The organism is Paenibacillus sp. FSL M7-0656 (genome assembly GCF_038003225.1).
Taxonomy (GTDB): domain Bacteria; phylum Bacillota; class Bacilli; order Paenibacillales; family Paenibacillaceae; genus Paenibacillus; species Paenibacillus amylolyticus.
Genome location: NZ_JBBOOT010000001.1, coordinates 6,574,534 through 6,631,761 on the forward strand (window position 1 = coordinate 6,574,534; position 57,228 = coordinate 6,631,761).

Below are 57,228 nucleotides of genomic sequence, written 5' to 3' on the forward strand. Positions count from 1 at the left end.
CATAAGAGACGCGATGTCAACAACGCAGAATCAAGATGAAATTGAGATCAGAGTAGAGGATATAGAGCCAGTAGAGTAACAGAGGGAGTTTATGATTTTGCACATTGAGATGAGGAAGGAAGTTTAAATGGATTTTAGGGAGTGCCTTCCCCGCGATAAGTTTGATTATGAAGCGGTGCGTAAGTTAAGTGAGTTCAGTGATGTCGAATTAAAAGTTATCATCCCAGAGCTTATGGAGTGGTTGCAAGACGGGAATTGGCCTATCTCTAAGCCGGTAGAGGATATACTATTGAGACTAGGCGAGGACTTAGTTCCTCATATTAAGGATGTATTGCAAACCCAAGATTCTACTTGGGAATATTTTATTTTGGTTGGATTAATTGATCGATTGCCTGTATCTCATCTAAGTATGTTACGGTCGGATTTGGTAAGAATACTGGAGTCTCCTACACATGATGAGATACTAGAGGAGTTGGATGAGGTTATCTTGGAGCTTTTGGAAAAGATGAAGGTTGGATACATAGAGACTTGGAATTAGCATTCTAAGAAAGACTGAAATATTGAAGATGGAGTGATAAAAATGCTAAAATACCAACTTCTTTTCCCTACCTTTTTGAGTTCGGAAATATATTGTTTGTACATTGTTCAACTATTAATTGAATTATTTGATATTTCAGAGAAGGAAGCTTTTCTCAGGATTAATTCTTTTTGGGAAGGCAATGATTTTTTATCAGAAGAAGACCTGATTTTTCATGAGTCCCCTGAGTTTTGGGCAAAAACAATTTATTATGAGGAATCCAATTGGTGGAATTTCCCTGAGAATGAACTAATCCCTAGAAAAATAGATTGAAGATCCAAAACTATAATTAGGCTACAATCTATATGGTAAACAAGGAAAACGCCATTATGATTCTATAAAAAGGGAAAGGACTCCTCTGCCCATGAAACTATCAAGGTCTCAGCAATTAGCTCAAGAGCATGTAACCAATTATGCAAGAAGCCGCAAAAATGAGGCGGAGCAAACCATTAGAGAAATCCTTCGTATGTCCAACATCGAGCTGAAGACATTTGAAAAAGCTATCAATAAACTAAAATCTCATGCAAGTATTGCGCTACACTTTCACCCAGATCGATTAGATCCGACCATGAAAAGCGTGGCTGAAGCACTACTTGAGCAGGGAGTTTATAAAAGTCAGTTTGAGACTTTCTTATCGAATGGAAGTGTATCCGCATTTTCAGGTGGTGAACGTGACGTTTGGGAAAATAAAATGTTTGGCGGAGCGTACCAAATAAATGGCTCAACCAATAGTGAACGGCCCAAGTATGGGGCACTCAATGTTATGTTACATCCCGATGGACCTGCTCCGCGTTTTGGATCATGTTACTTCCTTTTATCCACTGAGGTCTCTCAACGTTGCACGTATACATATTTGGATTCTCACCAAGACCCCGAGGAAAAGGGAACGTATGAGGAATTTGACCTCATTTTGGCTGCTCTTATGAGGGATGTATTCAATAGTGGTTTTGCCATTGGTGAAAGAAATCTAACGGTTCAAAAGTTAATCGATCATATGCTCGTCAATCTTGAGAAACCATTCCAAAATCCATCTAACCAAGAGCCAAACCGAAATCTGGACCATTATATCGAAGCTCAGGTTCATGGTGATATTTCCCTTGAAAAAGATGTAGAGTTGCTTGTTGCCGACCCATCATTTAAAGGCACACATACAGGAAGAATCTTAGAGCAGATATGTTTAAAGTATTCCATTGATCTCCATTGGCACATGGGCTTTACACTATTGGTTGATGACGTTCCAATGGATTTTCGAGGTACTTCGATGCCTTCACTAGCCAAAAGAATTGCAAAAAGTGATTTGATTGATGCAGATATCATTGGTTCCGCAGCTATGGACTTGAAACGAAACCCAAGCCATTGGAGCGATAGAGGAACCTACAGAGAAGTTCTACAAGAGTTAAAATTACTCTGGCATGTCTTAGTGAGATATGGAAAGCCAATGGAAGAGTGAATAGTACTCTAACGACCTTGGGCGCCTAGCCGTTCAAGGTTGTTTTTTTATCATTCAAACGGATTATAGACTATACATTTATCTATGAATCTGCTGTCACAAAAACGAACGTATGTTTTACAAATACATTGACTTTTTGTCCTGACAATAATATATTGTTGTCAGGACAAAAAAAGAGGTGAAGCAATGTCCGCCAAAAAGATGGGGCGGCCTAAATCTGACAAACCCAAAAGCAGAACGATTGAGATACGTGTTGACGAGGAAATTATGAACAAGCTCGATATTTCGGCTGAGAAGCTGAATACGAATCGATCAGACATCGTTCGCAAAGGGATTGAGAAGATTTACGACGAACTCCAAAAATAAAAAAGGAAGCAGCTTGAGTCCGACGAAGAACACCGCTGCTTCCTATCCCGCAATCACTTAAATGAGCGACTGCATAAATATCCTACCATGTGCAGAACGTTCATTCAAGTGAGGTGCGAATTGATATACAGGAGGATGCACATGAATTCGATATTAGAAGCATTATATAATGGACGACTTCGACCGGATGAGATGATGATGCCGACACATCCTGAATACCAAGCGTTAGGGCGGCAGATTGCAGCTCTGACAGAGCAATGGAAGAATCGTTTGAGTGAGAATGAATTTCTTGAGCTTGAACAGTTATTTGACTTGTGTGGCAGATGTGAGGGCATGCATACGGAAGCAGCGTTTGCACAAGGTTTTCGTCTGGGTGCCAACATGCTAATTGAAGTCATGAGTCAGCGTGAGGAATCGGTGTTGGAGTTTAACTAAGTTTAACGATGTCAGCAGAGATCCGGTTTACTTTTACAGCTAAGTTCTCAGGAAATGACGTGCATACAACATACTTATTTTGCACCATAAAATTGTATCATAAATTTAGTATAACAAAGCCCTCCAATCCTCTCTGCATTAAGCAGCAGGGTTCGAGGGCTTCACTTAAACATAGAGTTAAAAAACCTATATATAGGGAAAGAACCTGTTAAACAAATTGTTCCTTAATCCGCAATATTCCCCGCCATTTTCAGACGACGTGCAATTTCCTTAAAGTCTTCTTGTGAGATGCCCGGTGCGAACTCTTCCTCGACCGCAGGGGCTTCTGGAATCGGGAATCCTTCAGGTATCCCTTGAATGACTTCAAGAGGTTGTCCATCTTCCGGGTGAGTTCCTTTCCAGATCTGGCCGATCGTATTGAAATCTTTATCACTATAGGTATACAGCTTAGTGTGTACCCCTTTTTCTTCATATTTGCGAGCCTCGTTGAAGGCTTTGTTGTTCAGTGAAGGGATAGGAACCAGCTTGGTCACATTTACGCCAGTTGCAATCTCAAGTGCTTTTGCATATGCGACAACATGCACGCCGCCACGTACCAGCAGGAAACCAACCACTTCCCGGGCTGCTGGGTGATCCGTCATCTCATATACTTTCATTTTATGGGTACGAGCGCCACATTCTAGGAAGAAGTTATGCAGCAGATCCTCGACCAGATTGCCACTGTTGAAGACGTTTGCTCCCGTCCATGGATTACCCATAGAGTCAAAAGGCATTGCGCCTTGTGCACCTGCCAGGTAGTGATACGACAGACGAGCATCTTTTACGGAACCTAGCGGTGTATCGTCGGGTTCTTTGTACTCGGTTGAACCTCTGAGGCACTTGTTAATACCATGAGACACGAGCTCAACATGACCCAATTCTTCGGCCGTAATACTCATGACGAGGTCATAGAAGGGCTTCAGCTTTTCTTTGGATCGAAAATTAAACGATTGATAGAGGTAGTTGTTCAACGTTGACATTTCTCCGAATTTGCCGCCGAGTAATTCTTGTATGGCTGCCGCAGCATTCGGATCTGGCTTCTCGACATTGGGAATCTCAATCAGGATTTCATCCAAGCGTTTGAACATTCGGGTGTAACCTCCTCATATTGGTATTGCAGATCGTGTAGGGTTTCAGATCGTGGAGTCACTCTGTCATGGCCTATTACACGTTTATTGGTTTTTTTAAACAAAAAATCAACCAAATGGGACTTAAGCATCGCATAACGCATGCCCCAACTCTTCTCCCATTTGTTATTTCCAATACGGTCAAATTTATGTATAATCAAACATTCAAACGAGTCTTCACGTACAAGAGAAGAGAGTCATGAATCCATAAAGGAGTAAGAGATGAACAAGCGTTGGATACAAATAGTTGGGATTGTGATGTTTCTAATGATTCAGATGTACATAAGCAGCCAGCCTGCCACAGCATATGACGTTACGAACGAGGTTCAGGTGGATGAACAAACGAGGCAGTTACTTGAAAAGAAATACGGGTTGGATCGTCCTGAGGAGCCGAAGACACAACAACACTTTTTCTCGGGTGACTGGGGAATGAGTTTCCGGACGGAGCCTCCTGATTCGTTTGACCGACTTGTTCATGTGGTTCCTTTTTCCCTACGGCCACTGGCCTGGATCTTTCGTTTATTCGTGTAAAATGAAACCCGGACGGGCAATATAACAGAAACATATTGTCTCAAGGAGTGAGTGAAATGAGAATGCTCATCGTTACCGTCATGTCGGTAGTTCTGAGTTTAGCCGGAATTACATCAGGCACAGGTGCCGCCATCCCTGATTATGCGAAGTGGGGAATTATTGCGGTCAAAGAAACACAGACCAAGTATAATGTGGATATTTTGGACTATAAGCATATCGGTCGCACCTCTCTAACAGCAGATCAATCACGGGAACAGTTCAAGCTATGGGTTCGTGCGAAAGACGGCAAACAATTCGCAGTCTATGTAAATGTTGATTTTAATCCATCTACACAGCAATTAAAGAAAGTACAATTTTCCGAATCGGATCGACACTGATCCGCTGGACTTGGTCATTACAAGCCATGTTTTCATATTAGCTATACTATGGGTTGAACCAGACTGCCTTAATCATTAAGGTGAAAGTCTGGTTTTTTTTATTTTACAAAATCCTTTTTTTACTATTGAATAAAGAACTTATGTTCGCATATAATATGAAATACAAACAAACGTTCTTATCGGAGGGATGATTATGCTAGGGAAATATATTGGCCAGATGGTGGAGCTTGTCTACATGGATCGTGCAGGGCAGATTACGCAGCGACAGATTCGAATTAACAGTGTACGTGGCGGGATGATTAGAGCATCAGCGGGAAAAGAAGGCTCGCCCCGAACATTTCTGGAGCAAGGTATTCTGGCATGGCGTCCTGTTACCGATCTGAATGGGGAGGTAAAGTATGCTGAACGACTTTGAACGCAAGATTTTGCGTATTATGGTGAACTATGCAGGACAACGGCGCAGGCTGCCGCGTATGGATGAACTCGAGAACAAGACGGGACGAAGCAGAGCTTACATTCATGAGTCATTGCTGGAGCTTGAACGCACCGGACACATCGCGTGGGAGAACCGGTCTACTCTGGAAGGGATACAGATTTTGCAGGCATGGGAACAGGTACAACAACCGATTCGTAAAAGCCAGCCTTCCGGGGACTCCGCAAAATATTTTACGGACTACTAGGGTGTGTTTTCAAACTTAAGCAAGCTATACGACGATGATGGATGTCAGCATCTAAACAGTCTGGGAGTCCAAGTTGGCTGATCCTGGCGAATGAGTAGATGATTTTCTGAGGAACACAGGACGTCTTATTTGGCCTTCCGCTCCTCTTTTTAGATTGTAAGGAACATCAGACACCTTATTTCCCCGTATCCCCTGACAAAAACGCTATAAAAGGCCAAAAATTCTGATATAACGTGTCTCAGATTCCTTAGATTTCTAAGGAGGGTTCAAATCCTTGAATAAGACGCCTCAGATTCGTTACCGCTCGTGGGCCTGAGTTCGGCTTTCAGTAGGTTTGAAGACACCCTCCAGTGAACATAAGAAAACGCCAACCCGGATATCCGGATCGGCGCTTACTGTGTCACATGTACGACATGTGCATCTATTTTAGAAATGGGGAAGTTGGTCCAGGTTGTTGGTTGGGTCACCGTCGGCATCTCCGCGAATGTACATTTCGCCATCCTTGCCTTTAAATACATTCACACCGGCAATAGCGCCAGCTTTTACTTCTGCAAGTGCCTGCTGATAATCCAGTACACGTCCTGCTGAAGTTTGAAAAGCTGTCAGGTCACCGTCACCATTTTTCTGTACGGCTGTGAAACTCTCGCGTGTCGTTTGATCCATGATGTCACACTCTCCTTATATGACGAGATAGGAATCTGTCTACCTGATTAGCCTATCCGATTTCCTCGGAAGTATGCATCATATGCTGATAAGAGCTGCCAACGTCGAGGTTTTACAAGCTCTTTCTCATACGAACATGCAGAATATCTGCATCATAAAAAGGTTCTTCCGAAATCACTTCATAACCCAGTTTTTCATAGAATTTCTGTGCCTGACACTGCGCATCCAGTACAGAATAGGATAAGCCGAGTTCACGTGCCAGCTCCTCCATCGCGAGCAGAAGCACACGTCCATAACCAAATGAACGATGAGATTCAAGCACTGCGATCCGCTGCATTTTGGCCGTATCCTTGCTGTAATAGATCAGACGTCCTGTGGCTACAGCTTGGCCATCCGTACTTAACAATACATGATGCACATCCGGACTGATGACATCATATTGATCAATCTCAATCTCGGCAGGCACCTGTTGCTCGATAACAAATACGTGATGGCGAATTCCCAGGGCTTGCTCCAGTTGTTCTTCTGTTGATACATAACTAATCTCAGCTGCCAATTCCATTCCTTCTTTCTGCTCTTGCGCGACATATCAGACTGAATTATACAAAAAAATGTTTTTCCTGTATAGTGAAGTCTGGAACATATTGGGAGAGGAGGGGGTAGTGATGGGCATGACAGGCATCATGATAATTACATTGCTAATGTCGGCGGGAATGATTACTCTGTTGTATTATGTTACGAAGAAAGCATACTCACGCAAGTGGGATGAAGATGAGTAATTCACCTGTTAACCTTCACGGCAAGACTTCACTGCTTCCTCGTGGAGAATACACATCTTGAATTACAGATTTGGAGTATACGTCCAGCCAGACCGGCAGAGACTCACCATTTTCATTGGGCTGTTGTAATTGTTGGAATTGTACCGTATGTTCATCCTTCTCCAAGCCGCAACCCGTAACGTTTGTACTGAGAATCACAAGCCCAGCAAAGAGAAAGAAGCATTTGGTAAATGTATATTTATTGGATTTTGACCGTTTTGTTAAGTTTCTCATAGGGAATTCACCTCGTGTTGAAATGGTAATCTTTCCTTTATTGTGCACCATTTCGGGTGAATTATAACCAAATAAATCATTGACAATGAACACGGTTACTTGATATGATACTGTTACTTGATTGGGAAACAATTATATATCATGATCTGTTAGCTCAGCTGGGAGAGCACTATCTTGACAGGGTAGGGGTCAGTGGTTCGAGCCCACTACAGATCATACATGAGAAGCCTTACATTGTAAGGCTTCTTTTCTTTTTTTACATACAGACATGAATGCGATTTGCGATAGTTTCAGTTTCTCTTCCTCTTTTTAAACAAAACTTAAATAAAACATAAATTCAGCGTAAGGTTCGTCTTCTATACTTGGTCATGAGGTCAACATAGAACAGGAGAAGGAGAGAACTTATGAATTATTCAAGTCCATTTACATCAAAGTTAGCCAGAGTAGGGATCGCGGGTACACTGGCTTTAATACTGGCAGCAAGCCCACTTGCCAACATGGGGGTTGTTGCCGCGGAAGCAGGCCCAGCACCTGTATCTATGAAGATATATAACACACAGAAAGACTCTCTAGAGCAGACGCCGATTCAATACCAGATTCAGGCTCGATTAAATGAGAAGGAAATGACGATCCAGGGGAGCGAGGAGGTAACGTATCGCAACACAAGCAAGGATGCACTCCAGCAGCTGGTCCTTCATACATATGCTGACGCAAACCTCTCCAAGTCTACACAGGCGAGCATGTACCAACAGCATAATGAGAAGATTAGTGAAGATCACCCGGAGAAGACAGCGGAGGACTTTCTGGGTGGCATCGATATTCAGGCTGTAACAGCAAATAGCCAATCGCTGGATTTCCATAAGGAAAACCAGGCGTTGACCGTGCAATTGAAGAAGCCCGTTCAACCAGGGGAATCGGTATCATTCCAACTGGAGTTTCAGTTGAATATACCCTATGGCTCACAGCGAGTTTCCTACTACAAGGACATGATCAATGGTGCACACTGGTTCCCGGTGATGTCTGTATACGACGAGGTTGAGCATCAATGGAACAAGGCACCGTATAGTCGAACATTTGAGAGTGATTATTACACCTCATCGGACTTTGAAGTTCAATTCAATGTTCCCGATGAGTATCAGGTAGCTATGCCGGGTACGATCACTACTCAAAACAGTACAGAACATGGTCGTAAAGTTGTTTCTGCTGTGGCCGAGAACACAAGGGAGTTTGTATTCTTTGCTAGCCCAAACCTTCAAGTGGAGAGTGTTACTCGTAACGGTCTGACGGTGGAATACTATTATTACAACGATGATCCATCCAAGAAAAAGATAGTTGACCGCTACATTAATCAGGCATTCAAGGTCATCGATTTCTATAGTGAGAAATATGGCAAGTATCCCTATCCAGAGTTCCGAATTGTCGAGACGTATGTACAAGGCGTTGCCGTGGAGTATGCCAGGCTCATTCAGATGGGACAGATTCAAAATGGTGCGGTTCCAGAAGAAGACACAACATTTGTTCATGAAATAGCGCATCAGTGGTTCCATGCATTGATCGGTAATAACTCGGAGACAGAATCCTTTCTGGATGAAGGCTTTGCTGATTTCTCCATGATGTATTTTGCCGAGAAACAGGGAGACAAGCTAAATGGGTTCAGATCCATACAGTTTGATACTGCGCCCGTAGATATGGCGATTGCGTCAACAAACGATGAAGCTGGGGATTTGGCAAGTTTGGTATATTATCAGAAGGGGCGACAAGCGATCTATCAGCTTTACCGTTCCGTCGGTGAAGAGAAATTTGACGAGTTGATGAGGACATATTTCAAACGCTACGTGTACCAAAATGCAACGGTAGAGGGGCTGCTTCAAACCATTGAAGATGTGCTTGGTAAAGAAATACGTTCAGAAATGCAGATGGCCCTATATCAGCCTGATTTTGTCTTAAAGCCGGAATACCAACTATCACAAGAAGAGACCGCCGCCTATGTGCATGATGTCTTACAAGTGCAATATCAGGCTGTCATGGGTATGGTTCCTAATCTGCCTTATGAAGTGATGAATCGATTGATGTACAAAGCCCTTCAAGGCGAGGAATTAACCATTGTGCTCAGCGATCAGGTGAGTAAGCTTGCAACTAAACAGCAGGAAGATATGGTTAATCAGTTGACCGGATTCCTTGATATGACTGGTATGAAATACGACATTATAAGGGATCGCAAGGAACTGAAGCAAAAGATGAAAAAAGAGATCGGCAACAGCAACCTTATTGTCATTGGCAATGCCAAGTCAAACGGATTGGTGCAGGCTTTAAAATTCAACATTATTGATCGAACGAAACAGACGGGTTTTCCTTGGAAAAATACCATGAATCAACCTCTCGCCGCTGGTGCATATGTTATCAAACATCCCTATAACCAGAATCGATTGATGCTTCATTATTTCTGGAATGAGGATCATCTGAGTGATGTGGCATTTGAAGCTTTTAAGCTGAAAATACAGGAGTCTACCGGATTCACTAACGACTTTTATCAGTACTATGTATTGGATAACCAAGGCAAGGAGCAATCCAATAAAAAAGTTACGAATCCCATATCTTCACTTTTTGCGGAGTAATAAGTAATTGGTTTTGCAGTCTCTTCGTTCAAACAGGTTAGCCAATTTGTATTGGTTAACCTGTTTATGTTTTATATGAAAACCAGTCTTAGAATAATAGGCTGCAAGATGGGCATAATGCTTTAACACAAAGGCAACTTCATGAATATACTTATCGGGAGAAAACAATAGGAGGGATTAATATGAAGGATCAACATTATCCGGGCGTACCAATGAAAGGGACAGTTGCTGATTACAACTGTAAAGGAAATAAAGGAATGAACAAAATGAAAGCGTATTCATATAATGCTAGAATTTGTCCTATCATTTGTATTACTCAGGAGCCGACTGCGAATGAGGGTAATGTTGTTGATTATTCAATCCTATTAAAGGACACTTCGGATATTTTATATTCGCGACCGGTAAATGGTAATACCCTGCTCACGAAGGAGTTGAGTTCCCATGTCTATGACTGAAAATATTGCTCAGACAGCACTCGACGCAGCGATGAAGGCAAACAGGGCCGTTGCGCCTTATGATTATTGTGATGCAGAAACCAGACGGATGTACACGCCTCAATTTGATAAAAAAATGGACAATCCTATGTATACCGCTGCAATGGCGGGTCTTCAATCGATCTATTGGTTTCGGGCGATCAAGGTGAAGGGGCTTATCCCTGATGCAAAAGCAGATTATTATGCTACGTATTCTACCAACCATAATCACATCGGAGGAATTGGACTAGCCTACTCGAACAGCCCGACAGGACCATGGACCAAACACGGACAGGTGTATCTCGATACTGTGGTTGGGAATTCGACGGAAACTCCATTTGTGATCTGGAACGATGAAGAACAATTGTTCTTTATGTATTATCAACAAAACGGACTGGGAATCAATCAATCAACGGCACTTGCGACCTCTGTAGACATGATCAACTGGACAAGAGTGGGTTTGATTTTGGACAAACCTCCCGGGTTCCCAGGTGATGGTCATACCGGATATTTTTCGTGTTTCAGAAATGGTGGCAAATGGATCGGTTTCTCAGTGATGGGCGGTGGGGACTTTGGTCGTAAATGTATCTGGCATTCACATGACGGACGTAGCTGGTTAGCTGATCCAAGACCATTAATGGGTGGGAATGATGCCACTTTAAGTGCAGGAGAGAACATTTCGAGACCCAATGCTGGTGTATTTATGTACAAAGGGAGCATGTGGTGGCTGGGTATGTTATCAGCTTATGCTTCCGGTGGGGTTACGACGGTAGCTCGGCCTGCCATTGCCAAGATCAGCGCAGACTTTCGTCAACTGCTGGACAAACCTACAGATATATATTTTCCGGCATTGACTTGGGAGACGACCAACATGCAGTCCTTGATGGTGTCCGTTATGGACGGTGTAGTGTACGTGTATTACAATACCGATCATAATATCGGTGTAGCCTATTCGGTGGGGGTGTAGAGATGGTTATACGTGATGCAACGGGTCAGATCGTGCCCTTTGGAAAGGTTCACAAACAGCTTGTGGCCGATTTTCTTTACGGAACGTTACCGGATTGGGTGGAGGTGGTGGGCACCCCTACGTTTGAGCCTTTGCCCGACAGAGGGACCATTACCGTTACAACTCCGACAACGGCAGGAGCCACGGCAGAGTTAAAAATGAAACATCTGATTGACAGCTCGAAAGTAACCGCAATTGCAATCACTTTGGAAGCGCTACAATTAAACGGGAACATTGGAATCTCAGTTCAGGTTGGCATTAAATCGAAGGATAGCAAGGCCGGAATCACTTTTTTTCAAAACGTAAATCAGAAATATGGTATGGTCCGTGCCTATAAAGCAGATGGAACGTACACGGATTTTAATCAAAACATGGTGTTCTTCACCACACATGGCGTAGCAGGAGATGAAGCACAGAACCGTAAGAATCTCACTGTGTTGCTCTGTACCGGATTACAGTTCTCAGCTGGGTTCGAGAGACCGTCCGTATGGCTTGGTGCAGATGATCAATATGGCGGTGTTGCTGCTGACCTTAGCGGTGGGTTGTTCCAACATGGAGAACTGCAATGTCTGTTGAAACTGACTACAAGTAAGGCTGAGGCCAAGTATTTCAAATGTGCACAGATGAAAGTGGATATCTGGAGTAATTAATCAAACAGGGAAGACGTATGAAGATGAACAAGGTGCATGATTTGAATTGGAATGAGGACGAGGATAAATAGATTATCTGTATGGATCGGTAAAAAGATATACGTGCAGTAATTTGGTATTTAAACACGGACGCTTTGAAAATGAAGTGCAGTGTTTGGGTACCATTTTTATTTAGAGAATAAAGTCAGGCCAAGTTTGGTGGATACAGCGAACAACTCAGAAAGTGCACTGACTTTAGGTTTGGGCTTGTCCGGGGTTAGAAATGAATTATTCTCCAAACGTGTTTTAAACTATATTTTTTTATAATAACTATTTACATACACAATTTAATTGTGTACAATGTAATTGTCGGTGATACAAATGAGATCAAAATTTAGTCAAAATAAATCTAATCAACTAAAGGAGTTTTCACAAATGAAAACATTATATGAAACAACAGTAATCAATACAGGTGGACGTCAAGGCATCGTACAATCCCCAGATAACGTGTTTATGTTGGATGTTGCTGCACCGCCTGAACTCGGAGGACAAGTGACGACAGCTACCAATCCGGAGCAGTTGTTTGCAGCAGGGTATAGTGCTTGTTTTAACTCCGCACTGGAGTTTCAATTGAAGAAACACAAAGTTGAGATTGAAAGAAGTACGGTAGCTGCAACCGTAATGTTGGTGACGGACTCTGAGGATAACGGCGTGAAGCTTCAAGTAGATTTGGAAGTTAAAATCCTTGGTCTAGATGAAGAAACAGCACAGAAGTTTGTGAAACTTGCCCATGACTACTGCCCATATTCCAAAGGAATCAAAGGGAACGTGAATGTTAACGTGGAACTGGCGTAATCACTGATACTATTTGTTGATAAGAAGCCTCCGAGAAATCGGAGGTTTTTTGGTGTTTTATGCATAAAAATCAATTTCGCACTCAATTGTGGGTTATAATGGTAGTAAGTTTACACAAAACTGCTGAAAGGGGAATGTACTTATGATGGATTTTAGCAAACCACCCCATGGCTCTGAGACCGATACCCACCGTCAGCGTCATCAGGAGAATGAACAGAAATACCTGTCCGGAGGCAAGAGCATTTGGTATGAAATCAGCAACTGGCTCATTCTCGGAGGTATCCTTCTTGTCATATTTTTATTATTTAAATACGTTTTCTAAATAGACACACAACCGGGCGAATCCCCATATGATGCATTACATTAGTAAGCACTTGGGGAAATGGGGAATCCGGGATGGCAAAGGCAAAAGGTAAGAAAGCTCCCGCATTAAAGAGTGATAAAATACGTGTATCCATGAAGTTGGTCACATCGGATGTATGCGAGAGATGTAAGACACCATGTACACGAGGTATGGATTACGCTGCACGTATGAGAATTGAAGGGGCTTTAGGCAAGGGCGTTCCCTGTATATTGACCCGCCATACTTCTTCATAACTCTTCGTATAATCCCGTATATATAACAATTATAGATCAGGGGCATCCTTTAATGAGGATCGCCTCTTTTTGTGCGTTCCAAGGGGTGGAAAAAATTCTGGATAAAAAATGAAAAATGATGAAAAACAGCGCAACTTTGTGGATGAATCTGCAGTATAAATGTACAACAGCTAGCAGCAGGGGAGGGAATATTGACGGGATGAAATGGAAACGAATATTGCTTTGTGTCACGGTATTCTCCTTGCTCGGCGGGTCTCTATTGTTTGCAGATTCGGTGAACGAGAAGATTCGTGTTCTCATTAACGGCAAGGAAGCAGCTGATGGAGGTTATCTCATTGATGGAACGACCTATGTACCTGTCAGGGAAGCCGGAGGCGTCGTCAAATGGGACAGCAGTAACAAGAGAGTAACGGTGATCAAACCGAATGTACATATTTTTCTCTTCAAGGGAGACACTGTATTTGGCAACGTTAACGTAGGTAAGCTGAAATTCAATGTATTTTCACAAGTGGACAGTCTGACAGCAGATGTAGCTGCGGTGAAAGTAACGATTACCAATCCAAGCGGTCAGGTGAAGGATATCCAGTCACAGGAGCTTACGACCCAGAAGGATAACTTCTGGTTCCGCACATATGATTTTACGTATGATTTCAGTCGTGCCGGCAAGTATCAGGTCGGCTTTCATATTAAAGAAAATGCAAATAGCAGCTACGTCCTGGTAGCGGAGAAAATCATTACAGCGCTGAACGATTGAAGCAAAAATAACCCTGTGAGTTAAATTGACCTGTGTCATTGAACATGTTACGATATGCAAGGTTACACAATTTCTATTTATAAAGCGAGGTATTTCAATGAGCGATCACACACATGAACACGGCGATGGCTGCGGATGCGGGCAAGACCACGACCACGACCACGAGCATGAAGAAGTCCTTCTCACATTAACAGACGAGAACGGCCAAGACGTGGAGATGGTTTTGGTGGAGACGTTTGACGTGGAGAAGCATGTTTATGCGCTCCTGCTGGAACGTAACAATCCTGAAGCTGACGGCATCATCCTGCGTATGGAAGAAGAAGACGAGGAAATGGTGCTCTACAATATTGAAGACGAAGAAGAGTGGAACCGCGTTGAAGCGGCTTACAACGAACTCGTTGCATCACAAGAATAGTCATTCTTTTGGAACATAACATGAAGGCTCCTTGATCTCAGGGGGCCTTTTGTTTGTTTTTCAAGAGGTATACGAGCATTTACACCACCGGTTTGAACGACGAAATAGACGGGAAAATGCAAACTCGCTTGTCCCATAAAATAAAAAAGGACCAAGCTAGGGCTTGGTCCTTTAAGTTTATCCCCTGCACAGCGCAAGGAGGTTGTTTTAGAAAATGGCATCGGCTTCCACGATCACTTTAACGTTGGTTACGCTGCGATCTTCGGGTCCTTTGACGGGTAATCCAACTTCGACATGATCGATGATGTAGTCGATATTTTCCTGGGTAATAACCTCACCCGGTAACAGGATCGGGATTCCTGGCGGATAGACATAGATGAATTCCGAGATAATACGTCCTGCGGATTCCTTAAACGGAATCACTTCGGTATCACCGTAGAATGCATCACGTGGAGTCAGCATCAACTGTGGAATATCCGGAACTTTTACGACCAGTTCATGGGCCGGGTTCACTTGATAATAGGTACGGGAGAGATCCTGCAAAGCGTTCAGCAAGATATCCACACTATTATCCGTATCTCCTGGCGTAATGAGACACAGAATATTGTACATATCACTAAGTTCAACCTCAATGTTGTAATGTTCACGTAGCCAGTTCTCTGTCTCATACCCTGTAATACCCAGATGGCGAACATGGATCGTTACTTTGGTTGGATCATAGTTGAAGGTCGCTTCTGTACCCAACAGCTCTCTACCGAAGCAATACAGGCCATCCATATCGTTAATCGAACGTCTGGCAAACTCAGCTAGTTCAATCGCCTTCTGTGCAATCTCACGACCGTGGAGTGCCAGGTTACGTCTTGATGTATCGAGTGAAGCAAGCAAAATGTATGAAGTTGATGTTGAGGTGAGCAGACTCAGGATCGTCTGTACACGCTGTGGATTCACGAACCCATTCTTTGTGTTCAGGTTGAGTACGGAACTCTGTGTCATGGAGCCACCAAGCTTGTGGACACTGGTTGCAGCCATATCGGCACCTGCTGCCATCGCAGACAACGGCAGATCCTCATGGAAATGAATGAGTACGCCATGTGCTTCATCAACAAGTACAGGAACTTGGTAGCTGTGTGCCAGCTCAACAATCTCTTTAAGATCGGTAACCACGCCGTAATAGGTCGGGTTAATTACAAGCAATGCCTTGGCATCTGGATGACGCTCAAGTGCGCGACGGATAGACTGTGTAGTTACTCCATGGTCAATGCCCAGATTGGCATCTTGTGAAGGAGAAACAAATACGGGTTTGGCGCCTGAGAAAATAATCGCGGACAGAACCGATTTATGCACATTACGGGGCACAATAATTTTGTCACCCGGTGAGCATACAGACAGAATCATGGTCATAATGGCACTGCTTGTGCCTTGTACACTAAAATAGGTATAATCGGCTCCGAAGGCATCTGCTGCCAAAATCTGTGCTTCCTGAATGACACCGGTTGGCTGATGCAAGTCATCCAACGGTGCGATGTTAATCAAATCTATGGAGAAGGCATTATCGCCAATAAATTCACGGAATTCGGTATCCGCTCCCAATCCTTTTTTATGGCCCGGAATATGAAACTGTACCGGATTGAGTGCCGCATGATTTTTTAAAGCGGTAAACAGCGGCGTACGGTGGTGATTCATCAGTGCTGTCACAACCCTTCCTAATAAAATTGGTAAACAAAGATGAGTATAGCAAATTAAGAACCGAATGCAACAGTATAATCGACAATTTTTTGAATTGCCGAGATTTGGACACATTCCCCACGGTTACACTAAGGATAGGGAATAGGCAAATGAACGCCGAAAGGGGAAAAAGAATGCAAACCGATACAAAACCAGCCAAAATTTTGCGATCACCATTTTTTATCGCGATGTGGCTGACACTTTTTCTAGTTGAAATTATCAAAGGGGCTCTGTTGGTAGCTGTTTTGCCCGTGTATATGGACAATATTCTGGGTCTGTCCGCAGGCGTTATTGGTGTGGCATTTGCTCTTCAATATTTGGGAGATAATCTGTTCCGGGCGCCTTCCGGCTGGGCAGCAGAACGGATCGGGTTCCGCACAACGATGGTTACAGCATTAATCTGTACCTTAATCGCTGTTATTATGATCCTTTTTCTCAAAAGTGCCGTTGGACTGGCCATGGCCTGTCTGATTCTTGGCATTGGTACGTCACCACTCTGGCCTTGCGCCATGACAGGCGTGACGGCGATGTCAGGCCCACAGAACAAGAATGGTACAGCAATGGGGGCGCTGGAGATGGCTGCTCTCGGCGGAACTGGGCTTGGACCTATAGGCATGAACTGGCTACTGGAGCGCACGCATCATGATTATCGCACCATATTCCTCGTGCTGATGGGTTGTGCCATTCTCGTTATTCTGGTGGCCATGATTCTTCCTGGACGTGTCATTGTTGAAGGAGAGCATGCCGAGCAAGTAGCGAAGAATAGTGATGTGAAATATCCAGCCAAACCAAATCTGCTCACGCCGTTCATCCGGCTGCAAAAGAGTGTGAAGGACACACTGCAACGGGTACGCAGCACACTTAATGTTAATCCACTGGTGTATCCTGCCCTGTTTATGCAGTCGTTTGTCATCGGGCTGCTCAGTCCAGTAATCACGCTATATACACGCACAGATCTGCACATCTCGCCGAACCTTTATAGTTTATTGCTGATTGCGGGTGGTGGAATAACCGTTATTGCCTTACTGCCTGTTGGTAAAATGGTAGACAGGTTTGGCACCAAGCCGTTCCTGAACGTTGGTTTTTTGATGGCGGCGGCAAGTCTGTTTGCATTCTCCTCCATAACATCCATTCCGGTGGTGTTTGGTGTTGTGATGCTGGTGGGCATCAGTTATGCCATGATTTTGCCCGCCTGGAATGCTTTTGTAGCCACGCTGATTCCCAAAGGAGAGCGGGGAGCGATCTGGGGATTCTTCCTTACATTGCAGGGATCAGGCATGGTTGTAGGACCTATTGTTTCTGGACTGCTGTGGGACCACGTGAGCCATCCGGCTCCATTCATCGGCAGTGCCATCGTCATGGCAGGACTTGCCGTTGTGCACTTTGTGTTATCCCGCAATCCGTTTCGCACCGCTCCGGCCAAATAAGCAAAAGAAAAGGGAGTTCCACCAACCGTCTTGGTTGTGGGGCTCCCTTTTTCGCGTCCAATATATCACGATAATCGGGGGCTTGCCCCTGTGCGTCTGCGGAAAGCTGCAATCCGGCGGTCCTTTCGGTGAAAAATAGTCAAATAACCAAGTACCCTTACATAAAATGAAGTATAAAATAGGGTAAGCCGATTGAGTAGAAGCGATTGAAGACGAGGGCCGGAGTTGATCCGGTACAGATGGAGGGAGTGCCGTGAATAAGAGTTATGAAGTTGAATATTGCAATCTGGAGCTGCGGTTCAACCGTCGGCATATCCAAAATTTGATCAGAGACCTTATTCGTGAGGGATATTCACTATATTGGAGCGAGGACGAATCCTTTTTTATCCTGTCAGTCCGGACCGGCCGCAAGCTGGTAAAGCTCCGCTTTCAACAGACACGCACGGGGAACTACAAGATGACTGGAGATTATATCATTAAGGATGCAAAACTTGCAGAGTGGCTGGAGAAGCTGATTGGGGATACACGCGGGCATGCGGTTGTGAAGCGATTTAAGGATCAACAGATGACCGTGGAGAACATTTTATTCGGTGAAGTCATTCGGCTCGTGGAAGTGTCTGGGTTCAAACAGCGTGTCATTTTTCAAAAGGAACCTGCGCCGACGGCGGAAGAGATGGAAGAAATGTTCCTCTCGCGTGAAGGCGAGGAAAGGCTCATGTTGTTGCGCATGGAAGTAGACGATGAACTGGAGCGCCTCTACACGGCCATGCAGATGGATAATATCGAAAAAGCAAATGCTTGCCGTCAAGTCTTAAAACAGTTGTCTGGACATCTGTTAATGTTGGAAGGATGACAAGATAAGGCCGTATTTATGAAAATACGATGAACACCTCAGCAGATTGGGGTGTTTTCTCGTTGCGTAGCTGTGCCACGGGGTTCACTTCTATACATAAAACCGTTAAAATGGGAGTATTGTTGAGAATTTATTTCAATAAAATTAATTGGAGCAAAGGATGGAGGACCAGATGACAAAACAACAAATTGGCGTAATTGGCCTGGCTGTCATGGGCAAAAATTTGGCCCTTAACATTGAAAGCAAAGGTTTCTCAGTATCGGTATTTAACCGTTCCCCGGAGAAAACCAATGATCTTCTGAAAGAAGCTGAAGGTAAAAACCTGACAGGCTCATTCTCCATTGAAGAGTTCGTAGCATCCCTGGAATCCCCGCGCAAAATTTTGATCATGGTACAAGCTGGTAAAGCGACCGACGCTACCATTGAACAACTGCTTCCTCACCTGGATGAGGGCGACATCATCATTGATGGAGGGAACGCATACTTCCCTGACACGCAACGTCGCAGCAAAGAGTTGGAAGACAAAGGCATTCGTTTCATCGGTACAGGTGTATCCGGTGGTGAAGAAGGCGCACTGAAAGGCCCTTCCATCATGCCAGGTGGACAGGAAAGTGCTTATAAACTGGTTGAACCGATCCTGACGGCAATCTCGGCCAAAGTCGGTGACGATCCATGTTGTACATATATTGGACCAGACGGTGCCGGACACTATGTGAAAATGGTGCATAACGGTATCGAGTACGGAGATATGCAGTTGATTGGTGAAGCGTACCATTTGCTCAAATCCGTATTGAACGTTTCCGTTGAAGAGCTGCATGCGATCTTTACGGAATGGAATCAAGGAGAGCTGGATAGCTACCTGATCGAAATCACGGCAGATATCTTCTCTAAATACGATCCGGAAACCGGCAAACCAATGGTTGACGTTATTCTGGACGCGGCTGGACAAAAAGGAACAGGTAAATGGACAAGCCAAAGTGCGCTGGATCTCGGCGTTCCATTGTCCATGATTACAGAATCCGTATTCTCCCGTTTCCTGTCTGCCATGAAGGACGAGCGTGTAGCAGCTAGCAAAATCCTGAATGGACCAGCGACTGAAGCGTTCTCCGGCGACAAAAAAGCGTTCATCGAGAGCGTGCGTAAAGCCCTCTTTGCAAGTAAAATCGTATCCTACGCACAAGGATTTGCACAAATGCGTGCAGCTTCCGATGAGTATGGCTGGGATCTGAAATACGGCAACATTGCCATGATCTTCCGCGGTGGTTGCATCATCCGTTCGCAGTTCCTGCAAAACATCAAAGAAGCTTATGATAAAGACGCAGCACTGAAAAACCTGCTCTTGGATCCTTACTTCCAAAACATCGTTGAGTCTTATCAAGGCGCATGGCGTGATGTTGTAGCGGCTGCTGTAAAACAAGGTGTTCCAGTACCTGGCTTCTCCAGCGCTCTTTCTTACTACGACAGCTACCGTACAGAGCGTCTGCCAGCAAACTTGCTGCAAGCTCAACGTGACTACTTCGGTGCTCACACGTTCAAACGTGTGGACAAAGAAGGCAGCTTCCACCACAACTGGATGGAGTAGTACCACATATACAAGTCTATTAGATTTGGCCAAAGCGCCTTTAATCAGGAGCTATGGCCTGCTAAGGGGCTCAAAAGAGGTTTGGCGTTCCGGTGATTGCCGGTTAACGCTGGACCTCTTTTTTTACTGTAAATAAACTCATTGGAGTTCGTTAGGTTGTTGGATGATTACTGATTGAGACGTTTGGGGCTCAAAACTGCTTGAGGTTGATCTGACGTAGGCTTAGATGCTGGGAGTTACTTAATCTGTCTTGGAAGTACTTGCGGATGGTCGAAAGGAAGTCAGTGAGGAGATGGTCTTTCCCAGTCCGCAGGGCTGTGTTATGATAGGACAAAAGTGCTCACGAATTGCTTTAATTAAAGGAGTGTACACCTTGAGCAAGTCTAACAATATTATTCTCATTGGTATGATGGGAACCGGCAAATCAACCGTCGCTGACATGCTTGCACGCGAGCTTGGTTATCGATTGATTGATGTGGACACCGCGGTGGAAAAAGAGGAAGGCTGTACGATTCCGGAACTGTTCACTGGCAAGGGAGAGACGTATTTCCGTGATGCCGAGAGCCGCATGTTATGCTCGGTGCTGGAGAAAAAGTCACAGGTCATAGCGACCGGAGGTGGCGTGGTGCTGCGTTCGGATAATTGTGACGTAATGTCGAAGAATGGTTGGGTTGTTGCCCTGACTGCTGACCCGGCAGTGATTGTAGAACGTGTTAGCGGCTGTGACAATCGTCCGCTTCTTGCAGGCAATGCAGAGGAACGCATCAAGACGATTATGGAAGAACGGAAAGACGCATATCGGTTCGCACATTATACGGTGGATACAACGGAGTTATCCGCTGCTGAAGTGACTCGTTTAATTTTAGCGCATTACCGCGTCTAAGCTTGTTATCATGGAAGTTTAATAGTTGATAGGTGGTGGCAGATATAACAAAACGGGCCATATTGGCCCGTTTCTAGGAGTGGAACAGAGCAGAAGTCACAAGGTTACAAATGACTTCGCTTCGCTCCGGGTTTCTCTAGTCTTCCTGTTGCCACTGAAGCATACCGCCGACCATGTTTGTACAGCCTTCATATCCCAGTTGCTGCAGATATTCACATGCACGCTCACTGCGGTAACCGCTACGACAGATGATCACGATCTCGCCTGATTTCTCAATCTCAGACAGTCGATCCGGAATCTGCCCAAGCGGAATATGCTTGGCTCCTTCGATCATGCCTTGCGCGACTTCATCGTCCTCGCGGACGTCTATCATCTGCAGCTTCTCTCCAGCCTGTAAACGGCGGCGCAGCTCAGACGTTTCAATTTCAGCTATTTGTGTCATATTCAGGTCCTCTTTTCTGTATGGACTTAACGCTATAATGATACCCAAGCGATGCACGGAATGTCAATTTGGCCACAATATAATCAATGAAGGAGAATTTCATCCATGGACGTTATTGTTAAACCAACCCCCACTCTGAACGGGGAAATCGGGGCTCTGTCCTCCAAAAACTACACGACTCGCTATTTGCTGGCTGCTGCGCTGGCAGAAGGCACAAGTACTATTCATTTCCCGGCACACAGTGAAGACAGTGACGCCATGCGCAGATGTATTCGCTATCTGGGGGCAGTACTTGAAGAAGACGACAGCAAGATTGTGATCCAGGGTTTTGGCAGTCATCCCCGTGATGTGCGTGAATTGAATGTAGGGAATGCGGGTGCTGTACTTCGTTTCCTGATGGGTGTTACAGCGCTCTGCCCTGACGTTACATTTGTGAATACGTACCCGGATTCGCTGGGCAAACGCCCCCATGATGACCTGATCGATGCGCTTGGTCAATTGGGTGTAGATGTACAGCATGAACAAGGACGCCTGCCGATTACAATCAAGGGTGGCAATGCCAAGGGTGGACACATTCGTGTATCCGGCTCCGTCAGCTCCCAATATCTGAGTGCGTTGTTGTTTGTAACTCCGTTGCTTGCAGAAGACAGCACCATTGAAGTACTGAATGACCTGAAGTCCAAGGTCGTTATCGGACAGACCCTGGAAGTGCTGGAGCAGGCAGGTATCGTTATCCATGCAAGTGATGATTATATGTCCTTCCGTGTACCAGGTGGACAGGCTTACCAACCAACGACCTACACAGTTCAAGGGGATTATCCCGGCTCAGCAGCGGTTCTTGCCGCAGCAGCGGTTACACAGTCTGATGTGAAAATTCTGCGCCTGATGGAGCAGAGCAAACAGGGTGAACGTGCCATCGTTGACGTGCTGCGCATGATGGAAGTGCCATTGACACATGAGAACGATGTTGTACATGTTCAAGGTAATGGCAGACTGAAAGCGATCGAATTCGACGGGGATGCCGCGACGGACGCCGTTTTGGCTATGGTAGCCGCAGCTGTGTTTGCGGAAGGCACGTCACGGTTCTATAATGTAGAGAACCTGCGTTACAAGGAATGTGACCGAATCACCGATTATTTGAACGAACTGCGGAAGGCAGGAGCGAACGTTGAAGAGCGTCAAGCTGAGATTATCGTACATGGACGTCCAGAAGGCGTTGAAGGCGGCGTTGAGATTAACGCTCACTACGATCATCGCGTAATTATGGCGCTCACTGTCGTTGGTCTGCGTTCCAAGGAACCGCTTCGTATTCGGGATGCACACCATGTAGCCAAGTCTTATCCGCAATATTTCGATCATTTGCAGGCGCTTGGCGCCTCGGTTCAATGGGTAAAAGAGTAAATAAACGAAAACCTATTTTTTGAACACGCACTTTAATCAGAAAAGGATGGTGCTTGAACATGGAATTTAACAACCCTACTCGTGAAGAAATTGGACAACTTTTGCGCAATGCAGGCAACATCGCAGTCGTCGGCTTATCAGACAAATCAGATCGCACTTCCTATATGGTGGCAGAAGCCATGCAGAGCAGAGGTTATCGCATCATCCCGGTTAATCCACAGGTGCAAGGTGAAATCCTTGGCGAGACGGTCTATGCCACACTCGCGGATATTCCAGAGCCGGTAGACATTGTCAATGTGTTTCGTCGCGAAGAGTTTTGCGCGGATGTCGCTCGTGACGCCGCTGCCATCAAAGCAAATGTGCTGTGGCTGCAGCTTGGCATCCATAGTGATGAAGCGGTCCAGATTGCTGCAGAGAACGGCATGACAGCGGTAACGAATCGTTGTATCAAGGTAGAGGATTCCATCGTTCTGCGCGGCGCTGGACGCGGCTGAGAGGCTCGTTCACCTGTGATCGGATGATCTCCTGATCTGTCCCAATTGAATGATTATAGGATGAATCCCGTTAACTTGAAGTTGACGGGATTTTTTCTGTTCTATTTTTGCCGTATTAATTACCAATTGGTTACTGTTTTGCTTTGACAAAACGTTGCGTAAAGCTTACCATCTAGGATAGAAAGGAGAGGTCGCCATGAATTGGCTCGGATCCTTGCAGCAGCTCGGACGAGCGGTAATGCTGCCTACAATGGTCCTGCCCGCCGCCGCAATTTTGCTCAGTGTTGGCAGTCTGCCTTGGGACGCCTGGGGATTGGATATTGTCGGTGAAGTGTCTACCGTGGCCGGACACGGTATTTTTTATTTCTTACCGTATCTGTTCGCTGTCGGTGTAGCACTGGGACTCTCCAACCAGGCCGGGCAAGCGGGACTTGCTGCTCTGGCTGGTATCGTGATATATGATCAGGTGACTCGGAACTTCGGGGATGGCACCGTTCAGCCCGCTTCCTTAATCGGAATCATACTCGGCGCGCTTGCCGGTGGGATGCATAATCGGTTTAAAAGCATTAAACTGCCTGAAATTTTACAATTTTTTGGAGGTTCAAGGTTTGTTTTGCTCATTGTCGGACTCTGTTCGGCATTGTTCTCCTGTTTTATGTTATGGCTCGCTCCGATCCTACAGCATGGATTGAACGGCATTGCTACCTGGGAATACAGTCTCGGGGGTTTTGGACTATTCATCTACGGAGTGTTATACAGGGTGCTGGTTGCTTTTGGGCTTCATCACCTGCTTAACAATGTGTTTTGGTTCCAGTTAGGGACGTTTGAAACGCCTGATGGTAACATTGTGCAAGGGGATTTGCCCCGATTTTTTGCAGGTGATCCAACAGCAGGATTCTTTATGGCGGGTTTGTTTCCCATCATGATGTTTGCCATTCCGGCAATAGCCTTTGCTATTATTCAGGAAGCCAGGGAAGATCTGAAACCAAAAATCAAGAAAACTTTTCTGACATCGGCACTCGTTTGTTTTCTAACCGGGGTATCGGAACAGATTGAGTTTGCTTTTTTGTTCGCAGCACCATATCTGTTCATCGTGCATGCAGTGATGTCCGGCGTTGCCATGTGGATTAGTTACTGGCTTGATATCCGGCATGGATTTTCTTACTCTGCAGGTATTATTGATTACATACTCAATTTCCATCTATCGGAGAATGCTTGGAAGCTCATTCCGATTGGCATACTATATGGGCTGGTTTACTACTTTCTGTTCCGATGGGCGATTCGTACGTTCAAGATCCCAACACCAGGACGTGAAGAGGGCTCCATGCTGGAAGATTGGGTAGGTAACATTCCTTATCAGGCACCTTTAATCCTCGAAGCATTGGGCGGGAAGAGTAACATTGTACAGGTTGAAGCATGTATTACACGTCTTCGTCTGACTGTGCATGATGACCGCCTGATTGACACGGGTGCCATGAAGAGTATGGGGTCCGCTGGACTGATTAAGCTGGGTGGCGGTAATGTACAGGTGGTATTCGGGACTTACTCGGAATTGATTCGGGAAGAAATCGCGAAGCTGCTGGAAAGAGATCTGCAACAGGTTCTGTTCTGTGCCCCCGTTCAGGGTAAAATGCTCCCGATTGAAGAGGTGCCGGATCAGATCTTTGCAGCCAAGCTTGTCGGTGATGGTGTAGCCTTTGTTCCGGAAAAGGGAGAGTTGGTCTCACCCGTATACGGAACGATTATGCACTTGTACCCGACCATGCATGCCTTGGGTATATCTACCCGTGAGGGGCTTGAAGTGTTACTGCATATCGGCATCGATACCTCTCAGTTGAAAGGCCATTTTGAAGCTTTTGTTCAGGAGGGCGATACGGTGGAGCCGGGGCAGTTGTTGATCAAGTTTGATCTGGCAGTACTCCGCGAGCAAGCGGCGTCACTAACAACACCAATGGTAATTACGAATCCAGATCGTGTAAAATCATGGAGTTTTGCTCCATTTAAGCAAGTTAAGAAAGGTCAGGCATCCGTTATGTCCGTGGTGCTCTATGACAGGAACGTTGGAGGGGTAGAATGAAGATACAAGGCATCAACGGAGCTGCAGGCATAGCCATCGGCAAAGCATTTGTCCTGCCCAGTTGGGAATGGGATCTGCCGGATCAGAAGATGGATTCGGTGGATCTCGCCCAAGAGTTCGAACGGCTGTATGAGGGCATACGGACATCAAAGGATGAGATCGAATATATCAAAAATGAGTTCAAGGAAGTTGTTGGTCCAGAGGAGTCCAGTATCTTTGATGCACATCTGGCAATCCTCGAAGATCCGGTATTCATGAACGAAATTCGCGGTATTATTGAGCGTCAATATAAGGCAGCAGAAGTGGCGGTCAAAGAAGCCATTGACCACTTTGTCACGATGTTTGACTTGCTGGAAGACGAGTATATGAAAGAGCGGGCCATTGATATCAAGGATGTGGGTAACCGTCTGCTCAAGCATTTGCTCGGTGCACCGGAGATTACACTTCCTTCGGATACCCAGCCGTATGTACTCGTTGCCAAAGAACTGTCGCCATCTCAACTGGCGCATCTGAATCCCACCCATGTATTAGGCATTGTGACCTTGATTGGTGGGAAAACATCACATTCCGCGATTATGGCTCGTGCCCTTGGCATTCCTCTCGTTTCCGGTCTGGAAGCGAGTCTTGGCATGCCGGTAGAGACAGGGGATATGCTTGTGGTGGATGGTGACAATGGCTTGGTATTTACAGACCCGGATCGCAAGACAATTGAACGGTATACCATGCTTCGCAGCAAACAACTGAAGAAAAAGGAACAACTTCAAGTCCTTGCTACCGTGGATGCCGTAACCAAAGATGGGGCCGTTTTGCACTTGGCTTCCAATATCAGTTCGGTGAAGGAATTGGACCTTGCTTTGAAACAAGGAGCCAAAGGTGTGGGCTTGTTCCGAACAGAGTTTTTGTATATGGACCGTGCTACGTTCCCGGGTGAGCAAGAACAGTATGAGGTGTACCGTCTTGTGGCAGAGAAAACAGCAGGACAATCCGTTGTTATTCGTACACTGGATATCGGTGGTGACAAGCAACTCGATTACTTTGAATTGCCGGAGGAAGACAATCCGTTTCTGGGTTACCGTGCCATTCGGATTAGTCTCGACCGCAAGGATCTGTTCAAAACACAGCTTACAGCCATTCTGCGTGCCAGCGCGGCCGGAAATGTCAAAATTATGTACCCTATGATCTCTTCGGTGGAAGAACTTCAACAGGCCAATGAGATTCTTCGTGAGGCGATGTCCGATCTGGACGAGCGGGGATTATCATACGACCCTCACATTCAGGTGGGAATTATGATCGAAGTTCCTGCAGCGGTGATGATTGCTGATCTGCTCGCAGAGGAAGCTGATTTCTTCAGTATTGGTACGAACGACCTGGTTCAATATGTACTGGCAGTAGATCGAATGAATGAGCAGATTGCTCATATGTATCACCCCTATCATCCGGCTGTTCTGCGGATGCTTCGTGCGACAGCAGATGCGGCTCATACGGCTGGAATTGATGTCAGTGTGTGCGGAGAGATGGCAGGGGACGAACGTGCCATTCCGCTTTGGTTGGAGCTTGGCATTCGCCACTTGAGTATGTCTCCACAATCCTTGTTACGTGTGAAGCACAGAGTGCTGAACACAACAGCATCGACCGCCAAAGAAGAAGCGCGAAAGTGCTTCGCCTTACGGACCAGCGGAGATATTGAGGAGCGACTACAAGTCTTTAATGACTCCACGGGAAGTCCAGATGAACAAAGTGGTTCGAACGCATCGTAATTAGGGAAACTGGATATAAATACCTTTAAGTTAATATATTTACATTTGTGATAATTATTTATTGGGAAACTTGTTATATAAATAACCCCACTGTGCATGAGAGCACAATGGGGTTGTTTTTATTTGTTAGCGAGTGCATCACAGAATGCCTTGCCATAAGGTGGAAGGTCGGGCGGACGACGTGCTGAGATGATATGTCCATCAACAACAACGGCTTCATCTTTCCAGATGGCACCTGCATTTTCCATGTCATCCCGAATGCCTGGTGTAGAGGTTACTGTAACCCCGTCCAGAATTTTGGCAGAAATTAGCACCCAGCCCGCATGACAGATCTGTCCAATCGGTTTCCGGTCTGCATTCATTTCCTTTACAAGCTCCAGTACTTTGGGATAACGACGCAACTTGTCCGGCGCCCAGCCGCCTGGCACGAGAATGCCATCGTAATCTGAACTGTCGAGTTCATCGAAACTGTATTCGGCTTCAGCAGGCACACCATATTTGCCAATATAGGTTTTTCCTTTTTTCTCTCCGGCAAGATGCACTTCTGCACCTTCTTCACGAACCCGATGCACAGGGTACCACAATTCCAAATCCTCGAATTCTTCATCGACCAGAGCGATGACTTTTTTACCGGTTAATCTCATGTCCATCTCTCCTATTTGCGTTGATTAGGTCTGTTGCGTCTTTAATTGTAACAGATTCTCCAAGGGACTTCATGGAAGTGCATATTCAGTTTGGAGGAAGCGATTACAAGTCAGTAACTGCCTGCATTCGACAACCTTCATCTGGAGGGAGTGGTAATTTGTGCAACCTTTCGTTTATAGCAGGATTTGAGCCGAAATAGGTCGAATGGTACTTATATAGAGTATAGAACGAATGAGGTGATGGTGGTGCGCAAGTCGTGCAGATGTGGACATGTAATGGAGTTGGAATTAAGAACAGTGGTGTACGCCAAAAAAGTGGAGATTCGAAACGTACCCGTATTTGCGTGTACTGACTGTGTATCATATGAAGTGCTTCCGCCGGTCAAGCCGGACTTAACAGAATGTATAAACACATTGGGTGAACAGCCCGTGAAGCAAGACGTATCTTTTGGTGAACGTAATGAACTGGCGGACCTGTTTCATGAGCTACTGCTGGCCTGGCCGGATGCGACCGATCGGGAGATGGAACATCGTATGCAGCAAGCAGTGGAGGAGCGTATCAATCTGTTACTGGACATTATGGGTTACGCAACGAAGTCTGGTGATGCAGCGTGGATTGAGACCACGGAGCGTAGATTAAGTCAATTATCCGGATTTGTGTGGCAGGAGTACTTCTCAAATGCTGTCTAATTTTGACGTGTAAAATGCTTGTTTTCATGAAAATTGGCTTTTTCGCTCACTTTTTGTTAAGATATCGAAGAGTGAAAACGCTCAACATAGCGGTATTCCTGGTAAAGGGGGATGTATATCTAATGGCTGACATGACTAAAATGACAAGTATTGAACAGCTAAACTCCGCAGTGGAGGCTACCAAGGATCAACCCTTGCTTCTGTTTAAGCATAGCACGCGCTGTCCGATCAGCTCGAACGCTTATCAGGAGATGAACGATTATTTGCTTAACAATGCTAATGAACAAGTGAAATATGGCATCATCTATGTTGTGGAAGATCGCCCGGTATCCAATGAAGCAGCAGACAAGCTAGGTGTTAAGCACGAATCTCCACAGGCGATCCTGATTAAAAAGGGAATTCCTGTATGGCATACTTCCCATTCAGATATTACTAGAACCACACTTACGAATGTTTTGAGTGAGTCCTAAAGCCTATTTTAATTGATTAATGCAAAAATTTGTCGTAATATAAATCTTAATGAAAATGGTATGAAAATTTACTGGTAATGGAGAGAAGTACTGTGACGGTAACCATTTATGATGTGGCACGTGAAGCTGGAGTGTCTATGGCAACGGTATCACGGGTAGTTAATAATAACCCTAATGTCAAACCGCAAACGCGGAAAAAAGTATATGAAGCCATCGAGCGGTTGGGATATCGTCCGAATGCGGTAGCCAGAGGTCTGGCAAGTAAGAAGACAACCACGGTCGGGGTCGTTATTCCAGATATTTCGAACTCAACCTTCGCGGAGATTGCCCGCGGAATTGAAGATATTGCGAATATGTATCACTACAATATTATTTTGTGTAATGCAGACAAGAAGAAAGAAAAAGAAATTCGTGTTATTAACACGTTGCTCGAAAAGCAAGTAGACGGACTGCTCTTCATGGGTGGGACAGTAACGGACGAACACATTCAGGCGTTCCAGTCTGCGGCTGTGCCGATCGTACTTTGTGCAACAAGTGATGAGAAGGGCACATTCCCTTCAGTGGATATTGACCATGAGGCGGCTGCGTTTGACGCGGTAAACACCCTGATTCGTCATGGACACAAGGAAATTGCGATGATCAGTGGTACACTGCAAGATCCGGCGAATGGATATGCCCGTTTCCAAGGATACAAAAAAGCACTGGAAGCAGCGGGGATTGAATACCAGGAGGATCTTGTTCGAATCGGTAACTATCGATATGAATCCGGTGTGGAAGCAATGAAATATTTCCTTGGACTCAAGAAAAAACCATCAGCTATCTTTGCTGCTACAGATGAAATGGCCATTGGTGCCATTCACAGCATTCAGGATGACGGTCTGAAAGTACCGGATGACTTCTCCATTATTAGTGTGGATAACATCCGTATGGCTTCCATGGTGCGTCCTCAGTTGACAACAGTGGCTCAGCCAATGTACGACCTTGGCGCAGTAGCGATGCGTTTGCTGACCAAGTTGATGAAGAAAGAAAATGTGGAGAACCCACGGGTTATTTTGCCGCATGAAACGATTCTTCGTCTGTCTGTAAGTCACGCAGATGTAGTTTAATCGGGATTATATACAGTAAGGGAGAAGTCATTCTCTCTACATAGTGGATATGCGAAAGCTCCGGAGACGGAGCTTTTGTGCTGAATGAGGTTAAAAGTGAAAACAGGAGGTATTCGGAAGATGCGTGAAACGATTGGGATTATCGGAGCGATGGATGAGGAAGTCGAGCTTTTGCTGGCAGGTATGAAGCAGCTTGAGACGGTTAAACAAACCGGCATTACATACGTTGCAGGCGAGTGGCTGGGCAAGCAAATTGTCGTGTGCAAATCCGGCGTAGGTAAAGTAAATGCAGCGGTTACAACGCAGATCTTGATTGATCGTTTTCAAGTTAATCGCATTATCTTTACAGGTGTTGCGGGTGCAGTTAACCCGGAGTTGAACATTGGAGATATGGTTATATCGTCTGTATGTGTTCAGCACGACATGGATGTAACGCCACTGGGGTTCGCACGCGGGGTTATTCCTTACCAGGAGACATCTGCATTCCCTGCCGAGGCTTCGCTTATTACACTGGCTGAAGAAGCGTGTAAAGCTCAGGGAGCCAATTACCTGGTCGGTAAAGTGTTATCTGGAGACCAATTTATTGCGAATAAAGATACGGTTAACATGTTATATACCGAAATGGACGGTGCATGTGCCGAGATGGAAGGGGCAGCAGTCGCTCAGGTCTGTTACATGAATCGTGTACCATTTGTTGTCCTGCGTGGGATGTCTGATAAAGCGGATGGTTCGGCGCATGTTAACTTTGCTGAATTTACGGTTGAATCTTCCCAGCGTTCACATCGCATTGTGGAACATATGTTAGAAAATATGTAATGGCATAAATTACGATTGCAATGCTAACCCAAAATCAATGAAAAACCGCTCTTCGATTAGCTGTTCCATGAAGTATGGAGCAACGCTGCGAGAGGCGGTTTTTGTTATGTATATCGTTTTTCGAACAGATCATTGAATTAGTACATGAACCGATGGCGGAAGCGTACACGATCAAACTGTTCTTCCGATGTGATGGGCACCTGACTTCCGATACGTACCATCAAACAGTTCGCAGGATGTGAACAGATTTCTGGGTCGTCTGTTGCATACCAGGTCATGTCGATCGTTTCCATCAGCCTCTCCATCATTTTGCGATAATCCCATACGTTTAGTCCGCTTCCCTTCAGATCCCAATGCCAATAATATTCTGTGGTGAAAATAATGTAGTTCTCCATGTATTTATCTTCCAGAGCGGTAAGCAACATCTCACGTCCAATGCCAAGCGAGCGATAGTCGTCCGCAACCTCGATTGCCCCAAGCTCAATCAGATCAGTCATATTACCCTCGGACCAGCGTTCACAATCATCCGCATAGTGAAAGGTTACATAGCCGATAATCGTTTCATTTTCGTGTGCAATGATAATTCGCCCTTCAGGCAATGCTGCGATCTCGGCCAGAGCTTCCTGCTGCTCCGTTGGGCGCCGAAAGGCATCCAGATCTGGATGGAAGGCAAGATGGGTTATCTCCTCGGCTTGCACGGGACCTTCAATTGTAATTCGGTGGCCGGACTTGAAGATGGAACGCATATGATGTTCTTTGATATGTTCCATGGTTCATGCTCCTCTCTTTCCTACTTATAGAGGTTGTTCCAAAAAGAACGCTATAGCAAAAATCCAAAAAATTGAAAAGCCATAGACGACGATTGAAAAGATTTGCTATAATTGCGTAGACAAAAAATGTTCACAATTCAATACAGTATAGTTAACATCTGTTTGGCCGAGCAAGTACATGATGAGAAGTTCTCTCTACTAATGTAAGCGCTAACTGGAAGTTCAGTCAACACAAAGGCAATGAGAAGTGACCCCTAACGGGAATCGAAATGTCGAGTTGAAGGAGGCTGGCAAGCATGAGTCAAGCACATGGTGAGATGCTGCAAACGGTTGTGTCTGAATCTAATCTGGGCGATTACACGGAGGCGAGAAGCCGGTTCGATTGGGAATCAGTGGAAAGGCACTTTACGTGGCACGCCAGCGGAAAAGTAAACATGGCGCATGAAGCGATTGATCGTCATGTACTGGAAGGAAGGGGCGGGAAAACCGCTTTATTGTATAGCGATGCTTCACGTGAAGAGTCCTATACTTTCGCTGATCTGAGTGAACAGTCTAGTCGGTTCGGGAACGTTCTCCGCAAATATGGCATAGCCAAAGGGGAACGGGTGTTTATTTTTATGCCTCGAAGTCCTGAGCTGTATTTTAGTCTTCTAGGCATATTGAAAGCTGGAGCTATCGCGGGCCCATTGTTCGAAGCTTTTATGGAAACGGCTGTGAAGGATCGGTTGGAGGATAGCGGAGCAGTAGCACTGGTTACCACTCCGGAATTACTGAAACGCATCAAACGTTCCGAATTGCCCGAACTTAAACATGTATTTATTGTGGGTGGGGGCGCGCAGACTGAAGAAGGACTCATCGATTTTGATGCAGAGATGTCTGCCGCTTCGGATGAGATGGAAGTAGAGTGGCTGAATCGTGAGGATGGTTTGCTTATTCATTATACCTCAGGCTCTACGGGTAAACCCAAAGGGGTGTACCATGTTCAAAATGCCATGATTCAGCACTATTATACAGGTAAGGTTGTCTTGGATTTACGCGAGGATGATGTGTACTGGTGCACTGCTGACCCTGGTTGGGTGACAGGCACCTCTTATGGTATCTTTGCTCCATGGCTCAACGGAGTGACCAATGTGATACGGGGTGGCCGTTTCAGTCCTCAAGATTGGTACAGCACCATCCAGAAGAACAAAGTCACGATCTGGTACAGTGCACCAACGGCCTTTCGTATGCTGATGGGAGCGGGAGAAGAGACCATTGCCCAGCATGATCTGAGCAGCCTGCGTCATGTCATGTCTGTTGGTGAACCGCTCAATCCGGAGGTTGTTCGTTGGGGATGGAAAGCCTATGGTCAGCGGATTCATGATACATGGTGGATGACGGAAACAGGTGCACAGCTGATCTGTAACTATCCCGGAATGCCGATTAAGCCTGGCTCCATGGGACGTCCGTTGCCTGGAATCGAAGCAGCGATTATTGATGATCGCGGGCAGGAATTGCCGCCGTACAGTATGGGTAATCTGGCCATACGGGCACCTTGGCCATCCATGATGGCGAAGATCTGGAATAACCCTGCGAAATACGAGGAGTATTTCAGGCTTACGGGCTGGTATGTATCCGGTGACTCCGCTTATATGGATGAAGAAGGATATTTCTGGTTCCAGGGACGTATTGATGATGTGATTAATTCGTCAGGCGAGCGTATCGGCCCCTTTGAGGTGGAGAGCAAGCTCGTGGAGCATCCTGCGGTAGCTGAGGCGGGTGTAATCGGTAAGCCGGATGTGACACGTGGGGAGATCATCAAGGCCTTTGTGGCGCTTCGTGAAGGATATGAGGCGACACCGGAGCTAAAAGAAGAGATCTATCGTTTTGTTAAAGAGGGCCTGTCTGCCCACGCTGCTCCGCGTGAGATTGAGTTTAAGGATAAACTGCCCAAGACTCGTTCCGGAAAGATCATGCGCCGTGTCCTGAAAGCCTGGGAGCTTGATCTGCCAACAGGAGATCTATCCACGATTGAAGACTAACGCGACAGTGCTAGGATCATCAATGTGGTGCTATCGATACCGATACATTGAGTAGTGGGGAGAAGTTAATACTCTACGAAGCCAAATATAGTGACTCTACCCATTAAAATGGATTGTAAAAGCCTGCTTTATGCCAATGGCATGAAGCAGGCTTTTTGGCTGCTGTAAATACAAATAAAAAGCCGCACACTCAGATACAGTCTGAGGATGCGGCTTGTTTTGGAACGCTATGCCTGAATCAGGGTTGAAAATGTATGGCTGCAGAAGGTTCGGATTCACCCGCACTGTTGCTGGCAGATACCTTGAACCATCCACTGGTCGATGCGGGTACTCCATAATCCATGGTATTTCCCGCTGTTGTTCCAATTTTGGTATAAGGAGCCGAGCCTGTTTCACTGTAATATACAGTATAACTCTCTGCGTTTGGACTGGACGCCCATTGAATACGCAGTCCTTGAGTGAGGGCAGATACGCTGACTTGACCAGGTGTGCCTGGGGCTGTCGTTGTTGTATTATCGGTCTGCGTTTCTCCCGGCGTAATGACTGTACCTGGAACTTCAATCGGTTCATCAATCTCTTCTTCCACAGGAGGAGCTACACCAGCACTATTTACTGTAGCGCTAGGAGCAGACTCTCTGCCGGCAACATCCACTGCCGTTACATAGAAGGCGAAGTTACCGCCTTGCGCTGCATATGCAGCGAATGATCTGGATTCACCAGTCAGGACAACCTGACCCTGGTTCTGGAATCCTCCACCGTTTACAGAACGGTACAGACGATAACCCACGACATCATTTTCAGGTGTGGCATTAAATGTAATGACAGCTCTGTCACCTGAGGTTGAGATGCGTACGTTGCCTGGTGCATCAGGAGCTTTGCCGTTATCTGTCCTTGGATCAATCTGTGTTGGCATGTCTGCACCAGCATCTTCAGGAAGATAATAAGCAAGTGACTCATGTCGACTCATACGTGAGAATGCATTTTGCAATTCTTTGATGAGATCCGAGATTGGTTTTTTACGCTTGATTACTGTTTTTTCCTTCAACATGTCCGAAGGTGTTCCGTCACGCGGAATATAGTTTACACCATTATAAGTAATGTACCTGGCTTTGGCTACACCGTCATCGCTATCCTTCGGAACAAACTTGCTGTTGAAAATATCCGTAACAAATTTATCAGTCATGGATGTTGGCAACTTACCACTATATGCAGACACCGTGCGCGTTTCGATGCCAGATGGTTTTTTGAATGAATCCGTGACGAACAGATCTTTTTGCGTATCGATCACTTCGTTCAGAATTTTCGACCACAGTTGCTGCGCACGTTTTCTCTGTGATTTACTTTCCAGCGTATTCACGGGCTGTTTGTATCCAACCCACACGCCAAGTGTGACATCTGGGGTATAACCTTCAAACCAGACATCTGCGTAGTTTTGAGTGGAACCTGTTTTACCTACGATTGGCACACTCTTGGAATATTTGTAATTTTCACGTACTTTATCTGCCGTTCCTTCTGTAATAACGGTCCGCAGCATATCGGTCATCAGGTATGCTGTCTGCTCCGAGAAGGCTTGGACAGGTTCAGTATCGTGTTTATAGACAATGTTTCCTTTGGAATCTACAATTTTACTAATCATGTAAGAATCGTTATATACACCATTATTGGCGATAGCACCATAGGCACTGGTTAATTCTTCAACGGTTACACCGTATTGGAGACCACCGAGAACACCGGTCTGAGCCTGATAGTCTTCCTTCTGAATGGTGGTAATCCCCAGTTTCTTGGCGAAGGTCCAAGCCTTCTCGATCCCTACTTCTTCATTAAACAACTTCAGAGCCGGTATATTAAGAGAATAATTCAGTGCTCTGCGGGCAGTGACGAGTCCCTGATACCGGTTGTTGGCATTCTTGGCAATGTGGTAGCCGCTCGGACCATTTTTGAGAATGATCGGTGAGTCATCAATAATTGAAGCTGGCTGAACAAGACCTTCATCTAGCGCAGGAAGATAAGCGGCTATAGGTTTCATCGTTGAACCTGGCTGGCGTATCATCTGCGTTGCGTAGTTCATCTGTTCATCCTGGAAATCCCGTCCCTCAATCATTCCCAGAATAGCACCGGTTTTGTGATTAATCAGCATGGCAGCAGTTTGTTCTTTTCCTTTGACAGGATCATCTGCTGAGAAATTGCTGTCATCTTCCGCAATGGTACGCATCGTTTTGTAAATACTTTTGTTGATGGTCGTGTATATACGATATCCACCTGTCCGCAGTTGCGTCTGAGCTTCCTCTAATAATGCACTGCTTTCCTTCTGAGGTGTGTCTGCATCCGTAGCTTTGTCTGTAGATTCAGCTGTGTCGGAATTCAACTGTTTCATCAAAATCTGTGCAGCTTGTCGTTCTGTTTCCATCATAAGATATGGATAAGTGTTGTAAGCCTTGATGGTTTTCGGAGCGAGAGAGCTTTTGATATCAAAAGCAAGAGCTTTGTCATACTCGGTCTGATTGATTTTGCCCAGTTCAAGCATACGGCGTAGTACCAGATGCTGACGGTTGATTGCGCGGTCAAAATTCTCCTCTACAAAATCACCTTTACCGTTAAAAGCGGAGTAAGAGGAGGGGAGTTGTGGCAATCCAGCAAGATAAGCAGCTTGAGCGATGTTGATTTTTTCCAGATCGTTAATATTGAACAATCCTTTGGCTGCCGCTTTGATTCCGTAAACGTTGTATCCGCTGGAACCATTACCAAAAGGAACTTTGTTCAGATAGGCTGTCATGATCTCGTCTTTGGTCAGGAAACGTTCGAGTCGGAGTGAGAGCAAAATTTCTTTCACTTTCCGATCTTCCGTGCGATCCAGATTCAAAAACACACGACGCGCCAATTGCTGAGTCAGTGTACTACCGCCGGTTTGTACTGATTCTTTCAGCACTTTCTGTTTCACGGCACGCAGTGTTCCGCTCATGTCTACACCTTTATGTTCGTAAAAATGATTGTCTTCAATCGAAATGACAGCATCAATAACCTTCTGTGGGATCTGGTCCGTAGTGACCGGACGCCTGTCTTCTTCCGTACGTAATTGACCGATCGGACTGCCGTCGGCAAAGTAAGCAAAGCCTGTGATGGAGTTTTCGCTGACTTTTTGTTCAATCAGGGCCCTTGAACGGACAGGCTCGTCTTTCACAATGGAACTGACGTATCCCATCAAAGCACCGCCTACAAATAGTGCCCCCATAAATCCAAGGACAACCATCCATTTGACGAAACTTCCCAGTCTGCGGGCAAAGCTACGTTTGCGTACAGGCTGTTCATCGGGCTTTTTCTTATTAACATCAACCATTCAGTGTCTTCCTCCTTTTAACAGCACTTATTATAGCATAAAAAGGCGGGTTTGCATGCCTGAGAAATACAAGTAATGGTCGAAATTTGCCATTCTGCCATGCATTATGCTATATATCATGCGATATTGAAGCACATTTCATGAGTTGTAAGCCATAATAAGCAGGCCACCTCCATGCTGAGGTGCATAGGGTGGCCTGAATGATGTGTCGTAATGGAGGTCTTCTACATTAGGTTTTGAATCGTTGAATCAGCTCTAATAGTTCCTGGGTAAGATTAGCCAGTGAGGCAGATGCCGCTGTAATCTCTTCCATGGATGCGAGTTGTTCTTCAGAGGCAGAGGCGACACGAGTTGCGTGATCTGCTGTCTCATGACCAATGGTTTTGAGTTGCACTAACGTGGCATCAACCTGTTGTGATCCAGCTGACATCTGCTGCGCAATGGCTGAGACATGCTCAATCTGCTCATTAACATCTGAAATCTGTGATGAAATCGAGAGGAATAGTTCACCACTCTCATTAATCACTTCCGCTATATGGCTCACCTCGGCATTCCCATGTTCCATATTTTCAACGAGAGAAAGGACCTCTTGCTGAACGCTATGAATTAACGCTGCAATCTGCGCTGCTGATACTCTGGATTGTTCAGCCAGATTACGAATCTCGGAAGCAACAACACCGAACCCGCGCCCGTGTTCACCTGCTCGCGATGCTTCAATGGAAGCATTAAGTGCAAGAAGGTTGGTTTGACGGCTAACTTCCGTGATCATGCCTGTAATATGGCCAATCTCTTCCGAACGTTGGCGGAAATTCTCCAGTGCGGTCATCGACGTCTGCACAGAAGAAGTGGCACTATCGACCATACGCATAGCGGACTGAATCTTATCAGTTCCGATGGTTGTTCGTTCGGCCACAGTTCGCGATGAATCGGATACATCGGAGGCGGCCTTTGCAATTCTTCCGATCCCTGCAGATATTTCATTCATGGAACGGGAGGACTCTTGCAGCTCCTGCACCTGTTTACCTGCTTTATCTGCAAGTTCGACTCCTGTTAATGCAATCAATTCGGCTGCTTTACCTGTTTCTTCGGCACCTGCGGTCAACTGTTGAGAGGTGGAGCCGACAGATAAAGCATGTTCGGATATAACCGATATGGTATGACGCAGGGTATCCATCATCTGATTCATATGACCCGCCATGATGCCAAATTCATCTTTGGATCGTACAGGTAACTTTTGTGTCAAATCTCCGCCAGCCAGCTGTCCAGCGACGATATTAACTTGATTCAACTGTCTAACAATGGAGACGATGGTGTAGGTAACCACACCTGCAAGCAGAAGTACTGCCAGTGCGGCAATCAGTATGGACCAGTTCAAGCTGTCATAAAAGGGTTGAAGGATATGGCTCTTTGGCAGCGCCGATACAAGGTACCAGTTCGAATCTGTTCCTTGTAACCTGGCAGGCTCGGCAATAAATAGTTCTTCACCTACTTCAGGGTCTGTAGCGTAAAACTGAGACTCGCCAGACTGTATACGCTGAATGACTGTCTTCATTTCAGATGGAATTACGGCTCCTTCATTAGCCAGTTCCGGTTTGGAGCCGTGTGCAGCAATCTGTCCTTCACTAGTAATAAGCATGGCATAACCCTGATCCGGATTAAGTGATGCTATGTTTTGCTGAAAACGATCAATGGTAAAGTCGGCCCCCACAATGCCCAGAAAAGTTTTGTTTTCATCTAATAGAGGGAGGACAATCGAAACGAGCAGTGTTTCTTTTCCACCAACCGTGTAGGTAACAGGCTCGGACCAATAGATGGATTTGGTTTTCTTTGGCTGCTGATAGTAAGTACTAGTTTCACCGCTTCCCTCATAAGTAGGCATAGGTTCAAAATGCAGGGAGTTGCCATCACGTATAACGTATGGAACGAATCGACCCGTAGCATCATCATATTCTTTTTTGTTAATGTGCTCCGCATCGTCTCCATCAAAGGCATTTGGTTCCCAGCCCGTATAAAAGCCAAAAACTTTCTCGTCCTTCTTCAGATATTGTTCAAGGAGTCTGACGACTTCTTCACGGTTGAGTGATCCGTTCTGAGCGGCATCCAATAACGTGGTACTCATGGTGTCCAACGTGTTTTTCACCTGATTAATGTCAGTCATAAACTCATTCGTAGCCCGGTTTGCTGCCTGTCCAGCAACGGTTTCGCCGTACTGGAGGCTTTTGTCGTAAATGGACTTGGTGTTAAATGCAATCAGGGCTCCAATACAACAGAGTAATACGATCCCGAGTAAAAGTCCAAGCTTAACAGCGAGCTTGCGATTGCGAAAAAAATGCATGTTTTAATCCCCCTCGATGTCATTCTTGTGATGTATATATGGATGTGTGCTTCTCCTGAAGGGAGTCTATATTTTATATCGTTATTTACGTTCCTATAATGAAGATAATTAAAAAAAAGCATAGAAAAACAGCTGTCGAGAAAATCTCGACAGCTGTTTGGGTTGAAACTTTAATGTGATTGCAACGATTAACGGTTGTAGAACTCGACGATTTGTTTTTCATCGATGTCTTGGGACAATTCAGCACGCTCAGGCAAGCGGATGAATTTACCTTCTACAGCTGCTTCGTTGTATTCAACGTATGCTGGAAGATGCGAACGGCCTTCCAAAGCTTCTTTAATGGAAGAAAGAGCGCGGCTCTTCTCACGCAAGCCGATTACATCGCCAGTGCTTACTTGGTAAGAAGCGATATCGACTTTTTTACCGTTTACAGTTACGTGACCGTGTGCAACCAACTGACGCGCTCCAGCGCGGGAGTTAGCAAACCCAAGGCGGTAAACGAGGTTGTCAAGGCGGCACTCAAGCAAGAACATGAAGTTCTCACCGGCAATACCTTGCATTTTTTGAGCTTTAGAGAACAGTGTGCGGAATTGCTTCTCGCCCAAACCGTACATGTGGCGCAATTTTTGTTTTTCTTGCAATTGCATACCGTAGTTGCTGATTTTTCTGCGTTGGTTAGCTCCGTGCTGACCTGGAGGGAAAGGACGTTTCAATTCTTTGCCTGTTCCGCTAAGGGAAATGCCGAGGCGACGGCTCAATTTAAATTTAGGACCAGTGTAACGTGCCATGTTTAAAGTAGCTCCTTTTTAGTTAAAGTTCATATTAGGGCTCTGTTTGCGCTCCAATTTGTTGATGCGGGCTTGGCCACGCATAGAACGATCAGGAAAGTTCAGCCGCTGTCCTGAAAGCAACAAAAAGAATGAGGGTGACACAACCGGTAATGCCCAAATTTAAAGACCCATTAGTAGTCTTCATCAACAATTTATATTACAGTTTAAGAGAAACAAAGTCAAGCGCAGAATAAAAGCAAAAAAACGTCTAAATTTGTCGATAGGTCATTGGGCCTAAAATAATGGGACAATTTTCTGAAATATGGATGCAAAAATGGTTTAAACAGAGTAAAATAGATTGTATCTTAACTTTAAATCATCTTTATGTAACAAGGTTATCGCAACGAATTTGCAGGTTTGCGATAACGTCTGCAGATTAATGCATCCTGGTGGATGCAAAAACGGTGCAAAGGAGCGCCTGACATGTTAGAACATCTAAGAAGTTTACCTGCCAGCTTGAATTCACGAAGTTCGGGCGATTCCGCATCTTTTGCCGCTCCTCATTCTCATGAAGAGCATGTGTTGTGGATGCAAAAAATGGATATCACACCTTTTGATTTTTCATATTTGGGCAGCTTGCTAGAGCAGGCATACAGTGACTGGAACTCCAGAGTGGGTTCAAGGCTGGCCAGGACATCAACCTTTTACAGCGTGTGGAACACGGAAGGTGATTGCATAGGATACGATAGCGATCATGAAGCTGATCCGGGCGTAAATGCACGCAGACTGGTATTGGAATGTTTGGATAAGAGACAGGTCCTGTCCCTTAAAGGGACAAGCGAACACGGAGAATATCTTATAATAACACATCCCTTATTCTCCAGAACAAACGAGGATATGTTTGCTGTATTCACTGCTGTGATCTATGAATCCAATGGATATGAAACGTCTGAAGCTGTGGTTCAATCTGAGGCATTGCATTATCGCACCTGCTTTTACCGAAGATTCGAATACATATTTATGACGGACCTGTTACATGCTCATGAACAAACAGCTCGTGAGGAACACCGGAGGTCCATCCTCTTTCAGATTGTTCAGCGAATGCATGACAAAATGGATGTCGAGGCCATATTGGATGAGGTATTTGACAGTATGGATTACTTGTACCCGGCCACTTATATCAAATTGTATATGTCTCAGGATCAGAGCAACTCTGATCCACGGATTAAACCGTTGCTTGTCCACGAGCGAGGAGAAGATATTTGTGTGCGTTCATTTATGGAAGGTAAGCTGATCGTTGCTCGCTCACATGATGCAGAGAACCGCATTGTAGATGTAGGGATTCCACTGAAAGGCAAACAAGGCATATACGGTGTTTTCCATATCGAAATGAATGAAGAGATTATGGAAGAATCGGACTTGCAATTGATTACGATGATGGTAGACACTGCAGGAACGGCCTTTGAGAACGCCAAGTTGCATGAACAATCCAATATGTTAATTCAGGAACTTCGTTTAATTAATGATCTTACACAGCGGTTGAACAAAAGTCTGCATCTTTCGGAGATTTATCAACTATCCGAGCAAGAGTTAAAGGAAATATTCCAGGCTGAAACGTGTTGCATTCTTCAACTCAATGACAGTACCAATGACTTCGAAGTCATGTCATCTAACGTGAAAGATGTTTTTCACCAATCCTTTTCTGTAGACTACGGTATCGCAGGTTTGGTCTATCGAACAGAGGAACCGCTTATTATAGCCAATTATGCGCAATTTGATAAAGTGTCCTCCTTTTTCATGGAAGATACTGGATCCATGTCACTGATTGCATCACCGATCAGAGTCAATGGTGAAGTGAAGGGTGCCATTTTGCTGGGACACAGTAGAGAGCACTACTTTTCATATGATAACTATAGGCTCTTGCAGATGTTATCTATTCATATCGGGCTTGCCCTGTCAAATGCCACACTGCATGCCGAGGTTCGGCGCTTGGCTAATCTGGATATGTTGACAGGCCTGTACGTGAGGCATTATCTGGACAGTGTGATTCACGAGCGACAGGCTCATGAATTCTGTGGCTCCCTCATTGTGGTGGATATTGATCAGTTCAAACAGGTGAATGACACATTCGGACACCAGACGGGGGATCAAGTATTGAAGCAAGTGAGTGAGATCGTCACCAGCTCTGTTCGCTCGGAGGATGTCTGCGCCAGATGGGGTGGAGAAGAACTGGCGATCTATATGCCACAGGTGAGTGTAAGGCAGGCGTTAGATTATGCGGAAGTGATTCGAAAGAGAGTCGCAGAAGAGACCAGACCGCCCGTTACGGTATCCAGTGGCATCGCAGAGTGGAGTTGGATGGATGAAAAGGTCAGTGTAGAGTCCTTGTTTTATCGGGCTGATATGGCTTTGTACAGCGCCAAGAATGGTGGTCGGAACAGAATCGTTGTAGAGGAACAGGATGTAACACGTTAAGAGAGAACAATTCCAATTGCGGAGTCGTTCTCTTTTTTTTGTGCATGGGAGAATCAAGATGTGTATAGAAGGAAGTATAAGCGTATACGGGCGGGGCAATCTATGGAGAAAGTTCATGGAAGGGTGAAGATAGACATGTTTAACCGCCATTCGGTACGTACATTATGGTTATTTGTGAGCATCGTGATTATTGGTGTTCCGGGTTGTGGATTAATCCAGCGAGATCAAACGCCTGAAGAGGTCTTTTCCTTGGCTTTATCGGGGATAGCGGGAAAAGAAACGTTGAGTTTTGAAGGAGAGGCAGGACTTCGACGAGAAAACAGTGGGCTGTTTGAGAATCAGTTCAAATTCGAAGGCAAGCTGGAGAATCATGATCGTCTGACCCTTCAGACCCGATTACCTGGAGAAGTAACTGCTGTGGGGACAGGCATTCAAGCAACTGCCGTAAAAAATAATGGACAGCCCAGTGGGTTTAGCGCCTCTTTCGAGCGGAAACAAGGGCAATGGATGGCATTGTCAGCGCAGCATGAGCCGCTGCGTGGGTCTCTTTCTCGTTTTAATCCAATTGCCCAATTGGAGAAGATCGATGGGATGCACAAAACCATTCAATCCGAGTATGGTGCTGGTCGTCGAACCAGAACATTACGGATTGAACTTGCACCGGAAGACGCCAAATCATGGGCTGTAACCCAGCTAAACGACGAGATGAACGCCATTCGGGCAGAATATATGCATAAGGCAGCTACGGTGAAAGGGACGCGTAAGGAGAAGCTTGAGAAGGATCTGGAGAAAGTTTGGACACAGGGTGAAACCACGATGCAACAGATGATGAAACAAGCGAGCGTGCAGACGGTATATCATCTCACGGTAGATCGGAAGAGCAGTCTGCCTCTTCGCTTATCCTCTGAAAGTCAGATGAGTTACACGGACAACAACCGTAAAAGTAACAAAGAAGCCCTTGTCACCGATGTTAACTTCAAGTCATATCAATAAACGAAGTGAGGGACTGCCTGCTGACGGGATGACTGTTCGCGTGCTACAATAGTATCGTAATTTACCGTTGTTCAATTCAAGTATGGCAGATGACAGGAGGATTTTACCAAGATGAAAGACCCAAGAATTCAAAAGCTTGCAGCAAACCTGGTGGGCTATTCAGTAGATGTACAGCCTGGTGAAAATGTTTTGGTTGAGATGATTGGATCGGAACGTGATCTGATTAACGCTATTATTGAAGAGGTAGGCAAAAAAGGTGGTAACGTCTTTGTACAGTTGACCGATAAAACCGTACAGCGTGCGATGCTGAAAAATGCCACAGAAGAAATGATGAAAACATGGGCAGAGATTGATCTGAACCGTATGAAACAGATGGATTGTTATATCGGTATTCGTGCGGGAGAAAATGTGAATGATCTGTCCGATGTGCCGGAAGAAAAAATGAAAATGTACAATTCATTGTACTCCCACCCGGTACATAGTGAACAACGTGTCAAACATACGAAATGGGTTGTACTGCGTTACCCTAACGCAAGTATGGCGCAACTCGCCAATACAAGTACAGAAGCGTTCGAAGATTTCTACTTCGACGTATGTAACCTGGATTACGCCAAAATGGACAAAGCGCAGGACTCGCTTGCTAACCTGATGAAGCGGACGGATAAAGTTCGTATCACCGGACCAGGAACAGAGCTGAGCTTCTCCATTAAAGATATCGGTGCAGAGAAATGTTCTGGCCAAAAAAATATCCCGGATGGCGAAGTGTACAGTGCCCCTGTGCGCAATTCCGTGAACGGAACGATTAGTTATAACTCGCCAACCCTGTATAACGGAGTGACATTTGAAAATATCAAGTTCACGTTCAAGGATGGCAAAATTGTTGAAGCGACAAGTAACGATACAGAGCGTTTGAATGAAATCCTGAATTCGGATGAGGGTGCTCGTCATATTGGTGAATTCGCGATTGGATTTAACCCGCATATTCTTCATCCGATGAAAGACATCCTGTTTGATGAAAAAATCGCAGGCAGCTTACACTTTACGCCAGGTCAGGCTTATGAAGAAACCGACAATGGCAACCGCTCGTCTATCCACTGGGATCTCGTATTGATCCAGCGTCCGGATTATGGCGGCGGGGAGATTTATTTTGACGATGTGCTGATTCGTAAAGACGGTATCTTTGTCATTCCTGAGCTGGAATGCTTGAATCCGGACCGTTTGAAGTAGGAACAGGATTTTGCTGTTGCTAGGAAAGCGGATTCACGGTATCATGTAGTGGTAATTAATAGATGATACCAATAGTAAAAAGACGGAGGGATTCCTATGTCGAGTAATAACGCGGCTGTAGTAGAAATTGCTCAAACAGCAGGCAAGTTTACTTCTTCAATCGTGCTTCATTCGGAGAACAAGTATATCGATGTAAAAAGTATTCTCGGATTGTTTACAACGCTGATCAGCACGCACAGCTATGAACTGCATGTTCATGGTCCAGATGCAGTTGAAGCAAAAGCAGCCATGTCAGAAGTATTTGCCAAGCATGGACTGAATGTAAGCATCGCATCTGAGTAATAGCTCTCAAGAAGCACCTTTGCCTTTTTTGGCAGGGGTGTTTTTTGGCATGGAATGATCTGAATACTCGTCTGGACGTGACTGGAACAGGTGGATTAAGCTTCAACAAAAGGCTTAACTTTGCGGGCTTATTTTGGTCAGGTTCTTGTATTAGCTCTTCATTTCGTCTAATATTAGAGGTAGAACGTCTTTACGCGATTTTTGGGACATAGGGGGGAAAAATGCATGACTTCATCTGATCTGCAGGACCAGCTGAGTTTGAAAGCGATCAGTCTTCTTCAAGAAGATGCAGATAAAATACAGAAGCTTATTGAAGTACAGATGGAGAATCTGGCTACCCGCTACTGCCCTCTCTATGAGGAAGTATTGGATACACAGATGTATGGGTTCTCCAAAGAAGTTGATTTTGCTGTTCGTGCAGGGCTCCTTCCAGAAGGTGCAGGTAAGCAGCTGGTTAGCGCGCTTGAGCGGAATTTGGCAATTTTATATGAAGCCTTGAACAAGAAGAATGAGCAATAGCCTGCAAATGCGCGGGTCAGAATAGAAGGCATGCAGGCGTTTATGCATGCTTTTTTTGTGCGTCTGAACGGGATGGGGATACAAGCCAGCCGGAAGGCGTATACAAGCAAAGAGACAGCTCCAAATGTAAATTCGGGCTGCCTCTTGTGGCTTATAATTTTAATCGCTACGTGAGGGCCTGGTTACACCAGGAAGAAGGATACACCGAGTATGATATATACGACGAGCAGGAGTAAACCTTCGTACCAATTCGTTGAACCATCTTGGGTAATGGACTTCGCAATAAATACGGATACGCCGATGGCGACCAGTTCAATCGTTGTGAATACGATATCCATGGTTCTGCCTGTGAAGTAGCTGACAAAAATCAGTACAGGAGCAACGAAGAGTGCGATCTGCAAGCTGCTGCCGACGGCAATTTCAACGGCGGCTCCAATTTTATTTTTCATGGCAAGCATGATGGCTGCACTGTGTTCGGCCGCATTACCGATGATGGCCACAAGGAATGCACCGACAAACAGTTCGCTAAGTCCAAATTCCGAAGTGAAGACTTCGAGCGTGCCCACCAGCCATTCACTGACGAAGGCAACCATGACTGTTGCGAGCACCAGATAGAGGATTGATTTTTTCTTGGACCATGCTGGAGCATGCTCATGAGGTAGCTCTTCATCGCGATCCTCAGTGACGTCTGCGAGGTAGTTCTTATGTGTCACCATGGAGAATAGCAACCACGCAATATACGCGAGGATGAGCAATCCGGCCACGATGAGACTAAGTGTATTGGTGTCTTTCTGTGTAATGGAATGTGTATTGAGAAAGACTGCCGGAATAAACAGGGCAATGATGGCAACAATCATCAGGGAACCATTCAGACCTGCAAGGGAAACATTATAATTCTGAATTTTGAACTTGAGTCCTCCGGCAAAAATACTTAACCCGAGCACTAACAGCAGATTTCCGATGATGGAACCTGTCAGACTAGCTTTGACCATGTCGAACAGCCCCTCTTTGACGAGGAAAATGGCGATGATCAATTCGGCAGCATTGCCGAAGGTGGCATTCAAGAATCCACCTAGCCGCTGTCCGGCGTAGTGGGCTACATTTTCGGTGGCTTTGCCTAAAAAACCGGCCACAAAAATAACCGAAATGGCTGATATCACGAACTGTAGAATCGAATCCCATTTCAAGTAGTGGGCGATGGCACTGAGTGCAAAGAACGCAATCAGCAAAATGGATGAAATCCGGTTTCTCACAACAAACACCTCGGTTATAAATTATTTTGTTTTGAATAACACTGTAAATCGCTTATGAGATTATTTTCATATTTCAATATAACCAAATGGTGGTAGGTTGTAAACGCATCTTTTTGAGTTTAATTTGCTTTTTGGGGTGGAAAGGATTTAAAATACGAGTAACGAAGTGAAGGAGGATGTGGCATGGCAGAACAACTTCAACTGGAGAGCGGAAACATCCGGATTGCCGATGACGTGGTTGCAAAAATCGCCGGAATGGCTGCAATGGAAACACCCGGAATTGCCGCAATGTCTGGAGGATTGTCAGAGGGCTGGGCGAAGCGACTCAGCGGTAAAAACGTACAGAAAGGCGTAAGCGTTGAGGTCGGCCAGCTGGAAGCAGCCATTGACCTGCGCATCATCGTCCTGTACGAAACCCCGATTCATGAAGTTTCCCGTATGCTTCAGCAGAATGTAAGAGAAGCGGTAGAGACCATGACCGGATTACGCGTGGTTGAAGTCAATGTAAAGGTAGAAGGCGTATCTTTCAAAGGCGACGATCTGTAGAAATCGCAATCCGCAATGGAGGACAGAGTCATATTGACCTGTTCTTCATCTTGATAGACAGAATAGTAATTAGTACACAGAAAAAGGCTGCGCATCCATTGGGTGCACAGCCTTTTTTGAGTTGCTTTTTATCGAATCCGACGGATGGACTCCCGTGAACGAAGAGCAGGAGAGGTACGAGTCTGTGTCTGTACAGTCACGGACTTCGTTTTCTCTTCCTTGATCACGTCCAGATTGTTAGTACGTGAGATACTGAGCAGAATGCCCATAGCAACCATCATCACAAAGAGTGAGGTACCCCCATAACTGATAAATGGAAGCGTGACCCCCGTCACCGGAATGGTCTGAGTTACACCACCAATGTTGATAAATGCCTGAATCGCGATCAGTCCCATGATACCTATGCCGACCAATGTTCCGAATGGATCGGGACAGCGAAGAGAGACAATGATTCCTCGCCAGATGAAGTACAGGTAAACAAGCAGGAATAAGGCACTTCCGATGAATCCGAGTTCTTCACCAATTACGGAGAAAATAAAGTCATTATACGCATTTGGCAAATAGTGCAGCTTCATCGTACCTTGTCCAATCCCGGAACCTGTCATGCCACCATCACCAATGGCAACAAGGGAACGGTAAAGGTTAAGACTTCCGCCATTAATATCGGATAATGGATTTAAGAAAGCTTGAATACGTCCGATCTTGTAGTTCTGCTCCGCAGTCACTGCTGTTGCAGCAGTCGTTGTGTCGGAAGGAGACATGGAAGAAAACAGGGAGTTCGCTCCGAACGCCAGTGCTCCACCCAGTACAACCAAGAGAATCGAACCCAGGATATGTTTCATACTGGCTCCACCGGCATAGATCAAGAGACCACAGGTGGACACCAGGATGAAGGTGGTACCGAAGTCTGGTTGCAGCATAATCAGTCCTGCGATGAATCCAACGATGAACAGGACGGGAAAATACCCTGTCTTGAGAACTCTAAATTTCTCGCCTTTTTTGGTAATCAGAGCAGAGAGGTACAGAATAATAGCAATTTTGGCAAACTCGGCAGGCTGAAGACTGAAGCCGACAATTTCAATCCAGCTTCGGGCACCGTTTACCTTCTTACCTGCGACCAACACAATGAGAAGCAGTACCGTAGTGAACAGAAAAAATGGTGCATAGAGCTTTTTGTACTTGTTGAAGCGGATATTCATGGCAAAAAACATGCCAAATAGACCGATAATCGCCCACATAAGTTGTTTTTTCGTGAAGTAAAGGGCATCATTGTTAAATTTTTCGCTTGCGATTGCAATGCTGGAACTGGAGCTGAATACCATCACCAGTCCAAAGCCCACCAACAATAAAGTGAGGATTAGCAGTTGAAAATCCGGCGTGCCTCTCTTCGTTTTCGTTTGGGCCGTTTGTTGTTTCATCGTTTGGCCCAGCCTATGCTTCCAGCAGTTCTTTAAGCTGCTGTAATTTTTGGGCTGCCAGCTTCACGACTGGTTGCGGAACGGAAGAGTCATAATCCAGGCCGTGAGGGAAAGTGGCTTTGCCAAGGTATACTGCTTCAACAGCAAGAACGGTATCCGGTTTTTCCAATTTGCCTTCCACAGCGCGGGTATTAATGCGTACAAAGTATTCTGAGTTGGTTAGTTCATCTTCAATTTTGTAGTCATATGTAGCACGGTAATATTCCCATTGCCACCGGACAAATCCGACTTTCTCGGCGCTCTCATCCAGGTATGCCAAGTCGCTCTTCAAGCCATCCAAGCCTGTATTCTCAAAAATCATAAGCGTTTGATCCTCCTCATAAGCTTCCGAGTATAATTTCTCGAGTATTTCTCTAGTTCATGATAGTATGTTTCCCCTTCCCGTGCAAGCTTTCCAAAGGCGTTTCGTATCGGTTTTCTTCCAATTCTGCTACAATATACAGCAATAGGTTTGAAGAGGAAGGTTCGGGCTTGATCCAAGTCCCGTTCAAGATTGAAAGGGTGGAGAGACATGACTAATAATATATGGTGGGAAGATCTGCAGATCCACATGGTGGAATGGCGGCGTCACCTTCATCGCAATCCAGAGGTTTCCTTTCATGAGGAGAAGACATCCTCTTTTGTAGCGGATATGTTGGAGAGCTTTGGCGTTGAAGTGAGGCGCCATGTTGGTGGCCACGGGGTCATCGGTACCATTCGTGGGGACAAGCCGGGTCCTGTCGTCATGCTGCGAGCTGATATGGACGCACTGCCAATTCAGGATGAGAAGAATATCGAGTATGCATCACAACAAGCAGGAGCAATGCATGCATGCGGCCACGATGGTCACATCTCAATCTTGCTCGGTACGGCATTGTATTTCAGCCGTCACAAGCAGGAGATCCAAGGCGAGATTCGTTTTTTGTTCCAGCCAGCAGAAGAACTGCTTCCGGGTGGTGCAGTTCAGGTCATTGCGGATGGTGCGCTTGAAGGCGTGGATGTCATATATGGCATTCATCTGTGGACTCCGCTGCCTGTAGGTGTTGTTGCCAGTAAAGCAGGACCGATGATGGCGGCGGCGGACGATTTTTACATTGAGATCAAAGGCAAAGGTGGACATGGCGGGATGCCACAATCCACGATAGATAGTCTTATCGCGGGTTCTGCGCTTGTGATGCAGCTTCAGACCGTTGTCAGTCGTTCGGTTGATCCATTGCAACCCGCGGTGCTGACCATTGGTACAATGCAGGCGGGCTCGGCTCAGAATGTAATTGCAGAGCAATGCAAAATGAGCGGTACGGTAAGAACGTTTGATGAAGAGACCCGAAACGGGATGAAAGAGCGCGTGCTTACCATGGTAGCCCAGACAGGGGCAGCATATGGAGCAGAGACGCAAGTGAAATATATTATGGGATATCCGCCTGTGGTGAACGATGAACAGGAGACAGCACGTTTCTTCAGAGAAGCTACAGAATTATTTGGGGCAGAACGAGTGCAAGCATCCCCGATGCTGATGCCAGCGGAAGATTTTGCGTATTATCTGCAGAAGGTTCCAGGGTGCTTTATGTTTGTTGGAGCAGGTAACCCGGATAAAAATGCGATCTATCCGCATCATCATCCGATGTTTGATTTTGATGAAGACGCGATGCAGACGGCCGTGAGATTATTTATCGCCATGGCTAAAGGTTACACAGCCGAATGACTTTAGATGCAGTTGGGCATCCTGTTCATACCGAGGTATGGGCAGGATGTTTTTTTGTGGATTTTATAGATGTTGTTCAAAAAGTCCACTTTTCGGTATTGAAAACTAGACTTTTTGAACGTGCACTTTATAGAGGTTCATTTTCGGAAGCTGCCGGAACTGGACTTTTTTTGTGATAGGAGGAAGGCTCCAAATGGAAGGAACAGAACATACGGTAAGGACAGATGCTTGTATCGTTCAGCGAGATTTTACAGTTTTGCTGGAAGTTGGTCACCCCGGATTCGAAAGAGCAAGAGAGCAGCTTGGGATGTATTCAGAACTGGTTAAGACACCAGCAGCGTTTCATACCTACCGAATCACTCCGTTATCGCTCTGGAATGCGGCTGCGCTGGGATGGAATGCAGATCAGGTCATCGCAAGTTTGGAGCTGGTATCCCGCTGGAACGTGCCTGCTGCACTGATACAGGATGTTCGGAGAATCATGGATCAGTATGGCAAATTAAAGCTACATTCCGAAGCAGATCACACCAGAATGCGTCTTTACAGTGAGGATGAGCGGTTGCTGGATGAATTAAGTGGATTGAAAACAATAGCTGCCTTTCGCATGGAACGTAAGGACGCTCATGAACTTCTGCTCCCAGGAGAACAGCGAGGGTTATTAAAAAGGGAATTAACACGATTGGGTTACCCCGTACTTGATTACGTGGGATATCGGGAGGGAACCAAGCTTTCATTTGATTGGCGGTCTAATGATCCGGGGGACCACTCTGAGAGGTTTGCGCTGCGTTCTTACCAGAGAGAGGCTGTGGATGCATTCGAAGGCAGTGAGGGCATGGGAGGAAGCGGTTTACTCGTACTTCCTTGCGGGGCAGGAAAAACAGTCATTGGCATGGCCGTGCTGGAGCGGCTTCAATGTGAATGCCTTATTTTGACGTCTAATACAACGTCTGTGCGACAGTGGATTCAGGAAATTCAAGACAAAACCACGATTACCAGTGAACAGATCGGTGAGTATTCCGGTCAGAAAAAACAGGTGAAACCTGTGACTGTAGCTACATATCAGATTCTTACACACCGGAAATCAAAGGATGCTGATTTTACCCACATCAAACTGCTCAGTGAGCGGCAATGGGGGCTGATCATATATGATGAAGTACATTTGCTGCCAGCACCAGTGTTTCGTGCAACTGCGGATATTCAAGCTACGCGAAGGCTGGGATTGACGGCCACCTTGGTTCGAGAGGATGGCTGTGAACAGGATGTGTTTTCGTTGATTGGTCCAAAGCTCTATGATATGCCTTGGAAACAATTGGAGCAGCAAGGGTGGATTGCCGATGTACAATGTCAGGAGATACGTATCCCGCTTTCCCCGGAACTAAGATCAAATTATCTGCAAGCCGAGGTTAAGCACCAATTTCGATTGGCTGCCGAGAATCCGGCGAAGGTACGTGTAGTCAAGCGTTTGCTGGAACGTCATCGGGATTTGCCTGCGCTAGTGATTGGACAATATCTGGATCAACTTGAGTTGATTGCCCGGGAAATTGAAGCACCTTTGATCTCGGGCACCATGTCACAGCAAGAGCGAATCAAGTGGTTTGCCGCTTTTCGACGTGGAGAGATTAAAACAATTGTGGTATCCAAGGTTGCCAATTTTGCTGTGGATTTGCCTGATGCTGCTGTTGCGCTTGAGATATCCGGGAGTTTCGGGTCAAGGCAGGAAGAGGCACAGCGTTTGGGGAGAATTCTGAGACCAAAAGCTGGAGAAAACAAAGCATATTTCTATGCGTTGGTATCAGAGGATAGTAAGGAACAGGAGTTTGCATTAAACCGTCAGATGTTCTTGGTGGAGCAGGGATATGAATATGCTATCGTTCATGAGAACGAATAGTTCATTTATACTCGCGAAAAGAGGAGGGATTGGGATATGTCTTCATTTGAAGCAATAGATGAGCCTGTGGTACTGAACCTTGATTCATGGTCAAAGCTTGCTTTGGTTGAACAAAAAGTGCTTGGTGCAATTTTTCACAAACATGCCGGTCAGCCTTTTTCCTCCCTCCTGCCGCGAGAACAGTGGGCCATCGAAGGACTAAGTGTCGCAGAAGCCAATTCTTCATTCGCCAGCCTTAGGCAGCAAAAATGGATTGAATCTGTATATAAGAGTTGGGGGGAGCGATTATTCTATATTCCTGCTTCGCTGATGGAGACATTGACGATTGCTTACGCACAAAAAGTGGGCATAACCGTTAAACAGATGGCACAGCATGCTCATGTATTACAGGAAGGAAAGCCGGATACTGCTGCGGAACTTCTTCATCTGATCGCGTGGATTGAAAGAGAAGGACTTCCTTTGACAGGGAAGGGCACTATACATAAGAAAAGTGTTCAAAAATTAAGTGCGATCACGGTATTATCTTCGACAGACTTTGAAGGTCTGGGCATCCGATATGATCATTCGGATTTGTATCCGACCCACGTAGCTATCCTTCTCGATCTACTGCTCAGTCTGAATCTTGCTCAGAAGTCAGATGGCCAAATTCAGATTGTAGATCATCGATTACAAAAATGGTTGAAGCTCTCGTGGAGACAGATGCATCGGGAAATATATCAAGCATGTATGGAAAGATATGGTGAAGCTGAACCCGCGTTGCAGCATTTCCGTTATCAATTGGCAGTGTTTGCTCCAGAAAAAAACATATGGTGCCATATAGAGAATTCGGAATTGAAACTACGGGTCAGGGGCTGGCTCTGCGCACTGGCTGGCTGGGGTTATGGTGAAGTAGGAGAAGAACAGTCGGGAGGGCTGGCATTCCGTTGGCTGATTGAACCGCATAGCCTGTTATATCGAGAACAAGAGATGGTAAGTGAGGCGGAGCCGTGTGGATTTTACATGCAGCCTGATTTCGAAATGTTGGTGCCGCCCGAAGTAGGCCCTGATGTAATCTGGATACTGGAGCAATGCGCAGAACGGGTGACACGTGATCGAATGTCCATCTACCGTATGACAAAAGAACGATTCATTTCAGCCATAGCCAGAGGGTATGCATTACATGAAGTGATAGAGTTTCTGGAGAAATATGCGCTGACAGGCATACCAGAGAATGTACGTATTGCGTTAGCAGATTGGGGCAAGGAGACGGATGCTGCACCATTGACTGTGGATAGAAGTATGGAGGTAATGGAGAAAAGTACAGGCTCCGCAGATGATCCGAAGTTATTAGAAAAAGATATGTTGAGCGGTGTATATTCTTCTTTCTACACACCCGATAATCAAGGTCTGGTTGATGTCCCTGCATCTCTGCATGGGTTGGAGCGTGATCATTCTGTCATTGAGAAGAAGTACTCTCTGTTGGGATTTGAGGAGATACCGGAAACTTGGTACAAGGAGTGGCGTCGATATCATAGTTCAACCGCCCGACAGATTGCTGCCAAAGCCATTGAGTGGCAGACCAAGCTGGGGATACAACAGGAAAATCGTACGCAATACCTCATTCCACATCAGGTAGAGGGTCATGAACAATGGACTTTAAGCGGTTGGTGCATGTTGGATTCAAGTGAAAATACATCAGAGACGGAATGGCGTACATTCTCCCCGTCAGAGTGGAATACAATGCGTCTTATCCTGCCAGATGATGTCATAACCTGACTATTTCACGTGAATATCAGGTTGAAAGGCGAATTTTCGAGTTCCCCCTATTTCTAATTGCAGGAAAAACTCTTCTTAACTATTCATGGATATGCTATGATGAGGTAGTCTACGTTAAGTAGAACTTTATATATAGATAGGATGAATATTTCATGAGCGTAGCGGAAATGAACACGGTCGATATGGCCCAAGTGTTAACGGGCGCATATGAACTGGGCGACATGATTAACCAATCTGCCGAAGTATCGGATTATTTATATTGGAAGCAGCAAGTCGAGACTACCCCTGAGATTCAGATGGGGATTCGGAAGCTGAATGCCAAGAAGGAATTGTTTGAAGAAACACAGCGTTTCGGTCATTTTCACCCGGATTATCATGCAGCAAAAGACCAGGTGAAGGCTCTGGAACAGGAGTTGGAAAATTTCGAGGCGGTAATCCGCTTCAAACAGGCAGAGAAGTCCCTGGATGATATGTTATTCCAGATGTCAGAGACCATTGCATTTGCAGTGTCAACGACCATTAAGGTACCGAGCAATGATCCGAATCCGAAGGGCGGCTGCGGTAGTGGCGGCAAGTGTGGTTGCAGTTAAGTAATCATTATAGAAGGGCGGGGAACGATGATGTTTGCGGAAAGGACAGGATTCATTATTTGGGTCAGTGATTTGAAAGCTGCCCGTAATCTCGAAAAATATGGCACCGTGCATTATATCTCCCGCCGTATGCATTATGTAGTCATGTATGTTAATGCAGAACGGGCAGATGATACGATGAAAAATGTGAAGCGACTTTCCTATGTGCGCAAGATCGAACGCTCGTATCGTAATGAGATCAAAACCGAGTATGCCAGCAAAACGATGGACAAAACGAGCTTTTACGGAATATAGAAGAGAAACTGGAGGGACCCTTTGGGGTCGCTCTTTTCTTGAATTATACACAAATTGGCTATTGTGAAAAAAAGTTAAACTTACGCCTTGAGGTTGCGGGACTAATGTTGTAATATATTTGGTAATAAATAGATAGAAAGTCCTATCTGGTGGAGAGTGATTCCCATGCGTGATAAGGTGATGCAACGTTGGAGCACCTACGAGCCGTTTTTCGTGGCTCTTGGAGACAAGAAAGTGGCCGACATCGTCATTACCAATCATGCCAAGATGCGGTATGCAGACCGTATTGAGCCTGCACGTAGTGATGATGACCATATTGCGGCGTGGTTATGGGAGTGTCTGAAGCAGGACCGTATAACACCATACTACCGTAATGAACAGGACGTCTACCTGATTGATGAGGATCTGGTGGTGGTCGCCGAATTTTCCGAACTTGAAGGAGAATATGATATTGCGGGCAACCCGCTGCACAAAATGATTGTAGTTACGTTTCTGGGACGTATGTCGGAGACCATTGAATTAAGGGACCTGAAGTCATATTATTCATGGTTAAGACATTCAAGAAGAATGACGCTGGTCAAAAATAGCCGCAAGCATAAGTAAGCCTGAGTAGATTCAATATGTTGAAATCATAGATTCAAGTATTATCGCATGCAGACAAGCTGCATGCTTTTTTTGTTGCCAAGCGGGAAATCGGCTACAATGTAGAGAGTGTAATCGAAGAGGGGCGAAGATATGAATTTTCACCAATTGCATATTTTTTATACGGTAGCAGAGAAGGGGAGTTTCTCGGCGGCTGCACAAGCATTACATATGACTCAACCGGCAGTAACGATGCAGATTCAATCATTGGAGGACTATTTTGGCACCAAGTTATTGCATCGTTCCACCAAAAAAATAGAATTATCCGAGGCTGGCCGAACTTTATTACCTCATGCGAAACGGAGTGTAGAGTTGGTCAGACAGACGGACGAAGCGATGTCGGCGTTTACTCAGATGTTACAGGGCAGACTCCAGCTGGGAGCCAGCTTAACGATCGGGGAATATGTGCTTCCACGCATGCTCGGACCATTTGCACTTCAATATCCGGATATTTCAATTGTCATGAAAGTGATGAATACAACGCAAATTATGGATGATATATTGAAGCACCAGCTTAATTTTGGTCTGATTGAAGCGCCAGTGCACCACCCGGACATGATTGTGGAGCCTGTCATGCAGGACGAGCTGAAACTGATTGTACCTGCCGGACATGATTTGGCTAAGCGTAGCAAAGTGAATATTGAGGATGTAATGAATTATCCTTTTGTGCTGCGTGAGAAGGGCTCGGGTACTCGTCAGGTGATGGAAGACCAATTGCAAAAGAAAAAGATTGATCCACAAGATATGAATGTAGTGATGGAACTTGGCAGTACAGGAGCGGTAAAATCGGCCGTGGAGGCAGGGGTAGGTATTACGATGTTATCTCCTTCTTCGGTGCAGCATGAACTGGCTCTGGGACTCGTTCATATTGTGGATATCCGCGGACTCGAATTCAAAAGGCAGTTCTATGCCATCCATCTAAAATCGTCCTTGTTGCCCCTGTCAGCAGTCGCTTTCCTGAATTATCTGCGTCAGCAGGAGCAGTCTAAGTCGGTACATAAAACGGGGAAGGCATAATCGTTGGCAACATCAATGGTAGATAAGATTAAATCATAATCAATTTACACAAAGGAGCTGTTGATCATGGATCAGCGCCAAGGACGCTGTGATCTTCATACGCATAGTCAGGCTTCCGATGGAATGCAGCCACCTGCTGATAATGTGAAGCTTGCCAAACAAAAAGGGCTATCTGCGGTTGCCCTGACGGACCATGATACAGTAGCTGGTGTAGCGGAAGCACAGCAAGCGGGAAAAGAGTACGATATTGATGTTGTTGCCGGAGTGGAGATCAGCACCCGGGCTGGCGG

General features: G+C 45.6%; 59 protein-coding genes and 1 tRNA gene (2 of these 60 cut by a window edge). 46 read left to right on the plus strand and 14 right to left on the minus strand.

The features are described from left to right. From MHI01_RS28670 to MHI01_RS28695, 6 genes are all read left to right on the plus strand, one after another. A protein-coding gene (locus MHI01_RS28670; protein WP_340984662.1) for a DUF3221 domain-containing protein crosses the window boundary here: on the plus strand, positions 1-79 show its final stretch. 491 nt of this gene lie to the left of the window's left edge; 79 of the gene's 570 nt are visible here — the last part of the coding sequence; its start codon lies off the left edge, out of view; it ends in the stop codon at positions 77-79. 48 nt (positions 80-127) lie between these two features. Beyond that, on the plus strand, positions 128-538 hold the full coding sequence (locus MHI01_RS28675; protein WP_127550811.1) for a DUF5071 domain-containing protein: 411 nt from the start codon (positions 128-130) through the stop codon (positions 536-538). Positions 539-580: 42 nt separating this feature from the next. Next, entirely contained in the window at positions 581-850 is a 270-nt protein-coding gene (locus MHI01_RS28680; protein WP_127550813.1) for a hypothetical protein, read from the plus strand. 91 nt (positions 851-941) lie between these two features. Beyond that, complete coding sequence (locus tag MHI01_RS28685) at positions 942-2,027, plus strand: DUF3626 domain-containing protein (RefSeq protein ID WP_127550815.1); 1,086 nt, start codon at positions 942-944, stop codon at positions 2,025-2,027. A gap of 186 nt (positions 2,028-2,213) precedes the next feature. After that, complete coding sequence (locus MHI01_RS28690) at positions 2,214-2,393, plus strand: ribbon-helix-helix domain-containing protein (protein ID WP_017687382.1); 180 nt, start codon at positions 2,214-2,216, stop codon at positions 2,391-2,393. Positions 2,394-2,534: 141 nt separating this feature from the next. Next, positions 2,535-2,828 carry a DUF6809 family protein gene (locus tag MHI01_RS28695; protein ID WP_047843715.1) on the plus strand — a complete coding sequence of 98 codons (294 nt, stop codon included), beginning with the start codon at positions 2,535-2,537 and terminating at the stop codon, positions 2,826-2,828. Positions 2,829-3,052: 224 nt separating this feature from the next. Here MHI01_RS28695 and MHI01_RS28700 read toward each other — a convergent pair whose 3' ends face one another. Next, positions 3,053-3,955, minus strand: a complete 903-nt coding sequence (locus MHI01_RS28700; RefSeq protein ID WP_036614750.1) for a manganese catalase family protein — start codon at positions 3,953-3,955, stop codon at positions 3,053-3,055. A gap of 261 nt (positions 3,956-4,216) precedes the next feature. On the opposite strand from MHI01_RS28700, the gene MHI01_RS28705 reads away from it, so the two are divergent. From MHI01_RS28705 to MHI01_RS28720, 4 genes are all read left to right on the plus strand, one after another. Further along, complete coding sequence (locus MHI01_RS28705; protein ID WP_282320790.1) at positions 4,217-4,525, plus strand: hypothetical protein; 309 nt, start codon at positions 4,217-4,219, stop codon at positions 4,523-4,525. Between the two features lie 56 nt (positions 4,526-4,581). Next, complete coding sequence (locus tag MHI01_RS28710; RefSeq protein WP_036614744.1) at positions 4,582-4,902, plus strand: DUF3889 domain-containing protein; 321 nt, start codon at positions 4,582-4,584, stop codon at positions 4,900-4,902. A 193-nt stretch (positions 4,903-5,095) separates the two neighbouring features. After that, positions 5,096-5,317 carry a hypothetical protein gene (locus tag MHI01_RS28715; protein WP_017687387.1) on the plus strand — a complete coding sequence of 74 codons (222 nt, stop codon included), beginning with the start codon at positions 5,096-5,098 and terminating at the stop codon, positions 5,315-5,317. Next, positions 5,301-5,582 carry a hypothetical protein gene (locus tag MHI01_RS28720; RefSeq protein ID WP_282320791.1) on the plus strand — a complete coding sequence of 94 codons (282 nt, stop codon included), beginning with the start codon at positions 5,301-5,303 and terminating at the stop codon, positions 5,580-5,582. The genes MHI01_RS28715 and MHI01_RS28720 overlap by 17 nt, the downstream gene beginning before the upstream one ends. A gap of 426 nt (positions 5,583-6,008) precedes the next feature. Here the strand turns inward: MHI01_RS28720 and MHI01_RS28725 are convergent, their stop codons facing one another. The 3 genes from MHI01_RS28725 to MHI01_RS28735 all read right to left on the minus strand — a co-directional run bounded on the left by MHI01_RS28725 (position 6,009) and on the right by MHI01_RS28735 (position 7,297). After that, positions 6,009-6,245, minus strand: coding sequence for a DUF3892 domain-containing protein (locus tag MHI01_RS28725; RefSeq protein WP_017687389.1), 237 nt, complete (start codon positions 6,243-6,245; stop codon positions 6,009-6,011). Positions 6,246-6,357: 112 nt separating this feature from the next. After that, on the minus strand, positions 6,358-6,801 hold the full coding sequence (locus MHI01_RS28730; protein WP_036614958.1) for a GNAT family N-acetyltransferase: 444 nt from the start codon (positions 6,799-6,801) through the stop codon (positions 6,358-6,360). Between the two features lie 238 nt (positions 6,802-7,039). Further along, positions 7,040-7,297 (minus strand): hypothetical protein, encoded by a 258-nt coding sequence (locus MHI01_RS28735; RefSeq protein WP_340984663.1) that lies wholly within the window; start codon positions 7,295-7,297, stop codon positions 7,040-7,042. 143 nt (positions 7,298-7,440) lie between these two features. Between MHI01_RS28735 and MHI01_RS28740 the strand changes: the two genes are divergently transcribed. The 9 genes from MHI01_RS28740 (at position 7,441) to MHI01_RS28780 (ending at position 14,641) form a co-directional block, all read left to right on the plus strand. Continuing rightward, positions 7,441-7,513: transfer RNA gene (locus MHI01_RS28740), tRNA-Val, on the plus strand. A 188-nt stretch (positions 7,514-7,701) separates the two neighbouring features. Further along, on the plus strand, positions 7,702-9,912 hold the full coding sequence (locus tag MHI01_RS28745) for a M1 family metallopeptidase (RefSeq protein WP_340984664.1): 2,211 nt from the start codon (positions 7,702-7,704) through the stop codon (positions 9,910-9,912). A gap of 182 nt (positions 9,913-10,094) precedes the next feature. Next, a complete protein-coding gene (locus MHI01_RS28750; RefSeq protein WP_127550825.1) occupies positions 10,095-10,367 on the plus strand; it encodes a hypothetical protein in 273 nt (90 codons plus the stop codon). Next, a complete protein-coding gene (locus tag MHI01_RS28755; protein ID WP_076328053.1) occupies positions 10,354-11,352 on the plus strand; it encodes a hypothetical protein in 999 nt (332 codons plus the stop codon). The genes MHI01_RS28750 and MHI01_RS28755 overlap by 14 nt, the downstream gene beginning before the upstream one ends. A 2-nt stretch (positions 11,353-11,354) precedes the next feature. Continuing rightward, positions 11,355-12,041 (plus strand): hypothetical protein, encoded by a 687-nt coding sequence (locus MHI01_RS28760; RefSeq protein WP_127550829.1) that lies wholly within the window; start codon positions 11,355-11,357, stop codon positions 12,039-12,041. Between the two features lie 414 nt (positions 12,042-12,455). Then, positions 12,456-12,875, plus strand: a complete 420-nt coding sequence (locus MHI01_RS28765) for an organic hydroperoxide resistance protein (RefSeq protein ID WP_017687397.1) — start codon at positions 12,456-12,458, stop codon at positions 12,873-12,875. Between the two features lie 142 nt (positions 12,876-13,017). Next, entirely contained in the window at positions 13,018-13,197 is a 180-nt protein-coding gene (locus MHI01_RS28770; RefSeq protein WP_017687398.1) for a hypothetical protein, read from the plus strand. A gap of 474 nt (positions 13,198-13,671) precedes the next feature. Then, entirely contained in the window at positions 13,672-14,226 is a 555-nt protein-coding gene (locus MHI01_RS28775) for a copper amine oxidase (protein ID WP_036614723.1), read from the plus strand. Positions 14,227-14,323: 97 nt separating this feature from the next. Next, positions 14,324-14,641 (plus strand): DUF1292 domain-containing protein, encoded by a 318-nt coding sequence (locus MHI01_RS28780; protein WP_036614722.1) that lies wholly within the window; start codon positions 14,324-14,326, stop codon positions 14,639-14,641. A gap of 207 nt (positions 14,642-14,848) precedes the next feature. Here the strand turns inward: MHI01_RS28780 and MHI01_RS28785 are convergent, their stop codons facing one another. After that, complete coding sequence (locus tag MHI01_RS28785) at positions 14,849-16,324, minus strand: aminotransferase class I/II-fold pyridoxal phosphate-dependent enzyme (RefSeq protein WP_026080977.1); 1,476 nt, start codon at positions 16,322-16,324, stop codon at positions 14,849-14,851. 176 nt (positions 16,325-16,500) lie between these two features. On the opposite strand from MHI01_RS28785, the gene MHI01_RS28790 reads away from it, so the two are divergent. The 4 genes from MHI01_RS28790 (at position 16,501) to MHI01_RS28805 (ending at position 21,111) form a co-directional block, all read left to right on the plus strand. Beyond that, a complete protein-coding gene (locus tag MHI01_RS28790; RefSeq protein ID WP_127550832.1) occupies positions 16,501-17,793 on the plus strand; it encodes an MFS transporter in 1,293 nt (430 codons plus the stop codon). A gap of 253 nt (positions 17,794-18,046) precedes the next feature. Further along, complete coding sequence (locus MHI01_RS28795) at positions 18,047-18,646, plus strand: hypothetical protein (RefSeq protein WP_036614719.1); 600 nt, start codon at positions 18,047-18,049, stop codon at positions 18,644-18,646. A gap of 172 nt (positions 18,647-18,818) precedes the next feature. Continuing rightward, positions 18,819-20,228, plus strand: coding sequence for an NADP-dependent phosphogluconate dehydrogenase (gene gndA / locus MHI01_RS28800; RefSeq protein ID WP_282320797.1), 1,410 nt, complete (start codon positions 18,819-18,821; stop codon positions 20,226-20,228). 373 nt (positions 20,229-20,601) lie between these two features. Continuing rightward, positions 20,602-21,111, plus strand: a complete 510-nt coding sequence (locus MHI01_RS28805) for a shikimate kinase (RefSeq protein WP_255319713.1) — start codon at positions 20,602-20,604, stop codon at positions 21,109-21,111. A gap of 136 nt (positions 21,112-21,247) precedes the next feature. Here the strand turns inward: MHI01_RS28805 and MHI01_RS28810 are convergent, their stop codons facing one another. Continuing rightward, positions 21,248-21,553 (minus strand): rhodanese-like domain-containing protein, encoded by a 306-nt coding sequence (locus MHI01_RS28810; RefSeq protein WP_017687407.1) that lies wholly within the window; start codon positions 21,551-21,553, stop codon positions 21,248-21,250. A 105-nt stretch (positions 21,554-21,658) separates the two neighbouring features. On the opposite strand from MHI01_RS28810, the gene aroA reads away from it, so the two are divergent. The 4 genes from aroA (at position 21,659) to ptsP (ending at position 27,282) form a co-directional block, all read left to right on the plus strand. Further along, positions 21,659-22,954 carry a 3-phosphoshikimate 1-carboxyvinyltransferase gene (gene aroA, locus MHI01_RS28815; protein ID WP_340984665.1) on the plus strand — a complete coding sequence of 432 codons (1,296 nt, stop codon included), beginning with the start codon at positions 21,659-21,661 and terminating at the stop codon, positions 22,952-22,954. A gap of 59 nt (positions 22,955-23,013) precedes the next feature. After that, positions 23,014-23,448, plus strand: a complete 435-nt coding sequence (locus MHI01_RS28820; protein ID WP_127545397.1) for a CoA-binding protein — start codon at positions 23,014-23,016, stop codon at positions 23,446-23,448. Positions 23,449-23,644: 196 nt separating this feature from the next. After that, positions 23,645-25,525 (plus strand): glucose PTS transporter subunit IIA, encoded by a 1,881-nt coding sequence (locus MHI01_RS28825; RefSeq protein WP_036674872.1) that lies wholly within the window; start codon positions 23,645-23,647, stop codon positions 25,523-25,525. Further along, entirely contained in the window at positions 25,522-27,282 is a 1,761-nt protein-coding gene (gene ptsP, locus MHI01_RS28830) for a phosphoenolpyruvate--protein phosphotransferase (RefSeq protein ID WP_036674873.1), read from the plus strand. The genes MHI01_RS28825 and ptsP overlap by 4 nt, the downstream gene beginning before the upstream one ends. Positions 27,283-27,401: 119 nt before the next feature. Here ptsP and MHI01_RS28835 read toward each other — a convergent pair whose 3' ends face one another. Beyond that, positions 27,402-27,926, minus strand: a complete 525-nt coding sequence (locus MHI01_RS28835; protein WP_036614696.1) for a type 1 glutamine amidotransferase domain-containing protein — start codon at positions 27,924-27,926, stop codon at positions 27,402-27,404. Positions 27,927-28,202: 276 nt separating this feature from the next. On the opposite strand from MHI01_RS28835, the gene MHI01_RS28840 reads away from it, so the two are divergent. The 4 genes from MHI01_RS28840 (at position 28,203) to MHI01_RS28855 (ending at position 31,008) form a co-directional block, all read left to right on the plus strand. Beyond that, positions 28,203-28,616, plus strand: coding sequence for a hypothetical protein (locus MHI01_RS28840; RefSeq protein WP_100527100.1), 414 nt, complete (start codon positions 28,203-28,205; stop codon positions 28,614-28,616). A 122-nt stretch (positions 28,617-28,738) separates the two neighbouring features. Continuing rightward, the gene (gene ytxJ / locus MHI01_RS28845) at positions 28,739-29,086 is read left to right on the plus strand and encodes a bacillithiol system redox-active protein YtxJ (protein ID WP_036674876.1); all 348 of its coding nucleotides are present in this window, start codon (positions 28,739-28,741) and stop codon (positions 29,084-29,086) included. 92 nt (positions 29,087-29,178) lie between these two features. Beyond that, a complete protein-coding gene (gene ccpA, locus MHI01_RS28850; RefSeq protein ID WP_036614690.1) occupies positions 29,179-30,192 on the plus strand; it encodes a catabolite control protein A in 1,014 nt (337 codons plus the stop codon). A gap of 120 nt (positions 30,193-30,312) precedes the next feature. Further along, positions 30,313-31,008 carry a 5'-methylthioadenosine/adenosylhomocysteine nucleosidase gene (locus tag MHI01_RS28855; protein ID WP_253501826.1) on the plus strand — a complete coding sequence of 232 codons (696 nt, stop codon included), beginning with the start codon at positions 30,313-30,315 and terminating at the stop codon, positions 31,006-31,008. A 137-nt stretch (positions 31,009-31,145) separates the two neighbouring features. On the opposite strand, the gene MHI01_RS28860 is transcribed toward MHI01_RS28855, so the two are convergent. Next, positions 31,146-31,778 (minus strand): GNAT family N-acetyltransferase, encoded by a 633-nt coding sequence (locus tag MHI01_RS28860; protein WP_076318902.1) that lies wholly within the window; start codon positions 31,776-31,778, stop codon positions 31,146-31,148. A 296-nt stretch (positions 31,779-32,074) separates the two neighbouring features. Between MHI01_RS28860 and acsA the strand changes: the two genes are divergently transcribed. Next, on the plus strand, positions 32,075-33,799 hold the full coding sequence (acsA, locus tag MHI01_RS28865) for an acetate--CoA ligase (protein WP_340984666.1): 1,725 nt from the start codon (positions 32,075-32,077) through the stop codon (positions 33,797-33,799). 238 nt (positions 33,800-34,037) lie between these two features. Here acsA and MHI01_RS28870 read toward each other — a convergent pair whose 3' ends face one another. The 3 genes from MHI01_RS28870 to rpsD form a co-directional block, all read right to left on the minus strand. Then, on the minus strand, positions 34,038-37,133 hold the full coding sequence (locus MHI01_RS28870) for a transglycosylase domain-containing protein (protein WP_340984667.1): 3,096 nt from the start codon (positions 37,131-37,133) through the stop codon (positions 34,038-34,040). A gap of 229 nt (positions 37,134-37,362) precedes the next feature. Next, complete coding sequence (locus MHI01_RS28875) at positions 37,363-39,468, minus strand: methyl-accepting chemotaxis protein (RefSeq protein ID WP_340984668.1); 2,106 nt, start codon at positions 39,466-39,468, stop codon at positions 37,363-37,365. Between the two features lie 188 nt (positions 39,469-39,656). Then, the gene (rpsD, locus tag MHI01_RS28880) at positions 39,657-40,256 is read right to left on the minus strand and encodes a 30S ribosomal protein S4 (RefSeq protein ID WP_017687421.1); all 600 of its coding nucleotides are present in this window, start codon (positions 40,254-40,256) and stop codon (positions 39,657-39,659) included. 465 nt (positions 40,257-40,721) lie between these two features. On the opposite strand from rpsD, the gene MHI01_RS28885 reads away from it, so the two are divergent. The 5 genes from MHI01_RS28885 (at position 40,722) to MHI01_RS28905 (ending at position 45,794) form a co-directional block, all read left to right on the plus strand. Then, positions 40,722-42,713, plus strand: a complete 1,992-nt coding sequence (locus MHI01_RS28885; protein ID WP_340984669.1) for a sensor domain-containing diguanylate cyclase — start codon at positions 40,722-40,724, stop codon at positions 42,711-42,713. Between the two features lie 135 nt (positions 42,714-42,848). Further along, the gene (locus tag MHI01_RS28890; protein WP_340984670.1) at positions 42,849-43,706 is read left to right on the plus strand and encodes a hypothetical protein; all 858 of its coding nucleotides are present in this window, start codon (positions 42,849-42,851) and stop codon (positions 43,704-43,706) included. 111 nt (positions 43,707-43,817) lie between these two features. Further along, positions 43,818-44,933 (plus strand): aminopeptidase, encoded by a 1,116-nt coding sequence (locus MHI01_RS28895; protein ID WP_076328038.1) that lies wholly within the window; start codon positions 43,818-43,820, stop codon positions 44,931-44,933. Positions 44,934-45,029: 96 nt separating this feature from the next. Beyond that, entirely contained in the window at positions 45,030-45,275 is a 246-nt protein-coding gene (locus MHI01_RS28900) for an HPr family phosphocarrier protein (RefSeq protein WP_036614658.1), read from the plus strand. 225 nt (positions 45,276-45,500) lie between these two features. Beyond that, on the plus strand, positions 45,501-45,794 hold the full coding sequence (locus MHI01_RS28905) for a YlaN family protein (RefSeq protein ID WP_036614657.1): 294 nt from the start codon (positions 45,501-45,503) through the stop codon (positions 45,792-45,794). Between the two features lie 182 nt (positions 45,795-45,976). Here MHI01_RS28905 and cax read toward each other — a convergent pair whose 3' ends face one another. Further along, positions 45,977-47,047: a calcium/proton exchanger gene (cax, locus tag MHI01_RS28910; protein WP_036674882.1), complete on the minus strand. Its 1,071-nt coding sequence runs from the start codon at positions 47,045-47,047 to the stop codon at positions 45,977-45,979. Between the two features lie 183 nt (positions 47,048-47,230). On the opposite strand from cax, the gene MHI01_RS28915 reads away from it, so the two are divergent. Beyond that, positions 47,231-47,593, plus strand: a complete 363-nt coding sequence (locus MHI01_RS28915) for an Asp23/Gls24 family envelope stress response protein (protein ID WP_017687428.1) — start codon at positions 47,231-47,233, stop codon at positions 47,591-47,593. A gap of 128 nt (positions 47,594-47,721) precedes the next feature. Here the strand turns inward: MHI01_RS28915 and ftsW are convergent, their stop codons facing one another. Next, entirely contained in the window at positions 47,722-49,011 is a 1,290-nt protein-coding gene (gene ftsW, locus MHI01_RS28920) for a putative lipid II flippase FtsW (protein WP_127545425.1), read from the minus strand. Positions 49,012-49,024: 13 nt separating this feature from the next. After that, positions 49,025-49,372 (minus strand): YugN family protein, encoded by a 348-nt coding sequence (locus MHI01_RS28925; protein WP_036614650.1) that lies wholly within the window; start codon positions 49,370-49,372, stop codon positions 49,025-49,027. Between the two features lie 210 nt (positions 49,373-49,582). Between MHI01_RS28925 and MHI01_RS28930 the strand changes: the two genes are divergently transcribed. The 8 genes from MHI01_RS28930 to MHI01_RS28965 form a co-directional block, all read left to right on the plus strand. Next, positions 49,583-50,752, plus strand: a complete 1,170-nt coding sequence (locus MHI01_RS28930; protein WP_076318910.1) for a M20 family metallopeptidase — start codon at positions 49,583-49,585, stop codon at positions 50,750-50,752. 193 nt (positions 50,753-50,945) lie between these two features. After that, complete coding sequence (locus MHI01_RS28935) at positions 50,946-52,640, plus strand: DNA repair helicase XPB (protein WP_340984672.1); 1,695 nt, start codon at positions 50,946-50,948, stop codon at positions 52,638-52,640. Positions 52,641-52,676: 36 nt separating this feature from the next. Beyond that, a complete protein-coding gene (locus MHI01_RS28940) occupies positions 52,677-54,395 on the plus strand; it encodes a helicase-associated domain-containing protein (protein ID WP_340984673.1) in 1,719 nt (572 codons plus the stop codon). A 152-nt stretch (positions 54,396-54,547) separates the two neighbouring features. Further along, the gene (locus MHI01_RS28945) at positions 54,548-54,985 is read left to right on the plus strand and encodes a YlbF family regulator (RefSeq protein WP_036614642.1); all 438 of its coding nucleotides are present in this window, start codon (positions 54,548-54,550) and stop codon (positions 54,983-54,985) included. Positions 54,986-55,015: 30 nt separating this feature from the next. Beyond that, positions 55,016-55,279, plus strand: coding sequence for a YlbG family protein (locus tag MHI01_RS28950; RefSeq protein WP_026080981.1), 264 nt, complete (start codon positions 55,016-55,018; stop codon positions 55,277-55,279). Positions 55,280-55,444: 165 nt separating this feature from the next. Next, positions 55,445-55,882: a hypothetical protein gene (locus MHI01_RS28955; protein ID WP_340984674.1), complete on the plus strand. Its 438-nt coding sequence runs from the start codon at positions 55,445-55,447 to the stop codon at positions 55,880-55,882. Positions 55,883-56,014: 132 nt separating this feature from the next. Further along, complete coding sequence (locus MHI01_RS28960) at positions 56,015-56,938, plus strand: selenium metabolism-associated LysR family transcriptional regulator (protein WP_340984675.1); 924 nt, start codon at positions 56,015-56,017, stop codon at positions 56,936-56,938. 66 nt (positions 56,939-57,004) lie between these two features. Continuing rightward, positions 57,005-57,228, plus strand: partial view of a PHP domain-containing protein gene (locus MHI01_RS28965; protein ID WP_036614639.1) — the 5' end (the start) only. 646 nt of this gene lie beyond the right edge of the window; 224 of the gene's 870 nt are visible here — the first part of the coding sequence; its start codon is at positions 57,005-57,007; the stop codon falls past the right edge of the window.

What these genes read in the sequence shown, in the direction of transcription:
- MHI01_RS28930 (WP_076318910.1), top strand. Translation starts at nt 49,583, where the DNA reads ATGACTAATAATATATGGTGGGAAGATCTGCAGATCCACATGGTGGAA.
- MHI01_RS28950 (WP_026080981.1), top strand. Translation starts at nt 55,016, where the DNA reads ATGTTTGCGGAAAGGACAGGATTCATTATTTGGGTCAGTGATTTGAAA.
- gndA (WP_282320797.1), top strand. Translation starts at nt 18,819, where the DNA reads ATGACAAAACAACAAATTGGCGTAATTGGCCTGGCTGTCATGGGCAAA.
- MHI01_RS28955 (WP_340984674.1), top strand. Translation starts at nt 55,445, where the DNA reads ATGCGTGATAAGGTGATGCAACGTTGGAGCACCTACGAGCCGTTTTTC.
- MHI01_RS28895 (WP_076328038.1), top strand. Translation starts at nt 43,818, where the DNA reads ATGAAAGACCCAAGAATTCAAAAGCTTGCAGCAAACCTGGTGGGCTAT.
- MHI01_RS28760 (WP_127550829.1), top strand. Translation starts at nt 11,355, where the DNA reads ATGGTTATACGTGATGCAACGGGTCAGATCGTGCCCTTTGGAAAGGTT.
- MHI01_RS28785 (WP_026080977.1), bottom strand. Translation starts at nt 16,324, where the DNA reads ATGAATCACCACCGTACGCCGCTGTTTACCGCTTTAAAAAATCATGCG.
- MHI01_RS28875 (WP_340984668.1), bottom strand. Translation starts at nt 39,468, where the DNA reads ATGCATTTTTTTCGCAATCGCAAGCTCGCTGTTAAGCTTGGACTTTTA.
- ftsW (WP_127545425.1), bottom strand. Translation starts at nt 49,011, where the DNA reads ATGAAACAACAAACGGCCCAAACGAAAACGAAGAGAGGCACGCCGGAT.
- MHI01_RS28690 (WP_017687382.1), top strand. Translation starts at nt 2,214, where the DNA reads ATGTCCGCCAAAAAGATGGGGCGGCCTAAATCTGACAAACCCAAAAGC.
- MHI01_RS28825 (WP_036674872.1), top strand. Translation starts at nt 23,645, where the DNA reads ATGAATTGGCTCGGATCCTTGCAGCAGCTCGGACGAGCGGTAATGCTG.
- MHI01_RS28780 (WP_036614722.1), top strand. Translation starts at nt 14,324, where the DNA reads ATGAGCGATCACACACATGAACACGGCGATGGCTGCGGATGCGGGCAA.
- MHI01_RS28725 (WP_017687389.1), bottom strand. Translation starts at nt 6,245, where the DNA reads ATGGATCAAACGACACGCGAGAGTTTCACAGCCGTACAGAAAAATGGT.
- ptsP (WP_036674873.1), top strand. Translation starts at nt 25,522, where the DNA reads ATGAAGATACAAGGCATCAACGGAGCTGCAGGCATAGCCATCGGCAAA.
- rpsD (WP_017687421.1), bottom strand. Translation starts at nt 40,256, where the DNA reads ATGGCACGTTACACTGGTCCTAAATTTAAATTGAGCCGTCGCCTCGGC.
- MHI01_RS28960 (WP_340984675.1), top strand. Translation starts at nt 56,015, where the DNA reads ATGAATTTTCACCAATTGCATATTTTTTATACGGTAGCAGAGAAGGGG.
- MHI01_RS28890 (WP_340984670.1), top strand. Translation starts at nt 42,849, where the DNA reads ATGTTTAACCGCCATTCGGTACGTACATTATGGTTATTTGTGAGCATC.
- MHI01_RS28870 (WP_340984667.1), bottom strand. Translation starts at nt 37,133, where the DNA reads ATGGTTGATGTTAATAAGAAAAAGCCCGATGAACAGCCTGTACGCAAA.
- MHI01_RS28765 (WP_017687397.1), top strand. Translation starts at nt 12,456, where the DNA reads ATGAAAACATTATATGAAACAACAGTAATCAATACAGGTGGACGTCAA.
- MHI01_RS28835 (WP_036614696.1), bottom strand. Translation starts at nt 27,926, where the DNA reads ATGAGATTAACCGGTAAAAAAGTCATCGCTCTGGTCGATGAAGAATTC.
- MHI01_RS28855 (WP_253501826.1), top strand. Translation starts at nt 30,313, where the DNA reads ATGCGTGAAACGATTGGGATTATCGGAGCGATGGATGAGGAAGTCGAG.
- MHI01_RS28790 (WP_127550832.1), top strand. Translation starts at nt 16,501, where the DNA reads ATGCAAACCGATACAAAACCAGCCAAAATTTTGCGATCACCATTTTTT.
- acsA (WP_340984666.1), top strand. Translation starts at nt 32,075, where the DNA reads ATGAGTCAAGCACATGGTGAGATGCTGCAAACGGTTGTGTCTGAATCT.
- MHI01_RS28810 (WP_017687407.1), bottom strand. Translation starts at nt 21,553, where the DNA reads ATGACACAAATAGCTGAAATTGAAACGTCTGAGCTGCGCCGCCGTTTA.
- MHI01_RS28755 (WP_076328053.1), top strand. Translation starts at nt 10,354, where the DNA reads ATGTCTATGACTGAAAATATTGCTCAGACAGCACTCGACGCAGCGATG.
- MHI01_RS28820 (WP_127545397.1), top strand. Translation starts at nt 23,014, where the DNA reads ATGGAATTTAACAACCCTACTCGTGAAGAAATTGGACAACTTTTGCGC.
- MHI01_RS28700 (WP_036614750.1), bottom strand. Translation starts at nt 3,955, where the DNA reads ATGTTCAAACGCTTGGATGAAATCCTGATTGAGATTCCCAATGTCGAG.
- MHI01_RS28750 (WP_127550825.1), top strand. Translation starts at nt 10,095, where the DNA reads ATGAAGGATCAACATTATCCGGGCGTACCAATGAAAGGGACAGTTGCT.
- MHI01_RS28945 (WP_036614642.1), top strand. Translation starts at nt 54,548, where the DNA reads ATGAGCGTAGCGGAAATGAACACGGTCGATATGGCCCAAGTGTTAACG.
- MHI01_RS28710 (WP_036614744.1), top strand. Translation starts at nt 4,582, where the DNA reads ATGAGAATGCTCATCGTTACCGTCATGTCGGTAGTTCTGAGTTTAGCC.
- MHI01_RS28925 (WP_036614650.1), bottom strand. Translation starts at nt 49,372, where the DNA reads ATGATTTTTGAGAATACAGGCTTGGATGGCTTGAAGAGCGACTTGGCA.
- MHI01_RS28695 (WP_047843715.1), top strand. Translation starts at nt 2,535, where the DNA reads ATGAATTCGATATTAGAAGCATTATATAATGGACGACTTCGACCGGAT.
- MHI01_RS28885 (WP_340984669.1), top strand. Translation starts at nt 40,722, where the DNA reads ATGTTAGAACATCTAAGAAGTTTACCTGCCAGCTTGAATTCACGAAGT.
- MHI01_RS28900 (WP_036614658.1), top strand. Translation starts at nt 45,030, where the DNA reads ATGTCGAGTAATAACGCGGCTGTAGTAGAAATTGCTCAAACAGCAGGC.
- MHI01_RS28735 (WP_340984663.1), bottom strand. Translation starts at nt 7,297, where the DNA reads ATGAGAAACTTAACAAAACGGTCAAAATCCAATAAATATACATTTACC.
- MHI01_RS28915 (WP_017687428.1), top strand. Translation starts at nt 47,231, where the DNA reads ATGGCAGAACAACTTCAACTGGAGAGCGGAAACATCCGGATTGCCGAT.
- MHI01_RS28935 (WP_340984672.1), top strand. Translation starts at nt 50,946, where the DNA reads ATGGAAGGAACAGAACATACGGTAAGGACAGATGCTTGTATCGTTCAG.
- MHI01_RS28705 (WP_282320790.1), top strand. Translation starts at nt 4,217, where the DNA reads ATGAACAAGCGTTGGATACAAATAGTTGGGATTGTGATGTTTCTAATG.
- MHI01_RS28940 (WP_340984673.1), top strand. Translation starts at nt 52,677, where the DNA reads ATGTCTTCATTTGAAGCAATAGATGAGCCTGTGGTACTGAACCTTGAT.
- MHI01_RS28720 (WP_282320791.1), top strand. Translation starts at nt 5,301, where the DNA reads ATGCTGAACGACTTTGAACGCAAGATTTTGCGTATTATGGTGAACTAT.
- MHI01_RS28715 (WP_017687387.1), top strand. Translation starts at nt 5,096, where the DNA reads ATGCTAGGGAAATATATTGGCCAGATGGTGGAGCTTGTCTACATGGAT.
- MHI01_RS28685 (WP_127550815.1), top strand. Translation starts at nt 942, where the DNA reads ATGAAACTATCAAGGTCTCAGCAATTAGCTCAAGAGCATGTAACCAAT.
- MHI01_RS28680 (WP_127550813.1), top strand. Translation starts at nt 581, where the DNA reads ATGCTAAAATACCAACTTCTTTTCCCTACCTTTTTGAGTTCGGAAATA.
- MHI01_RS28905 (WP_036614657.1), top strand. Translation starts at nt 45,501, where the DNA reads ATGACTTCATCTGATCTGCAGGACCAGCTGAGTTTGAAAGCGATCAGT.
- MHI01_RS28840 (WP_100527100.1), top strand. Translation starts at nt 28,203, where the DNA reads ATGGAGTTGGAATTAAGAACAGTGGTGTACGCCAAAAAAGTGGAGATT.
- MHI01_RS28675 (WP_127550811.1), top strand. Translation starts at nt 128, where the DNA reads ATGGATTTTAGGGAGTGCCTTCCCCGCGATAAGTTTGATTATGAAGCG.
- MHI01_RS28860 (WP_076318902.1), bottom strand. Translation starts at nt 31,778, where the DNA reads ATGGAACATATCAAAGAACATCATATGCGTTCCATCTTCAAGTCCGGC.
- aroA (WP_340984665.1), top strand. Translation starts at nt 21,659, where the DNA reads ATGGACGTTATTGTTAAACCAACCCCCACTCTGAACGGGGAAATCGGG.
- ytxJ (WP_036674876.1), top strand. Translation starts at nt 28,739, where the DNA reads ATGGCTGACATGACTAAAATGACAAGTATTGAACAGCTAAACTCCGCA.
- MHI01_RS28770 (WP_017687398.1), top strand. Translation starts at nt 13,018, where the DNA reads ATGATGGATTTTAGCAAACCACCCCATGGCTCTGAGACCGATACCCAC.
- MHI01_RS28745 (WP_340984664.1), top strand. Translation starts at nt 7,702, where the DNA reads ATGAATTATTCAAGTCCATTTACATCAAAGTTAGCCAGAGTAGGGATC.
- MHI01_RS28775 (WP_036614723.1), top strand. Translation starts at nt 13,672, where the DNA reads ATGAAATGGAAACGAATATTGCTTTGTGTCACGGTATTCTCCTTGCTC.